Here is a 57671-nt window from a genome sequence, read left to right on the forward strand (position 1 = left end):
TGCACGCCTCATGCACTAGACGTTGACGGTAATACCTAAACCAAACTTTCTCCATTTTGGACACAACTAACCGTAATATGGAAACATTCAGTTTTTAGCATTTGCTCAATTTTGCATTATAAACACATTAAAACTAGTAGAAAATGCAAAGAGTAAGTTTTAAGAACAGTACGTGGAATGTAGCAGGACATTTACATTTTCCCAATGATTTTGATAACACACAAAAATATCCTGCCATTGTTTGTGTGCATCCCGGAAGCAGTGTGAAAGAACAAACCGCAGGCTTGTATGCTGCTCAGTTCGCCAAAAGTGGATTTATAGCTTTAGCCTTTGATGCCTCTTTTCAAGGTGAAAGTGGGGGAGAGCCAAGATTTTTGGAAGACCCTGCCACCCGGGTTGAAGACATTCGTTGCGCAGTAGATTTTCTAACCACCCTGGCGTATGTAGACAATGACCGTATTGGGGCCATGGGCGTTTGTGCTGGTGGTGGCTATGCCGCTAATGCTTCTATTTCGGAGAAAAGAATCAAAGCGGTAGCAACCGTAGCTGGAACTAATGCAAGTAGGGCTTTCAGAGAGTCCAATCCTATGGAAACGCTCAAAGCTGTCGCGCAACAACGTACTGCCGAAGCCAACGGTGCTGAAAAACTCATCAATAATTGGATACCTAATTCTGCTGAAGAAGTCAGACAGGCAGGTATAGTAGAAACCGATTTGTTAGAAGCTATTGACTATTACAGAACACCCCGCGGAGAACATTCAAATTCCTGCAACAAACTGCTTTTCACAAGTATGTCCAACCTCATAATGTTTGATGCTTTCCATCTAGCAGAATATTTTCTTGTGCAACCATTATTGGTGATTGTTGGCGATAAAGTTGGTGGTTTTGGCTCCTATAGAGATGGTTTTGATTTATATAACAAGGCTGCCTCTACCAATAAGAAAATCCATGTCATAAAGAATGCAAGTCATTATGATTTATACGACCATCCTGAAGCAACCAAACAAGCATTGGAGCAATTGATTCCTTTTTTTCGGGAAAATCTATAAATCATTCAGAATGGCAACTGTAAAAAAAAGTTGACTATATCGGCTTTCATTTATTATGCACATAATCCTAAAGGTTTCAGGTGTCATTTTGCTTGTAACAGGCTTTCTCCTGGCAATCAACCCTAATTTATTTGACAAAACGTTGTTATCTACTGATGCTTATCAGATGATAGAAAAAAGAGCAAAATGGGGAGTAATCATTGGTATGGGGATTTTTTTGTTATTTCATAGCAATTGGACATCGTGGGGCTTAATAGCAACGGTGTTATTAACAACATTAACGCTTGGTGTAGTTATAGCAAGATTAATGGGCTTTGCATTTGATGGATTCTTCACCAAACAATTAGCGTGGTTGCTGATAGAGTTGGGCGCTCTATTTGTTTTTGGATTTCTGTATTATAAACAAAAAGTATAATGCAAAAGAAGTGATATTTCTTTTAAAGACATACAGGCAATATGCAGCTTATAAATTCCTTGTCTGAGTTTCATAGACTATTATCTATTCCTCTACCAATGCATCCGTTGATAAGCGTGGTGCAGATTTCTGAACTGCATGCGGTAAACTCTGATGTATGGAAAAAATTTGCCACAAATTTTTATACCATATCTCTGAAAAAAAACATTCAGTCCAGAATAAAATACGGTCAAAATTATTATGATTTTGACTGCGGCACCATGACCTTTATAGCTCCTAAACAAGTTCAGTCTGTTGAAGTTGGTAAAACTACTGATTTTAATGAAACGGCAGGAACAGGTTATGCCCTAATGTTTCATCCTGATTTTTTAGAAAGACATCCATTAGCCGGAAACATCAAAAATTACAGTTTCTTTTCATATTCAGTAAACGAAGCTTTGCATCTTTCTGATAAGGAAGAAAAAAATGTGATTGCTATTTTTAAGAAAATTGAAGAAGAGTATCAATCTATAGACCATCATACACAGGGTGTTATTCTTGCACAGATAGATTTATTACTCAAGTACTGCAACCGCTTCTATGAAAGGCAATTCATTACCAGAAAGGTTGTCAACAATGACTTGCTGACAAAAGCCGAACGCCTTGTTAATGAATATTTCACTAATGAAAAGGGTTTGCAAAAAGGTATACTTACTGTAGGCTGCTTGGCGAGTCAACTCAATTTATCTTCCAATTATTTAAGTGATATGTTGCGCTCGCTTACAGGGCAAAGTGCTCAACAATACATACATGAAAAATTAATTGAAAAAGCAAAAGAATATTTGACTACAACACAACTATCCATTTCAGAAATTGCCTATTATTTAGGTTTTGAACGCCCACAATCGTTCAACAAACTTTTTAAAAATAAGACTGAAATGTCGCCTTTGAAATTTAGGCAATCGTTTAACTAAAAAAGTACTTCCGTCAAGAAGGGCTTTGTGAAATGACAGGTGAGGGCTTCAGATGGAACTTTTGTACTCTACTAGATAAGCGGTACTTCAATTAGAAGTCATGTCGAAAATCCGCCACTTCATAAAACCCTAAAATGTAAGGAATATCAACAAAACTAATTTAACAGAAAATAGCCCTAAAGCAGAAGCGGCGCTGATTTCAAAATCAGCGCCGCTTCTGCTTTGGAACTTATCTGTAGTCTACTTTTCTGCTACCAACTCATTAATGGTTTTATTGAACTCCTGCACGAATTCGTCATAATATTTGCCAGTGCCGGGGCCAGAGAAGCCGGTGTGGATCTTGCGGACTTTGCCTTGTTTGTCAATGAAGATAGTGGTGGGGAAGGACAGCACGTGGTTCAACGCCGGGAGTGATTGGGCCACCAGTTCTTTGTCTTTGGTACCGCCAATCAATAAGGTGTAAGGCACGTTGAGGCGGTCACGCATCTTCTCAATGCGGGCTTTGGCTTTGTCAAACTCAGGGCTTACTTCATAACCTAAGCCCACTACTTCTACACCGCGGCCTTTGTTTTTCTCGTACCAAGGGGCCAGGAACTTGGTCTCATCCATGCAGTTGGGGCACCAGGACCCGAAGATCTGGGCCACCACCACTTTGCCTTTGAACTGCGGGTCAGAGAGCGAAACTTTCTTGCCATTCAGATCAGGGAAACTGAAGTCCAGGCGGTCATAGCCCGGTTTCAGGTAGGTGAGGGTTTCGGCGGAAGCCAGTTGGAAGTTGGGGTTGCGCTTGGCGGTCCAGGTCTCGTGGCCCGTCTGCCCGGCGTAAAAATCGCCCGCTAAAGTGCCGTCTTGCTGGCCAGTGGCGCTGAACAGGTAAGCGTGGGCACCATCAAAGGCAGAAAGCTTCAGGTTATTTCCGTTTACTTCGCCTTGCAGGTAGCGGTAGTCGCCGGTGGTAGTCAGGAAGGTGCCGGTCAAAGCGTTTCCTTTCTGCACGAATTCGCCAATGGCGGGATAGGTATCACCAGTCTTAGTATCTTTGAAAGACACTTCCCACTTGCCAGAAACATCCAGGGTTGGTTTGGCTGGGTTTTCAGAAAAGCGGGCGGTTTTCCCTTTCTGGGCGGTAAAAGGCAAACTGTAAGGCTGGGCTTGGTCTTTCCGCTCCCAGCGGCCAGAAAGCTTGTCTCCGTCTACTTTGGCAATGAGGGCTGCGTCAAAAATGTGCATCTGCAGGCGTACACTGTCCTGAGAATGAGAAATTTCATTAATCAAAATTTTCTCATCTCCGTTAATAAGGTGGGCAACCTGTTTTCCGTCCTGTTCAGAAACGGTAAAGTTGAACGGCATCTCCTGGCCACTTACCTCAATGATACCACGCCAGGAGCCCTCGCTCAACCCGTCTGAAGAGGCTGAGGAACAGGACTGAAAGCCCAAAGACGCTGAAAACAAGGCTAAAATGGAATATCTGGAAAGCGAAATCTTGTTCATGCTGCGAAAATACGGCACTCCCTTGAATTTGCAGCATAGCCAGCCTAAAACCTTTGCAGAAGGGGGCATTTTAAAGCTTGTGTAAAAGTGTTTTGTTTGCGACTTTTGTGCGCGACGTTAGTAGCACATTGAACCTAAATAATACAAAGCAGATCTATGGCATTTGATGTAGACATGATCAAGGCAGTGTACGCGAATCTGGGCGACCGGATTGCCGCGGCACGTACGGCAGTAGGCCGGCCTTTAACTCAAACAGAGAAAATTCTTTACGCTCACTTATATAATGGTTCCGCTACGGAGGCGTATGAGCGGGGTAAGTCTTACGTTGACTTCGCGCCAGACCGCGTTGCCATGCAGGATGCCACGGCGCAGATGGCGTTGTTACAGTTTATGCAGGCCGGTCGCCCCACGGTTGCCGTTCCTTCATCCGTACACTGTGACCACTTGATTCAGGCCCGCGTGGGTGCTGACCAGGATTTGGCCGAAGCCTATTCAGAAAACAAAGAGGTCTATGATTTCCTGGCCTCTGTCTCCAATAAATATGGTATCGGGTTCTGGAAGCCGGGTGCGGGTATCATCCACACCGTGGTATTTGAGAACTATGCCTTCCCGGGCGGAATGATGATCGGGACCGACTCCCACACGCCTAACGCAGGTGGTTTAGGTATGATCGCCATTGGCGTGGGCGGTGCCGATGCCGTAGACGTAATGGCCGGTATGGCCTGGGAATTGAAATTCCCGCGCGTGATTGGCGTGAAACTGACCGGTAAACTGAACGGTTGGACTGCTCCTAAAGACATTATCCTGAAAGTGGCTGGTATCTTAACCGTTAAAGGTGGTACTGGTGCTATTGTGGAATACTTTGGCGAAGGAGCTGCTAACATCTCTTGCTCCGGCAAATCTACCATCTGTAACATGGGGGCCGAAATTGGAGCTACCACTTCGGTTTTCGCCTATGATGAAACCATGGCCGATTACCTGAGAGGTACTGAGCGTGGTGAGATTGCTGAACTGGCCAGCCAGGTAGCAGAGCACCTGCGTGCCGATGAAGAGGTGTATGCCAACCCGGAAGCTTTCTACGATCAATTAATTGAAATCAACCTGAGCGAGTTAGAGCCGCACGTGAACGGACCGTTCACACCAGATGCTGCCTGGCCAATTTCCCAGTTTGCCGCTGCTGTGCGTGAGCACAACTGGCCAGCTAAACTGGAAGTAGGTTTGATTGGTTCTTGCACCAACTCCTCTTATGAAGACCTTACCCGCGCTGCTTCGGTGGCAAGACAAGCGGTAGAAAAAGGCTTAGTAGCAAATGCAGAATACACCATTACCCCAGGATCTGAGGTGGTGCGTTACACGGCTGAGCGTGATGGTATCTTAGGTACCTTCGCGGAGATTGGTGGCGTGGTACTAGCCAATGCTTGCGGTCCGTGCATCGGGCAGTGGGCGCGTCACACAGATGACCCTAAACGCAAAAACTCTATCATCACCTCGTTCAACCGTAACTTCGCAAAACGGAACGACGGGAACCCGAACACCCACGCGTTTGTGGCCTCACCAGAGATTGTAACCGCGTTCGCAATTGCCGGTGATTTAACGTTCAACCCGTTAACGGATACGCTTACCAATAAAAACGGCGAGCAGGTGAAGTTGGATGAGCCAACGGGTATTCAGTTCCCGGTAAATGGTTTTGCCGTGGAAGATGCTGGTTATGTGGCCCCAGCCGCCGACCCAAGCCAGGTAGAAGTAGTGGTAAGCCCAACCTCAGACCGTTTGCAATTACTGGAGCCGTTTGAGCCATGGAGCGGACAAGACCTGACTGGTCTTCGTCTGTTAATTAAGGCCCAAGGGAAATGTACTACTGACCATATCTCTATGGCTGGTCCGTGGTTGAAATACCGTGGTCACCTGGACAACATCTCCAACAACATGCTCATTGGCGCTATCAACGCGTTCAACGGTGAGGCCAACAGCGTGAAAAACCTGCTGGTACAAGGCGAAGGCTATGACGAAGTTCCGAAAGTAGCCCGTACCTACAAAGCAGCTGGTATTGGTTCTGTAGTGGTAGGTGATGAGAACTACGGAGAAGGTTCTTCCCGTGAGCACGCGGCTATGGAGCCTCGTCACCTAGGCGTGAAAGTGGTACTGGTGAAATCCTTCGCCCGTATCCACGAAACCAACTTGAAGAAGCAAGGTATGCTGGCGTTAACCTTCGCCAACAAGGAAGACTACGACAAAATTGAGGAGTCAGATGTAATTGACGTGTTGGGCTTGACTTCTTTCGCGCCGGGTGTTCCATTGCAGGTAAGATTAACCCACAAAGACGGTTCTACTTACACTTTTGAAGTAAACCACACCTACAACCAAGGTCAGATTGAGTGGTTCAAAGCAGGAGCCGCCCTTAACTTGATTCGTTTGCAACAACAGGGACAAACTGTTTAAGCAGAATCTAAATCCATAAAACAGAAGAGGCGACCTTTTAGGCCGCCTCTTCTGCTTTATGGAAATCTGTTGAATGTTCTGGAAGCTTTATAGAACATTCCCTCGCTCGCCTCTGGCGAGTGTGAGCTACCTGCGGCGTCCCGCCGCTAAGTATAATCAATAATTATCAAGTATCGGCCAGAGGCCGTAGGTAGCTCACACTCGCCAGAGGCGAGCGAGGGAATGTATTTGGCCTGTTTTAGCTAAAACAGGCCAAATACATTCTTATTTGTTTAACAAAAGTTTCTGCGTAATTACCCCTTCTGTAGAAACAAACCGGAGGTAATAAATGCCGGAGGACAGATGGGAGAAGTTGAAATGGAGCTTGTCCTTTTTCTGGTAGCTTCCCTGCGGGGTTACTCTGCCTCTGCTGTCCACTAATTGCACGTTCACGGTGCTTTGCTGCAACGTGGAAGGCAATGTAACTGTTACTTGCCCATAAGTGGGGTTAGGGAACACAGAAATGCCGTTTGTGGCAATAAGACCTGAGGATGAAGTAACGTTTCCGTTTTTAAGTCTGTATTTCTGAAGGGCGGCGCTGGCATTCCTTTTCAGTTCTGCTCTGGTACTTCCAGCCACAATAGCAAAAGCGACGGTGTCTGTCTGGGTAGGGGCCAGCTTTTTGATGGCAGACGAGATCATGAAGAACACATCTTTGCCTTCCTCAAAACCTGCCCGTTCGCGCTGAACGCCACCCGAAAGTGCCTGGAACTTTTCCTGCGTAGAAAAGCCGTCGGCCAGGTTGATGTTTCCTTCTCCGCCAGAATTATCTAAAGCATAGAAGCTTGGGGTTCCTCGGGTTAAGAGCTGTATTCCGGCCCAAATGGTGGTGTCTGTCAGGTGCCGGGTAATGCCTAACCGTAAGTCATTGTCCCACTCGGCCACATTTTTGGCGGAAGAGATAATGTCCCAATCGGCGAACATGCCGGCATGAGCCGCTGCAATGGTGTCTGTGGTTCGGTTGGTGAGAAGGTATTCCAGTACCACAAAGTCACGATTGGGCGCCTCGGCCCAGGCATACACGTTTTGCTGTATTTTCAGACTTTTGGTTTTTGTAGCGGTGAGTGAATCTTCCATGACACTGGAACCATAAAAATCCGCCAGCGGCGAATTCTGTCTGCGCTTAAGGGTCACCACCGAGTAAAAATCATGGTCGGTGGTTCCTTTTTCGTTTCTGATGTTGTCAGAGACCAGCGAAGGGGAGTAGCCAATTAACAAGCCACCTTCGGCCAATAGAGGATCACTTTCTTTGTAGACCACCCCGTTGCCCTGGCTGTAGTCCAGACCATTGTACCCTATATTTCCCGTGCTCATAACAGAGGCTACCAGATTATTCACGTCAGTAGTGAGGAAGTCTGGGTTCAGAACCAATCTGATATATTGGAAATCGGTGTAAGAACCACTGGTGAACCCCAGACGTAAGGTTACCTGCGTATTGGCGGGTGTGTTTTCGGCTATTTTGAACCTGAAAGGGCTGGCTTGGTTTGTGGTACTGGCCAGCGTGCCTATACTGGGAATGTTATGGCTTGCTTGTACTAGCTGTATGTATTGGCTGGGAGTGGTAATGCTGACATTCAGTCCCGAAACGGGGCTCAGGTAGTTTTTAAAACTTCCGTAAAGGCTTATCTCTGCCCCGGGTACTAATTCAGCAGCATTGAGAATGTTCCAGGAAGTAAGCCGAACAGAAATAGGGGCAGTTTCTGTTAATGCCCGGTAAAGGTTCATTCGGCCTTTCCCCAGCTTTTCCAGGTAAGCCGCATTGCCGGGTAAGGCATAGATGTCATCTGCGGTGGCGCGCAGACGTTCCATAATCTGGAGGGCGTTGAGTGAGGGAAAATGGCTGCGGAGTAAGGCGGCGGCCCCGGCTACCTGCGGAGAAGCATACGAAGAACCACCACCGCTCGCGTAACTGGCATCGTGTGCGTTGGAGGTGGAATAAATATCTGTGCCTTGTACTCCCAGGTCTACGTTGTAGCTGTAGGTGTTGGCCCATCCTTTTACATCGTTTCCATCTAATGCGGCCACTGAGAGCACGTTTTGGTAAGTAGCTGGGTAGAAGTCCAGTTCCTCATTGGTGTTACCTGCGGCTGCTACAATGACGACATCTTTGTTTATAACGGCGTAATTGATGACGTCCTGCTCAAAGGCTGAGGGGAAACTGGCCCCGCCCCAGGACAAGTTGATGACTTTGCAGCCATGATCGGCGGCGTAGACAATGGCCTCGTAACCTCTGAAGGCACCATTCGCGGAAGAGGAGAAAACCTTAATGGGAAGAAACTTGGCATTATACCCCACGCCTGCAATGCCCAGACTATTGTTGGCTTGGGCTGAAGCAATGCCGGTCACATGCGTACCGTGTCCGTTGGCATCTGCAGTCGGGTCATTGTCTTCATCGGCTAGGTCCCAGCCTCTGAAATTGTCTTTAAAACCATCTCCGTCATTGTCTACGCCATCAATAGGGTCGGCGTAGTTGTACTTCAGATTGTTCTTGAGGTCTTCATGGGTTAAACGTACGCCAGTATCCAGAATACCAATAACCACGGTAGTGTCTCCTTTGGTGACATCCCAGGCCCTAAACGCATTGATCTTTTTCAAGTAGTTCTGTCCGCCCGCCACGGAGTCTGCCTGCGGGTCATTGGGCACATGCAAGGGCTCATGCCGATACAGCGGTTCTACGTATTCTACCAGCCCCGTACCCAATAACTGCTTTTTAACCTGCGCAAACGACTGATTAGTGTTGAAACGCAGTTCATAGATCAAGGAGAGATCCACGCTGTTCTTTCTAGAAGTTCTGGCCTGCGCGGCAGAGGCCGAAGGAAATTTCTGTTGCACCTTTCCAGAAGCCACGCGTTGTACCACCTGTTGCACCGCAGATGCCCCGGCGCTCTTGTTCAACGCAGAAGATGCCGTAGGTTTTAACTTAAAGACAAGTGTAAAAGGCTCCGTTTTAGGCATGTTCTGCGCCCACACTGATGAACCTGAAGTACCCCAGCCCAGAAGCAGCACCAGGGAAAGTACATTATATAAATATTTCATTTAGCTGAAGGTATAAGTCTTGTCAGAGGCTGAGGTTTGTTTTTGTAGAAATCTGAAGGTTTCCCTGCGCTAAGGTAACTTGGTAGGAGCTATCTTCCGTACGCACTATAGTAAAATTAGTATATCCTATTTTTTTGAATTTATTCGTCTATAACTACTTTGTTATTGGATTATTAGTTTGTTTCTGCGTTAAGCACCTGTAACCCCTCATAAGAGGTGTTAAGTAAGTGGCATGAAGGCTCTAGGCCTGTACTTCTATTCTCAAAAGTAGCTATAGTTATTGCTTTGTTATTGGTTATAAAGTAATTGTAATTGTAAAGAATTTAACGACATTATGTAAGATGAGCAATATGCAAAAGCTTTTTCTGCTATCTAGATACGAAGATAGAGACATTCTACTTTAAAAACTTATAATTTTTGGGCAGAGAAGTAGTAATGATGTAAAGTGTTGGAATTATTATAATTGTACTATGGTGAGGTGAGGCTTTTCTCTAAGCGTGATTTTTCAGGTACAACTCACGCGGGCTACTAAAGAATAACACTAGTTCAGCCAATTCCTTTGAGAGGGGCATTTTAACATTGGTGAGATGAGCGCAATCTGCTGCCTATGTGGTGGTTGATAATTACAGTTTATGTTTTTTATGATGAACGATTGAAGGAAAAGGGTTAGGTTTGCATAAAATTTCAAATCCCGATTGAAAACAATAGACGGAAGGGTGGATGTTGGCCGTGCCAAAAGCCGATGACCACTTTCAAAGTTTATTTTCATGTATCACCAAAAAATGAAGAAATACCAGAGCGTCTTCTTAATTGACGATGATGAGATTCACAATTTCCTGTGTGAAAGTGTGATCAGGAGCCAGCAGTTCTCCCAAAAAGTGAACAGCTATTTGTGGGCAGAAGAAGCGTTAGATGCCTTAAGCAGCCTTGTAAAAGATTCTCCGCAGGATTTTCCAGAAATTATCTTTCTGGATATCAACATGCCGGGCATGGATGGTTGGGAATTTATTGAAGAGTACAAGAAGTTACCCGCTGAGCTTACTCAAAAATGTCTGCTGTTTGTGCTGTCTTCAGCCGTAGACAAAAATGATATCACCCACGCCCGTAACCTTTCAGAGGTGAATGATTTCTTTTCAAAACCCCTGACCTCAGATATTCTCCAAATCATATCTGAGCAGTACAGCACCATTTAACTGTACTAAGTTGGTACATTTAAAATGAAAGTGGAGGCATGACGAAAGGTTGTGCCTCCACTTTCATTTTAAATGTAGTAGAACTATCTCAATCCAATATCTTACCTGTAGGCTGCTTTTAGGGCTGGTTTCAGAAAAACAGCTCAGAAAAGATTTTGTCCGTTTGGCTGGCTACCCGCCAATTCTATTCATTTAAAGGGCCGTGTATTACTGCATGACAGAACATCAGCGTGAGCAAGAGCTGCTTCTAAGGTCATTTTCCAAAAACAGGCTAAAAACGGTTGTCTTCTCTGGTGAGAAAATAGGCAAACTGGTAGCGTATTAGAATAACTTCTTTATACCATCGGTGAGGTCGTCTAAACCGCGCTTGATGTCTTGCCAGGTGCTGTCCGTTGCAGTAGAGGTGTCACTCAGTTTCTGGGCGATGAGGGCACGTTTGGCTTCCAGAGCGGCTATGTGCTCATGGTACGTGTTCTGGGAATCGGCGGTTGTGGCGTGCGCGCGACCCTGCAATACCTTTATTTTGGCGTCTAACTCGTCTAAACTTTTGCGTATCTCTTTCTCATTCAGGTGTTCGGGCGCCCGCATGTTCTCTGGTTTCAGGTTATAAGTATCCATGATGGTCTGGGTTAGATGTATGCTTTGCTCTTTAAGTACTTTGGTGAGCCAAAAATGTTCCGCCTGTAGCTGATTGAACGTACGCAGAAAGCCTCAAACGCGCTCTGCGTATCCATTGCGGGGGGCTTCTGCGTAAGAAGGGGGGAATAAACCGATTCTACTTCCTGATGCCATACGTATTCTCCTCCTTGCGCGCGCTTTCCAGAAACCTGCTTTACGTGCTTTTGCTGCTACTTTGGGGCTGGGCCACACAGGTTCAGGCGCAGTTCCGTCCGCATGAGCAACTAGGGGAGTTGTTCAAAGAAGTGCAGCAAGCCCCCGTTTTCCCCGACTCCAAAACGTTCCCGGATTGCAGACCGCTGGCTGCGCCGGAAGAGATTATATGGGCTTATCAGCAGGAAAAAAGCAAAGCAGGGTTTGATTTAAAGGCCTTCGTGCTACGTTATTTTGAGTTGCCGGTGCAGCCCGCCACCGAGTTCAAATCCAATGCGACCCTTTCTGTAGAGCAACACATTACCCGTTTATGGCCGGTGCTTACCCGTGAACCTAAGCCGGAACAAAGCTCCCTTATTCCTTTACCCCACGCGTATGTGGTGCCCGGAGGGCGATTCAGGGAGATTTATTATTGGGACAGCTATTTCACCATGCTGGGGCTGCAGGAAAGCAATCAGACGCCCCTCATCCAAAGCATGGTAGAAAATTTTACGCATCTCATCACTACCATCGGGCATATACCAAACGGGAACCGAAGCTATTACGTGAGCAGGTCCCAACCTCCCTTCTACGCCTTGATGCTGCGGGTACTGGCTCAGGAGAAAGGACCGGAGATTTTAAAGACGTACGCGCCCGCCCTTCAGAAAGAGTATGACTTCTGGATGCAGGGGCAGGAAACGCTGACCGCCGCGCAACCAACTCACCGAAGAGTAGTGAGAATGCCCGATGGAAGTTTCCTGAACCGCTACTGGGATGATGACCCTTCGCCCCGACCAGAGGCATACAAAGAAGATGTGGAAGTCGCCCGCCAATCTGGCCGGAACCCAGAGGAGGTGTACCGGGATATCAGGGCGGCGGCGGAGTCTGGCTGGGATTTCAGCAGTCGCTGGTTTCTGGACCAGAAATCGTTGCAGACCATCAGAACCACGCAGCTGATTCCCATAGACCTGAACGCCTTGCTGTACCACATGGAAATCACGCTGGCAGACATGGCTAAGTTGCAGAAAAACAAACCACAGGAGAAAATGTACAGGCAGAAGGCCAAGCAACGGAAAAAAGCATTGCTTGCCTACTGCTGGAACCGGCAAGAACAGTTTTTCTTTGATTATGACTTTGTCCGGCAGAAAACAACTGATATTCCTACGTTGGCGGCCGCTACGCCGCTTTTCTTTGGCATGGCCACCAACGCTCAGGCCAAAGCGGTAGGGCAAAAGCTAGAACATGATTTTATGAAGCAAGGGGGACTGGTCACCACGTTGAATACAACCGGCCAGCAATGGGATGCGCCCAATGGCTGGGCTCCCTTGCAGTGGATGAGCATTCAGGGACTTCGGGCCTATAAACAGCATTCCTTGGCAGACACCATTGCGTCGCGCTGGATAAAACAGAACACCCAGGTCTTTCAGCTAACCGGCAAACTGACCGAGAAATACAATGTAGAAAAACCGGGCGCAGAAGGTGGAGGCGGAGAATACCCCAACCAAGACGGTTTTGGCTGGACCAACGGTGTTTTGCTGAAGCTACTCATACAACAGAAGAAAGCAGGAAATAAATAGTTGTTGAGTAACACTGCCGCTTTCTGCCTGTTTTGAGGAAAACAGGCAGAAAACAGGTGGGTATTTCCTCACAGCTTTAAAATCAACTGTCGAGAGAATGCCGTTATGTGGCTTAAGTTGGTTTGAGTCTCAGGATATGCTGGTCAGCACCAGTTTATTGGGTATTCCAGTAAATAAGCTTTCAAAAACGAAAGACAAGAAACCGATTACATCTCTTGTGTTCCCAAGGCACTTTGTTACAAATCCTCTTTGTATCTCGTGTAATCCAAATAGAAAGATGTTGTTAGTCAGGGCTTACAAAGCAAAGATATTCTATCAACTTACCAAGGCCAAAGTTTTTTACCGGGTTAAGATTGCTTAGTCAATTAACTGTTTTTAGAATGTTTCTAAATTCTTGGCAGGCTTATACGTATTTATTCATTGGTTTGCCTTTAATTTACATCCTGAAGTCACTACCTGAAATCGATTGCAAGTGAAGAGAGTCAAATCAATTTTGTTGATAGAAGATGATGAGATAACCAACTTCCTAAACCAGACGGTGATTGAGGAGACCGGTATTGCGGAGGAAATTGTGGTGACCTTCAATGGCTTGGAGGGATTAACTTACCTGCAGAGCCTGAGTAGCCCCCAGGATTTCCCAGATTTAATCTTGCTGGACATCAACATGCCTGTATTAGACGGCTTTTCTTTTCTGGAGGAGTACTATAAACTTCCCATGGCTGAAAGCGCTTCTACTAAGATTGTGGTCTTGTCTACTTCGTCTACTTCTTCAGACATGAACCAAATGAAGTCGTTGGGAATTACCACCTGTTTGCTAAAACCCCTAAGTGAAGTAGATTTCAGAAAAGTAGTGGCAGAACTCTAGCATTTTCATCTAGGAAAACCAATCCAAATTCTTTTCGGCTATGCCGGTTTCCCTATCTGCCAAGAACTTCCGGCAAGTCCTGCCAAATAGCATTCCTTAGAACTAAGGAGTGATTTGCTATAAATCACCTTTCCAACTTGCCAACGGGTACAGGTACGTAGAGTCCTGCTATTCAAAATTTCTTTTTCAAAATTTTAAGTTACAGTATTCAGCCTAGGTATTTATGACATAGCTCTGCTTTGGTTGTAGGTAGTTTAATTGGGTTATTATGGTAAGTATTTGTATTGTTATGTTTTTGATGTATTAATAGCTCGGGTTTAGCTTAAGTGTTTATGGAAAAAGTTATAAAATAAATCCTTTGGTACCTGTATTATTTAGTTAGAACAAGTTTTTAAAGCACTTATTCAGTTAGTTATGATTTATGCTGTTAAAATTGTATAATTATGGATTGCTATCAGATATATTATATTAGTACTATTATTGAAATAAAAACACGTAACTTGCATCGTTGAAAATTACGAGATAGAAGAGGTGAGTTATAAACAGGTTGATACAACAGACGAGCAATGGAACGGGAGAATCATAACCAGCATCTCCGGTATTTCCGCTGACCTTCTTTGTGCCATTGATGAAGACGGAAAGATTATCTACGTAAGTACTTCCTTTGAAGAGGTATTAGGCTACCCCAAAGAAGAACTTCTGCAAAAAAGTTACCTCAACTTAGTCGCCCCCCAGGACATTGTCAGAACGATGGAAGTGGTGCAGAGCGCCCTTCAGGGAACACCTTCCAGTAAATTCCTGAACCATTGCCTTCACTTGAATGGGACGGAAATTCCCTTATCTTGGTCGTTGGTTTGGTCTGTGAAAGACAAAGTGCTCTACTGCCAGGGCAAAGACGCGTCTGATCTGGAAACAGCCCAACAGAAACTGCTGGAGAAAGATGAATGGCACAACATGGTAGTGAAGCACGGTTCAGACATGATTGGGCTGCTCAATGAAGCCGGTGAATACATTCATGTGGAAGGAGCCGTCACCAAACTGTTAGACTACCAGCCAGACCAGTTAATGGGATGTCATGTACTGAATTTCATCCACCCAGATGATATTCATTTAGTCACAGAAGCTTTAGAGAATATTGCCTCAAGTGAGCTAATCAGGGTGCCTCATTTCAGGTTCAAAGCCTTCAACGGAGAATGGAGATGGATTGACACCATTGTTAGTAACCAGTTGAAGAACCCGGCTGTCAAAGCCATTGTGGTGAGTTCCAGAGACATTACAAAAAGCAAGCTGTTTACCCTGCAACTGGAAGAAAGCGAGCGGCGTTTCCGGTCATTGTTTGATAATAACCCAGACTTTGTCATCTATGAAGACAGGGAAGGGAACATTTTGGATGCAAATCCTAAGTTTCTCTCTTTCATAGGTCTTCCAAAACACGAGGTGGTGGCGAAACAACTCTGTGAATTGTTGCCGCCTGAAGCCCATGATTCATGTAAATCAAATCTGGAGAAAGCCTTTGAGGGCGAAATTGTCTCTTACGATCTGGAGATTGGTTCGGAAGATAACAAGGCGTTGTGCCTTCATATTACCAAGATTCCTTTGATTGTGAAGGAACAAGTCATTGGGGTGCACTCCATTGTGAAAGATGTCACAGAGGTAAACGTAGCCCAATCCACCATCAAGAAACAAGCAGAAACCCTCAATACCATCTTTGAGAGCATTACAGATGCTTTCTTCATGCTGGGGGCAGACTGGCGTTTCAAACTGGTGAACGGTGAGTTTGAGCGCGTACTCCAGTTAGATAGACAGCATTGTATTGGGAAAACCATTTGGGAAGTGTTTCCTGAGCTGATCAACGGAAACTTCTACCACTACTACAAAAAAGCCTTGGGCACCGGACAAGCCGTTAAGTTTGAGTCTTATCTGGAAGAGTCCAACATCTGGCTGGAAGTAAAAGCTTTCCCGTCAGAAGAAGGCCTTTCGGTATATTTCTCAGACATTACAGAGGCAGTCATTGCCAAACAGGAGCGAGAAAAACTTTCCTTAGTAGCCAGTAGAATCTCTAATGGGGTAATCATTACAGACCCAACGGGTAGAATTGAATGGGTCAATAATGCATTTACCCGCAATACGGGCTATGTATTGGAGGAAGTACAAGGTCAGCCGATAGAAAGCTTCTTTGATGGACTTGAAACCGATTTAGAGAAGGGAAAAGAGATTGGGGAGAAGCTGAAACGAGGTATTCCTTTTAACGTTTTAGTGCTGAATTACCGAAAATCGGGCGAAAAGGTGTGGATCTCTATGGACTTCACGCCAATTTATAACGAAGAGGAAGAAATTACCCAGCATATTGTCATCCAGAAAGACGTCACTTTCCGGAAAGAGGCCGAAGAACGCCAACAGGAAATGACCCGAGACTTGTTCCGGCAGAACCGCGATCTCCAGCAGTTTACCTACATTGTGTCGCATAACCTGCGCGCCCCGGTGGCCAACGCCATGGGCCTCGCCGATTTCCTGACCAAGTTAGACAAACATTCAGAAATGTATGATACCTCGCTGGCCCACCTGAAGACAAGCGTCTTTAAACTGGATACCGTGCTGCGGGACCTTAACCTTATTCTTTCGCTCAGAGACCAGCAGGATATCTCAGAAAGAGAAGTATTCGGCTTAGCCGATGTGTTTGAACAAGTCCGTCAGAATTTTCTGGAGTCCTTGTCGCAACACAACGGTGAGGTGTTGGTAGCCATAGATCCTGCCATTAAACTGAACACCAACCGGGCCTATATCTACAGCATTTTCTACAACTTGCTTTCCAACGCTATCAAGTACCGGTCAGATACCAGGCGGCTACAAGTAAAGTTGCAGAGCGTTGTCTGTCCTGAAGGTGGTTTACGCATAGAGTTCTCAGACAACGGTTCTGGTTTTGACATGCTCAAAGCCGGCGGCAATGTCTTCAAACTATACAAGCGCTTCCACCCTAATAAGAAGGGAAGAGGCATAGGTTTGTTTCTGGTGAAAACCCACGTAGAGACCTTGGGTGGGAGCATTGAAATGAACAGCAAGTTGAATGAAGGCACGCAGGTAATCATCTTGCTGCCGAACGAAGTCTTCACGGGTGAAAGGCACTAGCCTACTTTACACGTCCGTTTACTAGCTTATTTCCAGAAAACAGCTAGTAAACGGACGTATCTCCTAATATCAGCACCACATACATGGGGAGCATTCGCTTGTAATTACTGATACAAGCCGTATCTGTGGTTAGATGGAATGGCGCTGAAGACACTGTCAACTTCTGCTCCTTCATAACAAAATTTAGAAAAGTGTAGTACTATAGGGAGTGCTCAGGAAATTACCTTTCTTCTGATAGCTGAAACTCAGTTTAGGAAGAAGGTGAACTGAGTAAAATATTTTCTTTCCACTTAAATATTAGTACTATGAAATTCAAAGGTTTACTACAATTCGTTGTGGTGGCAATTTTGGGCCAGTTCTTATTTTCCTGTAGTTCAGCAGAGTATTACAGGTTCACCTCGGCCAAGCCAGAAACGTATCAGAGAGCAGTAGCGAAAACAGAGGCAGTGAATGCTTCGCAGGAAAGTGCCCCTGCTGCCCCTGTGCAAACGGTAACGCTTGCCGAAGCGAGTCCAATGCCTGCTCCAGCCGCAGAACCTACGTTGGAAGCCTCTACCAAAGCCCCGCAACCGGTTCTATTTGAAACAAAGAAAGCCTCTGAAAATAAGGCTATTAAAGCAGTAGCTCCAGAACTGACTAAGACTGAAAGTATGCTGCTGGAGACTGCCAAAAACCGCCTTGCGTCTATGAGCAAGGCAGAGAAGAAAGAGTTTAAGAAAGAAGTGAAAGAAGCCCTTAGAGGAACTAATGATGCCACCGAAGTAGTGGAGATAATTTTGGCTATTCTAATCCCACCCTTGGCTGTATTCCTGCACGAAGGTTTAGGCAGTAGGTTCTGGATCAGCCTTTTGCTAACCATTCTGTTCTTCCTTCCTGGGGTTATTTATGCACTCTTGGTAGTGACAGATACCATTTAAATCAGAGAATATTCTCTATAAGATAACAGAAGGGCCCTGGCAATATAGTCAGGGCCTTTCTGTTATGTTGGTTTTAATTATTGGAAATGTTTTGTGAGAGGTAGGAACTTACATCATCTTGAGCCAATTCTCGGCTGAGGTCTTTTCCTCGAAGTTAAAAATCATGATGCCATTGATGTTGTGCTTGAGGGTTTCTTTGGTGGAAAGTTGGCTGTAAAGTTCAGGAGAGAGCACCCACGCAAAATACTTTACCCCGGCTTTGTGCAGGGCCGGAAACCAGATTCTGGCTCCCCATTCTGCGGCTCCAGACCAATTGCCAGAGGCATTGGTGTTGTCATTGAAAACCTTGGTGGATCTGGTGCTCACTACATGCTTGAGCAACCTATTACAACCATCCTTCACTGTTTCCTCGGTCTGCGGACCCGTCCAGTCAGCATATAGGATATCGGAAATTACGTCCAGGTGAATGCTGATATGGGGCTCTTGCAGTAAAGTACGTTTGTGCATTTCTATAGGTAAAGATCAGAATGCCTCATTCAGCCACGCCAAAGCAGAAGGACGATCAGCAAAATTTAACATCTGGTAATGAATGTCTAGCGTATGCTGGATTTTTATTCGGTTTTCGGCTGTTTTTGTTTCCATTTTCAAGTCAGAAGATTCAATTCTGGCTACTTTCTGGAGGCGGGTGGTCTTTAACTCGCTGGCTATCTTGAGCATAAGGGTGGCATTTTCTTCGTCAGAAATGGTGCTGGTAGCTTTGCTTCCATCCACCAGCAGTTTTTTTACATCATAGTTTCTGACGGTCTCCACCAATATCTCAAAACCCTGTTTCGCCTCTGACAACACCTCAGGCGCAAGATCTGGCCAGGTCATCTCCAGAATATCTGTGGCTGGGTCATACTCAAGTTGAAGCAATGTGTTCTGGTAGAGTAGCATGTAAGTCAGGTGTGAATAAAAGTCCTGGGTAATTCAAATATAGGATTTTGCTCTGTAAGCGCAATTTCAACTAAATCATGACGAAAGCTTATTTACTGATTTCCCGCCATTGTTGGTGATAACACCAACAATGGCAAAATAGAAAACTAAGGCAGAACCCTCGCTCGCGTCCCGCGAGTGTGAGCTACCTCCGGCGTCCCGCCGATTTGTACAGACATAGAAGCGGCCAGAGGCCGCGTGTAGCTCACACTCGCGGGACGCGAGCGAGGGTAAGTGAAGACACGTACCCGCTCAAAATGAACTTTCGTTTTAACTAGTTTCAAGAAATCATCCCTAAAACTGCGGCAATTGATTAAGCGACCTGAGTTTTGGGGCTGATTCCTCAAAAATGCCCTAAAAACAGCAGCCCTTCCGGAAGAAACCAGAAGGGCTGTTACTTTAGTGAAAACGATGGTAATTAATTGAGCAGAATCGGCTTGCCAAAGCCCAGTTGGTCCAGCTTGTTTAACTGCGTAGCAGCATCACCTACAATCAGGTAATACATCTTGTTCGGGTTCACGTACTGCTGGGCCAGCGCTTTGATTCGGTCTAACGTCATTTCCTGCACCAGTGCCTCGCGGCGTTTGGCGTAATCATAGGGTAGACCGTACGTGCTGATGTTATTGAGCATACCCAGTTTGGCGCCCATAGTTTCAAAGGCGCGGGCGTTGCTCTTGATCAGGAAGCCTTTGGTCACGTCCAGATCCTGCGCCGAGTACGTGGGGCCGTAATTCTGCAGAATTTGCTTGATCAGGTCAGTTGATTCAAACGTAACGTTAGACCTTACGCCGCTTTGGATCACAAACGGACCCGCCAGGTTGGAGCCCGAGAAAGAAGACCCGATGCCGTAGGTATAGCCTTTGCCTTCCCGCAATTGCTGCGTCAGTTGCGACGCAAAACCGCCACCGCCCAGAATGTAGTTCATCACCTGCGCCGGATAGTAATCTGGATGCGTCACCGGCAAGGCCAAATACCCAAACCGCAATACCGACTGTTTGGCGCCCGGCACATCATAGAAATACACCTTAGAAGCCGCAGGAGCCGATGGGGTAGGGTATTGCGGTATCTTCACGTCTTTGGCTTTCCAGTTCTGGTTTAAGCCCGCCAAGGAGTTTGTCACTTCCTGCTGTTCTACCGCGCCCACCACCTGGAATGCCGCCACAGAGGGAGACAGGTTGGCGGCGTAGTAGTTTTTAAGGTCTTCTAGGGAAATCGCCTTCAAAGAAGCCTCAGTGCCCAGAATGTTGCGTGATAAAATGTGGTCTTTGCCGTAAAGCAGTTTCCGGAAGTTATTATCTGCAATGGAATTGGGATTAGCTTTCTGCTGCTTGATCTGGCTTTCTACCTGTTGTTTCACCAGCTTGAATTCCTGCTCATCCCAGCGCGGCTCCAGTAAGATCTCCTGCACCAAGGCCATGGTAGGCACGTAATTACGCGCTAACGTACGGCCACTGATGGTAAAGCTTTCCTCGCCCGCGTTGATACTGATGGCGGCACCCAAGGCTTCAATGGCTTCTTCCAGTTGCTCAGTGGTTTTGTTTTTGGTGCCTTTGAGCAGAAGTTCAGAAAGGAGGTTAGAAACGCCCACTTTAGAAGAGTCTTCCAGCAGCAAGCCACCGTTCATGCGCAGGTTGAACTGCACCAACGGCACTTCGCGGTCTACAATGCCCAGCGTTTTCAGGCCGTTTTCCAGTTTGTTTTCCCAAACGTTGGGTACTTTGGTTTCAGGGGCTTTGCCGTAAGGCGGTTCTTTGGTGCGGTCAAAGCTGGACGGCGTGCGCGGATAATCGGCTTTAGTCGTGGCATCAAATTTCTCCTCAGCGCCTTCCACAATTTTCTCTTCCACCACGCTGGCTTTTTGGGAGCCCTTGAGCACCAGATTGGTTTGGCCTTTCGGGACGAAGCTGGTGACTACGTACGGTTTGCCTTTGAGGTACTGCTGGTACACCCGCATCACGTCTTCGCGGGTAACCGCCAACATGTTCTCAATGTCTTTGCTGATAAACCCCGGGTCACCGGCGAAAATCTGGTATTGGGCCAACTGGAAACCTTTGCCCTGCACACTAGACAAGCCGTTGTAAAAACTCACTTCCTGCGAGGTCTTGATGCGGTTCAGGTCATCGTCTGAGAAGCCTTCTTTCTCAAACTTCTGGAAAGCTTCCTCCACGGCCGCATGGATGTTATTGAGGTCTACTTTTTCATAGCCTCTGATGCTGAGCATGAACTGTCCGGCCAACTCTGAGCTGTTCTGGTACATGTTCACGCGTCCGGCCAATTGCTTTTCGTCAACAATCAGTTTATTGAAAGGAGCCTTTTTCCCGTCAGAAAGCAAGGTGGCCAGGGTTCTGAGGGCGTATGAATCTTTGTGGTAGGTGTACACGCTGGGCCAGGCCATGGTCAGTTCAGGCAGGCGCGCGAAGTTGTCTTCGTGGTACAGTTTTTTGGTTTGGGAAAGTACCACTGGCTTTTTCTCCAGGGCAGGAATGTTCTCGCCTTTCTTAATTTCCCCGAAGTACTTCTGTACCCACGCTTTGGCCTGACCGGGCTCAAAGTCGCCGGAAACCACCAAGGTCACGTTGTTTGGCACGTACCAGCGGCGGTAGAACTCCTTCACGTCTGCCAGCGTGGCGTTCTGCAAATCTTCCAGTGAGCCTATGACTTGCCAATGGTACGGGTGGTCTTTGGGGTATAGGTTCTGGTCAATCACGTACGAGGTGTTACCGTAAGGAGCGTTGTCATAGCTCTGGCGTTTCTCATTTTTTACTACTTGCTTTTCCTTGGCCAATACTTGCTCGGTCACGGTATTGATGAAGAAGCCAAGTTTATCCGCCTCGGCCCAAATCATTTTTTCCAGGGCGTCATTGGGAACGGTTTGGTAATAGTTGGTTCGGTCGCGGCTAGTGGAACCGTTAGCTCCTGAACCACCAATACGCGCACTCATTTTGTCCAGGCCGCCTTTGCCCAGGTTCTCAGATTCCAGGAATAAAAGGTGCTCAAATAAGTGGGCAAAACCGGTTCGGCCTTCTTTCTCGCGGGCAGAACCCACGTGACTGGTAAGCGCTACAGCCACTACCGGGTCAGACTTGTCTACGTGGAAGACCACGGTCAATCCGTTGTCCAGCGTAAACTTTTCATAGTCTACTTTAAAGTCCTGTTTTGCGGTTTTGGATTTGCCTAGCCGCTGACAAGACATGAGTACTGCCAAAAAGAGCAGGCAGTAGGACATCTTTTTTAAAAATCTCATTCGTTCGTTTTGGGTTTGAATCTGGTAAGCAATTAGTAAGAGAAAAGGCGAAATAATTACAGCCCAGGCTTTCTAAATTCTCTTACAAAGGTAGCATAGCTAGAAGAAAATATATGGTGTAATGAATTCTAAGTAGGTGGAAGGAAGAGTATGAGTATATGTTTTAAAGCAGTTTATTGAAATCCAGCCTCAAAATGGAGAGGAACAAAGGCAACTAATTCAGGCGGTTTGCAGAAAGGCAGTGCCATTTGCTAGAATAATCCTTATTTTCAGAAGTTTTTTGGCTACATGAAGGCCAAAGTCACACTCAATTCCTTTTCCCAAGCCTAACAAACAAACAGCTATGCTGAAGATTTACAAAACTCTAGGCTGGGCAGCGCTGGTGGTTTTTACCCACTCCGCCTGTACCAGTTCTAAGGTTGCCCAAAAAAGCGCAAGCCCTACAGAGGCAGCGGCCAGGCCCAAAGGCCCAGACACTGGCATCAGGAGTTATAGTCAGGTCATCACCAAAGATGCCAAATCTGACAAAGGACTCTTCACCATCCACAAAGTAGGCGAAAAGTATTTCTATGAAATCCCAGACTCGCTGTTGCAGCGAGATATGCTATGGATCAGTAGAATTGCGGACCTGCCCGCGGGTTTAGGCGGTGGGTACGTGAACGCGGGTTCCTCTGCGAACGAGCAGATGGTGGAGTGGCAGAAAATAGACAACAAACTCCTGCTTAGAACAAAATCCTACGGGGCCGTGGCCGCCGACTCTTTGCCCATCAGCCTTTCAGTGAAAGCCAACAATTATCAGCCTACGTTGTACGCGTTTGATATTGCCGCTTTAAGCCGAGACTCCAGCGGGTATGTCATTGACGTGACCAAGTTCTTGCTGAGCGATGTGAAAGCGTTCAGTGGCCTTACCGCCAACATGCGCCGCGATTACAAAGTGACCCGTTTAGATGAGTCCCGCAGCTTCATAGCCAGCGCCAAGAGCTTTCCTATGAACCTGGAGGTACGGCAGGAATTAACCTATGACGCCGCCGAGCCACCTTCCAACTCGGCCACGGGTTCCATTAGCATGGTCATGAACCAGTCTTTGGTGTTGTTGCCCAAAGTACCCATGCAAGCCCGTATTGATGACTACCGTGTGGGATATTTCAACATTCGGCAGATTGACTATGGCTCTGAGGCCTTGAAAGCCGATGTAAAAACCTACATCAGACGCTGGCGCCTGGAGCCGAAAGACGTGGAAGCCTACAAAAGGGGAGAGTTGGTAGAGCCGGTAAAGCCCATTGTCTACTACCTTGACCCCGCTACACCCACTAAATTACGCCCTTACATCAAAGCAGGGGTGGAGCAATGGCAGAAAGCGTTTGAAACGGCAGGTTTTAAAAATGCCATCCTCGCCAAAGACCCGCCTACCCCGCAGGAAGACCCAGATTTCAACCCAGAAGATGCCCGTTACTCTGTAATCCGTTACGTAGCTAGCACTACCCGTAACGCCGTAGGGCCAAGTGTATCAGACCCGCGCTCCGGCGAAATTATTGAAAGTGATATCATCTGGTACCATAACCACCTGCGGTCTTACCGTAACCGGTATTTGCTGGAAACGGGTGCCGCCAACCCTAGTGCCCGTACCCTGGAAACCCCCATGGAAGACCTAGGCGAAATGATGCTGGAAGTGATTACCCATGAGATTGGCCATGCGCTGGGCCTTCCGCATAACATGATGGCCAGCTCTGCCTACCCCACAGATTCCTTGCGGTCTGGGGCCTTTACCCAGAAGTACGGCATTGCCGCTACCATTATGGATTATGCGCGCTATAATTATGTAGCCCAGCCCGGCGATAAGAACGTGCGGTTTGTGCGCCAGTTAGGTCCGTATGACCACTACGCCATCAACTGGGGCTACCGCTATTTACCGGATGCGAAAACGCCTGAGCAGGAAGTGCCTACCTTGTCTAAGTGGATCAATGAAAAATCGGGGAACCCTATCTACCAGTTCGGGAGTGGCAGTGGCGGACATGATCCTTACAGCCAAACTGAGGGCATTGGCCGGGATGTGGTGAAAGCCAGCACCTACGGTCTTGCGAACCTGAAGAAAGTGGCACCGCAACTCTATAACTGGACGGCCGCCAAAACCAACGACTATGAAGATTTAGCCGAACTGTACGAGGAGCTTTTAGGCGTGTGGAGCCGCTACATAGGGCACGTAGCCACCAACGTGGGCGGCGTGCACGAGAATCGGCTGAAGCCGAACCAAAAAGGATACATCTATACGCCGGTAAGCAGCAAAGAACAGGCGGCCTCGGTTAATTGGATGTTGACCCACGCGTTTACGTCTCCGGCGTGGTTGCACCAGACCAAAATCAGTAGAAATATTGATCCGGCCAACCATGTAGAAAGTATCAGGAGGTTGCAAACAAGTCATTTAGATAATTTGCTTTCTCCGGCCCGTTTGGCCCGCCTCATGGAGAATGAGGCAAACAAAGTGAATTACACGGCCTTGGACATGGTGCGGCAACTTCAACGCGGCATCTGGAGCGAGGCTTACACCGGCCAGCCCATTGACATTTACCGTCGTAATCTGCAAAAAGCCTACTTAGACCGGGTAAACTTCCTGCTGAACGTAAACCCTGCTCCACAACCACAGACTGGTCAGGGAGAAGGAGGGCCCTCCAGACCACAGGTGAATGTGAGCCAGTCAGACATCCGCTCAGTCGTAAGAGGAGAGTTGGTGAAGCTGCAGAAGCAACTAAAAAGTGCTTCCGGTAGAAATACCAATGATTTGACCAAATATCATCTGCAGGATGCATTAGTCAGGATTGACAACATTTTATATCCGAATAAATAACTGGCGTTCCGCAGAAGACCTCACCCCCAGTCCCGCTAATAAGTTTCGGGGCTGCTTTGCGGAAAAGGAACCGAATATGTAAAAACCTGTGAAGTCTCCCAGACCTCACAGGTTTAGAATTAACTGGCGCGAGTCTCCAGATTTGTGACTAAGGATGAAGCGAGTCTCCCGACTCGCCGGGAACCCCCGGCAGTTTGCGAGACAACAGTTCAAACTGCAACAAAAACGCCCCTCTACTAGAGGGGCGTTTTTGTTGCAGTTTGGATAAAAGAGGTGAAAAGCAGTTTGAAAATAAAATCCCTCGCTCGCGTCCCGCGAGTGTGAGCTACTCTCGGCCTCTGGCCGCTTCTCTGGCTACTTTTCTTTTAATGTTTACTTAGCGGCGGGACGCCGCAGGTAGCTCACACTCGCGGGACGCGAGCGAGGGATTTGATATTTAAAGAGCTACTTAATTTTTAACTGCGGCAACACCTTCTCCCCGAAGAACTCTATGTACTGCTCTTGCGCCAGATTCACATTATGCAAGTGGAAATGCGTGAAACCAAGTTCCTGGTCCTTTGCCAGCCAGTCAATATGTTCCTGAGCACTGTCAGAGATTCTGACCGCATCGTCCAGTTCATCTGGTTTTACCATGCTGCCGGCGGCATCAAACCCTTTCACGGTGGGAATGTCTGAGAGCAGGGCAGAAGGAAATACGTTGTTCTTCCATTGCTCGTGCGTGCCTTGCCTCGCCTTCTCTTTGGTAGTGTCATAAGACAACTGTACCTTCAAGTGCATAGGTTTACCTTCGCCCCCACCTCTGTGGAAAGCCTCTACAATTTCTTTTAATACCTTAGGTGGCTGATTGATGGTAATCATGCCATCAGCCCAACTGCCCACCCATTCAGCGGTTTCAGGAGTAATGGCTGCGCCGAAGACCGGAGGGATGTAGTCTGGGCGGGTGTAAAGCTTGGCGTGTTCCACTTCCACCAAGCCTTTGTGGGAAACGGTTTCGCCCCGCCAGAGCGCCCGCATAATGTCTACGCACAGCTTGAGGCGGTCATTCCGTTCCTGTTTGCCGGGCCACTTCTGGCCGGTAATACGCTCGTTCAGGAACTGCCCGCTACCCGCCGCTATAAAGAACCGGTTAGGGAACATCTCGCACAACGTAGCCACTTTCTGCGCCGCAATAGCCGGATGGTACCGCTGCCCCGGCGCGGAGACCACCCCGAAGGGCAGGGAAGTAGCTTGCATAGCAGCACCCAGCCAACTCCAGGCATATCCGCTCTCGCCCTGGTTTTCGCTCCAGGGATAAAAATGGTCAGAGGAAAGCGCATTCCCGAAACCTGCCTGCTCTGCTTTCTGCACCAGGGCTAACAGATGACTGGGTTTAAATTGCTCATGCGAGCAATGGTAGCCAAAAGAGATATCTTTCTGTGGCATGAGGTTGTTTCTTAGAGGTGAGAAGGGTACCAAATCTCAGGGTATAGGTGTTAAAATCTGTAGAAGCCGAACCAATAGTGTACAGCTTCACTAAATTTCAGTAACACCCCATGTACGGGCAGGTACTAGAGTAGTTATACTCGTTTTAGCTCTCTTTTCCAGAAATATGCCTTGAAACGAATATTGGGAATCGGCCTTAAAAGCGGAAAATGTAACAGAACCTCTCTAGTAAAGAAGGTGTGCTGATTGAAAAGACGTTTCTGTAGAGACGCAATACCTTACGTCTGACTGGCACGAGCGTTCCATAAGGCAAGACGCAGGGCATTGCTTCTCTCTATTTTTCTGTATTCTTTCTTTACAGTTCTCCGTTTCAAAGCTGTTTTCCTGAAAGGAGACCTAAAACAGATGCTTAGCAACGCACGTCAACGATGACTTTCACGGGGCAACTTCCTCTGCCAGGAGCAAGCTTATTCCGGGTCCTGGTCTAAATCTTTGATTTCCTTTTTGTAGGCGGCTGGTAAAATAATGGACTTAAGAAACCAATCTAGTTTCAGGAACCTGCTTGCTTTGTAGCCGTGCAGGAGAGGAGTAATCAAAGACGTATTCCGGAAACCCAGCAGTTCTTTCACGCGGTCCGGGACTACCAGCACCTGGGCTTCCAGTAGTAAACGGTACCTGAGTTTGCCTAAATGTTTCTGGTACTGCTGAAACAAATCCTGCGTGTAGTGGCTCATGACGAGGTCTTGCTGCAGATGTTGCTCCCGCATGAACAGCCAATCTGGGTAGGTGAGGGGCAGCCCCGTTAAGCCCATTCGGTGGCCTACGCGGTAAAACACCTCAAAAACCTCGGCTTTCTCTGCCGTGGTAAGTTTCCGTTCCAGCACTTCAAAAGACCTGATGGAGTAGTCAATGAGCATAAACAAGACGTCGCGGTACGCCCAATCTGGAATGGTGGTCCCACGTTTGGATTCCACCACCGCGTGGATGCTGGCCATTCTATCAATGGTCTTGTGGGCCTGCTCTAAAGGGGAGAAAACAATCTGTCGGGCATAGGCGACGGTAGAGAAAAGCCGCCCCAGCGGATCGGCAGGCAGCCGACCGGTAAAGTAGAGCCAATCCACGGCTTTGTTCAGGGCAAACTCCGCAGAAGAACCCGCGAAAATGAAGAGGATGGTATCGCCTTTTCCCCAAATTTCCCGAACCACAGATCCCTTCCGGACAAAATACTGCATTGCTTCTTTCTTTAAAGTAAGAGTACGGTGTGGCACCGCCTTAGATTTCCGCTCATTTACAGAAAACGAGGAAGAAACGCTGAAGATACTTCTTTTCCTTCGCCAAGAACCAGTTCTGCAGCCTAAAACCTCTAGAATCGAAATAATACCCAATACAAAACTTAGTTGAAGTCCGTAAATTTGGAGGAAGAAATGACAATACCTGAGCCACTTCAGCCTCATCTCAATACCTATCCTGTTTTGGAGCAAAATACCCTTTCCGTAAAGCCCTCTTTTGACGTTTGTGTCCTGCTGCCGTGCTATAATAATCTGGAAGGGTTGAAAACCTCTTTGGAGAGCATTTCTTATCGTGCTGGCGGACTTGCTGTAGTGGTAGTGGATGACGGGAGCCGAATTCCGGTAGAGGCTGAGGTGCTGTCAGGAACGGCAAGTATTCCCTGTAAGGTCTATGTGGTACGACTGGAAAAAAACCGGGGCATCACCGAGGCCCTGAATATCGGCTTGCAATGGATCATGGCCAATTTGGCGGTGCCATACATTGCCCGGTTAGATGCCGGCGACACCTGCAAAGAAGGTCGGTTTTACCAGCAGGTAGCGTTTCTGAACCAAAACCCCGAGGTTGGTTTGCTGGGAAGTTGGTGCGTTTTCCAGAATCCTTCCACCGGTTTCCAGTACACCTATACCACGCCCACGCAGCATGATGCCATTCTAACGGAGATGTACTCCCGAAATGTATTCATCCATCCTACGGTTATGTTCAGGATTGATCTACTTGGTGTGGTTGGGCTGTATCCTGAAGACTTTCCTTATGTAGAAGATTATGCGCTCTTTTTCAAAATGCTACACAAAACCAAAGGAGCCATTCTGGACAACGTTTTAGTTACCTGTGAGATCAACCCCAAAGGCATTTCTATCTCTAATCGGCAAAATCAGTTAAAAGGCAGGCAAAAGGTCGTGTCACAATTCGGGATCAATGCTTTTAGAAAACTTTTGGGCATTTGTAAGTTGTATGCGCTCAGGCTTATACCCTACAAAATAATCCTGCAGCTTAAAAACAAGTGACCCAAAGTGCTGGAAGCGGGTAACTCTTATTTTCTTAAGGTGCTTTTGTTTATGATGGGGCTAAGAGAAAGTGATAAGATAAGTTTGTAATTGCCTTGTTTTATATAATATTCATAAAATTATATTTATATATAGTTTCTAAAGGCTTTGATGGAAAATGTCACTTAGGAAATAAAATAATGTTTTAGGTAGTGTTGAGTAGGGGTAAAGGGTGTTTCAACCATCATCTAAAAGATAGATAATCTAAATTCCAGTCTGTAAAAACTTATAAATGAAATTTAGCTATCTTTGGAAAACGAAGTCTTAAAAATTACACAGTAGCCTTAGTGGTATATCCCCCCGGATAATGAAAGTAGTACACGTAATAGAACCCTTTGCTTCAGGTGTTGCCGTTTTCGTGAAATCTCTTACCGAAACAATGCCAGATGATCTGCACATTGTCATCCATGGCGAGCGGAAACAAGTAATGTCTGCCAAAGACGTGAAACTTACTTTCCCCAAGCAAAACGTCCGCTTCATCAGGTGGAAATCAGCGCAACGCTCCATTAATCCTTTTAAAGACTTTCTAGCCCTAAGCGAACTGCAGAACATTCTAAGCAGGCTGCATAAAAAAGGCTTTGTAGATGCCGTACACCTGCATTCCTCTAAAAGTGGTCTGTTGGGCAGAATAGCCTGTAAAGTAGCAGGAATTAAAAACGTAGTCTATACCCCTAACGGAGCTCCTTTCCTTTCGGCCGGTAACCCCATCATGAACTTTCTCTTTAAACAGGTAGAAAAGTTCGGGAACGGCATGGGCGGGCAAGTGGTCTGCTGCTCGGCCTCAGAGTTAGCTGAATACCAGAAGATAGGCATTAAAGCCACTTATATTAATAACGGCGTTTCTTTGAGTAAAGCTCCGGTTCAATCTGTGTCAGCTTCAACAAAAGAAAAGTTTCAGGTAATTACAACTGGCCGGATTGAGGAGCAAAAGAACCCTTTCCTGTTCAATGCTATTGCCAAGTTTTTTGAAGACTATGACCAAATAGAATTCATTTGGGCTGGAGACGGCAAAGAAAGAGCTGCTCTAAATTCGAAAAATATTATTGTAACAGGTTGGCTAGAACCTGAGGCTGTAACGGAATTAGTCACTCGGGCAGACGTGTTTATTTCCACCTCTCTGTTTGAAGGCTTATCCTTCAGTATTTTAGAAGCTTTGGCGTTAAAAAAACCCGTGCTCTTAAGTGATTGCGTCGGCAATTCAGACATTGTCAAGACAGGCTTAAATGGCGATGTTTTCAAAAACGAAACAGAAGCCATTGTTAAAATCCTGCACTATTTCAACAACCAAGAAATGCTGGCGGTAATGGGAGACTATTCCTTTGACGTTTGCAGCACCAACTTTGATGTTGACCTGAACTTTAGAAATTACAAAGCTGCCTACCAAGGAAGTGACAAGAAGATAGCACGCTCTCTTTTAACATCAGTTAAATAACTTTCCCCGCACTATCTTCCTTTAAATATAGAAGTATGAGAAATACACTATTACTCCCCGATTTTACCCCCCAGCCAGATCCTCTAGAAGATGTCAATAAGTCTTTAAAGCAAATTCAAAATTATCTTCTGAATGAATTGGCTTATAAGCAGGAACTTATCATTGCTAAAGATGAAGAGATATTAAAGTTGCAAGCTGAATTGCAACAGAAGAATGGATTAATAGAGGAACTCAATAAGAAAGTTGCTGAAGTAGAACGGAATAACGAAGGAAATAAGCAGCTAAATAAGAAGTTGATTAATGAAGTTGTGAGAAAGCAACAAGATATAGAATGGTATAAGCGCACCTATGAAAGCAGAAGTCTGATAGGGACTTTAAAGCAAAAATTATTTGGAGGAGAAAAGAATAAATGATTCCAAAGATCATTCATTACTGCTGGTTTGGAGGTTCTGAAATGCCAGCCGAATATAGAGGCTATATTGAAGAATGGAAAGTTTTGCACCAAGATTGGGAAATAAAGCTTTGGAATGAGCATAGCTTTCATGACGAAACCCACTATTTTTTAACTGCTATTAAGAATAGCAATTGGGCAAATGCCAGCAATTATGCAAGATTAAAGGTGCTTTATGAAGAGGGAGGTATCTATCTAGACACAGATATCAAGCTTGTTAAACCATTAGTAAGCTTATTAAATTATAAATGCTTTTTGGGGTTTGAAAATGAAGGTTCTCAAAAAAGGGATCTACTTGTAAACAATGCTGTAATAGGTGCCATTCCCAACCATCCATTTATATTTAAATGTATAAATAATATTCTATCAAACTTTGATGGTTTAGAAATGGCTAATGAATCATCGCCTGAACTTGTAACAAAGGTTTTATTGGAAGATTATAACCTCTCTACTTATGGTTCACAGGAGTTAGCAGATGGAATAGTGCTGTTAGACGAGCATGCTTTTTATCCCATACCTTGGGATAGGGCCAAAGAAACAAGGGAATATATTAAATACATAACTCCTAGCACATATGCTGTTCATATGTGGGGGAGGACTTGGTATAGTAGGAAAATGATGTTGCAGATGATTGATGACTTACAAGCATGGTCTAGAGATCAAACCAAATATATTTATGACTTAAAAAACGGACTAGAGTTTGAAAAGAGTAAAGCAGAGCATCTTGAGAATTTCAATTCTAAGCAGCAAGAGGAAATAGTTTTATTGCTTAGTGAAATCGAGGCTTATAAGTTACAGATAAAGCTTTACGAAGAGGCTTTTGGTAAGTTATAAATCCAAGGTTTTAATTTTGTAGAAAATCTTTAGTATTATTAAGGAAGTTCTCGTAATTAAGATAGGATGGCATTAATTTTAATGCGATTAATGTCATTGCTTATATCAGCTTTGATTATAAAATAGTTCCCTTTGGGGTTGGTAATAAAAAAATAAAATAAATTTTCTAAGTTGTACTTTGTGTAAATGAATTATTGGATTTTAACAATGGAGTACCCCCCATTCCATGGTGGTGGTATTAGTACTTACTGTCTTCATACAGTTAAGATGTTAGAAAGTAATGGTGACAGTGTTACTGTTATTATTGCAGATCATACGCTTGATAGCAAAATTGAGCATTCAAAGACAGGCGCAACCACGTTAATTCGGTTTAATCCAGGTAATAAACCCTATAATAGTTTTTTAGGATATAATGCTGCTTTAAGCTTCGAATTTTTGGAATTGGTCAATGAAGAAATTAAGCGATCAGGTAAACCAGACTTTATTGAGGTTCAAGATTATAAGGGTATAGCCTATTATCTTTTGCATGATAAGAAGCTTAATCAATTAAGTTACTTTAAAGATATTCCAATCATTGTAGTTGTACATGCTCCTTCATATGTAGTGCTTGATTATGACCAGTCACCCACATATAAGTTACCTGATTTTTGGACAGGAGAAATGGAAAGGTGGAGTATGACAGCCGCTGATATTTTAATCTTTCCTACAAAGTACACCAGAGATTTGATATTACCCACTTTAAATAGGGATGAGAAGAATTCTTTTGTTTTATTTCATCCTTATTATTTAGAAAATAGAAAAACGGAGTACTCTGTTAATCCTAAAAAGAAAATAATAAACTTAGGAAAACTTACCTACACTAAAGGTGTTGTACAATTAATTAGCTTCTTTTCAAATTTATGGGATGAAGGCTTTGATTTCCCTCTTTCATTAATAGGAGAGGATCATTTCTACTCTGCTAAAGATACTTCAATGGGAAAATTTTTAGCTAAGAAGTATAGTAGACATATAGAGTCGGGAAAACTTAATTTTGAGGGGAAACTACCTTCAAAGAAAGTTGGTGAAAGAGTTGACGAGTCGGACATTGTCATTATCTCAAGTTTGTTTGAAACTTTCTCATATGCTACCGCTGAAGCAATGGCTTCAGGAAAGATTGTTTTAATATCAGATTCAGGAGGACATTCAGAACTTGTAAAAGACAAAGTTTCTGGTTTTATTTTTAAACAAAATAATTACGAATCTTTTAGGGACTCATTGCTTCAGGCATTAGCACTCGATGATAAAGCAGCGATTGAAGTCTCTTCTTCAGCATTTAGGTTTGTAAAAGAGGAGTTGAATTTAAATAAGATCTATAAAGAAAAAATAGATATCCTTCAGTCATATGAAGTTCAAGAGAATAAGATTTACCCTTTTATAAGAGAGATAAAAGTAACCTCACCTCAAGTTGATAAAGAGTTTAAAAATGGATTATTGTCGATAGTAGTTCCTTTTTATAATTCTGGTAAGTACTTGCCAGAAACTATAAAAAGCCTTTATTCAATTTCCTATAAGAACATCGAAATTATTGTTGTAAACGATGGCTCAGATGAAGCTGATAGTATTACTGTCCTAAATGATCTTCAGAAACAATTTACGTTTCAGATAATTTCACAATCAAATAAGGGTTTAGCAGAAGCAAGAAATGTGGGTGCTAAGGCTGCTAAAGGGGAGTTTTTAGCTTTCTTGGATTCTGATGATCTTGTACATTCTGAGTACCATCAGAAAGCGATTAATGTTTTAAAAAGCTATGATAATGTAAGTTTTGTTGGCGCCTGGACTCAGTACTTTGAAGGAAGTGATGCTGTATGGGTAACATTCACTCCGGAGCCTCCATATATATTGATGCATAATACATTAAATACCTCTGCATTAATTTATAAAAGGAATCATTTTTTAGCTGCCGGTTTTAATGATAGTGCAATGGTGTACGGGATGGAAGATTATGACTCTATGTTAAGTATGCTTGAAGCAGGGTTTAGGGGAGTTGCAATCCCTGAGTTACTATTTATTTATAGAATTAGAGCAGATTCAATGTCTAGAGCTTTTAACCAAATGAATCAATTGTACTTATTTAGATTGATATCAAAAAAGCATAAAGAAATCTTCAATCAGTATGGAGAAGAGATATGTAATTTCCTAAATGCAAATGGACCTTCTTACTTATATGACAATCCAACATGGGAACCTTACACAGATGTCCCAAAACTTTGGAATAGAATTAATGAATTAACTGCTAGTCTCAATTCTGTTAGTTCTAATTCTTTGCTTCATGAAGCCGAAAATCATGAGAATGCATTGTCTGCTTTTGAAGGCTTGAACTCTGATGTATTAAATAACAATGATGATAAAGCCGAAATGATAAATAATTGGTATTATAAAGAATATGAAGTATTGCCTTTATGGTATAAAAGATTTGGGCATGTTATAAAAGTTCTTCAAGGAAGAAGAAAGTTTAAATCTCTTTTAAAAAAGTAAATGATATGTTCAATTAAGCTAATAAAGTTAATCTTTATTAGCTTTTAGCGTAATTATAAAATAATTTAAAGTTAAGATGAAGTTAAGGCTTTATTTACTGGTAGTTGATCTTTATAGTCGAACTAATGAGACAGGAAGAATAATATTGCAGTGGAAAAAACGAGGGAAAATAGGTTATGTAGAATAAGAGACTAGTAGGAAAATAAGTTAAACCAAGGTCATGAAATGTCCCCTAGGGATGTTCTATCTTCGTTAGTTACCTCGCCAGCTGCGCTAGCCCTTTTCTGCTCTCGCCTCAAGAATCCTCGGAATGAATTGCTATCTTACTATTCTACATCAATCTCTAATGATTGCTGATATTTTGAGAAAGCCAAGAGTCCTGTTTTGTTAAATAAAGACCTACGAGGTACAATTGATCGGAATTCAGTATCGAGAAATTTTATGAGTCAAGATTTCTTTACCCAAGTAGTTAAACAAAATGGTTTTGAAGTCAAAGACTTAGTTATTTTTGATTGGGATGGTAAGTATATATATTGTTTGACTTTATTACAGAAATAGGTAAGTGAAGTATTGGATTTTGACCACAGAGTACCCTCCTTTTTATGGAGGAGGCATAAGTACCTATTGTAAATACACGGCAGAAATGCTTCAGGAAAAGGAGCACCATGTCACCGTTTTTGTTCAGGATTTTTCAGTCACAGATATAACAGAAGAGTTCTTCAATGGCGTAAGAGTTGTTCGGTTCCTTCCCAAACAAACCAATTCCCATCAATTTCTAGGCTATAGCGCCTCTCTGAGCTATGAATTTGCAGAGGTGGTACGCAGGTATCTGGAGAAAGAAGGTGCTCCAGATATTTTAGAGTCACAGGAGTATGGCGGTATTGCTTATTACCTGCAGCAATTTAAATGGTTGAGTTATCCTTTGTTCAAAGATTTGAATATTGTCATAACCTGCCATGCACCGGGTTTTCTTTGCCTGGAATACAACCAGGTTCCGGTCTATCAATTTCCTGAATATTGGATTGGCCAGATGGAGAAAGCCTGCATTGCCTCGGCAGATGTAGTGATTGCCCCCAGTAAGTATTTTGTTGCACAGGCCAAAAAACGAATGTCTTGGGATGGCATTCAAGAAGTGTACGTGGCTAACCCTATGCAGTTAGATAGTACGGTTACGGAAGGAGTCCCAGATTTTCTGCCGCAACATATTGTGTGCTTTGGAAAGCTTGCCCCTTTAAAGGGTACTTTTGAATTATTACGCTACTTTGAGAGGCTCTGGAGCCTGGGCCATACTTTTCAGCTTCATTTGGTAGGCGGCACGGGCTTACTATTTCACCCGGAAGGGCGGACTATGGGTGACCTTGTCAAAAAGAAATATAATAAATACCTGGACAATGGCCTGTTGAAATTACATGGAGAGTTATCGCCTGAAAAGGCCAGACTCTTCATTCGGGAAGCCCATGTAGTTTTGGTGCCAAGCCTTTTTGATAATTTACCTTATACTGTGCTGGAAGCCATGAGTTGGGGAAAAGTAGTATTAGGGTCAAGGCAGGGAGGACAAACCGAGGTCATTGAAGACGGGGTTACAGGTTTTTTATTTGATCACCAGATACCAGGGGACTTTGAAGAGAAACTGCTGCACATTTTAGGCCTTTCTACCCAACAAGTGAAGAATATTGGATTGAAAGCGCAGGAAGCGATTGTTCAAAGGTTTCATCCAGAGGTTATTTACGGTAAGAAGATGGAAGTGCTGGAGCGATTTTTAGTTTCAAAAAGACCGAAGAAAGCTTTTCCTTTTATTGAAACGCAAACAAAACCCGAGGCTCTTGTCCCCTTGGAAGCGGCTGCCCAAGACTTGCTTTCTGTGGTGATTCCTTATTACAACATGGGGCTTTACATTGAAGATTGTATCAAGTCTGTGGTACAGTCAGATTACCCGCATTTGGAAATACTTGTCATAGACGATGGCAGCACAGACCCAGAAAGCCAACAAGCATTGCGCCTGCTCCAAGATAAATACCCGGCAGTTGCAATTCATCAGAAAGCAAATGAAGGGCTTTCTGCTACCCGAAACTATGGTGCTTTTAAAGCTAAAGGCCAGTATCTTGCTTTTTTAGATGCAGATGATGCGGTAGACAAAACATATTACAGCAAAGCTATTACCGTGCTCAAAGCTCACCAAAACGTGAGTTTTGTGGGTTGTTGGGTTCAATATTTTGAAGGAAGTGCGGCATGCTGGCCGTCTTTCAATCCAGAGCCGCCGTACCTACTTTTGCACAACATGGTGAATAGTAGTGCCCTGGTCTATAAGAAAGAATCCTTCTTGCAAGCAGGGCTCAATGATCTGGCCCTGGTGTATGGCATGGAAGACTGGGATAGTGTAATAGGACTGGTTGAACAAGGCTTTGGAGGAGTAGTGCTACCAGAACTTTTATTCCATTACCGGGTCAGAAAAGATTCCATGAGCAGGGGATTTACCAGGGTAAAGAAATTGTTCCTGCATAAACACATAGCCCAAAAACATGCAGGCCTCTACCGTAAGTACGGGGTAGAAATAGCACACTTAAGTGCCAGCAATGGCAGCGGCCTGGGCTTTGATAACCCTACTTTTGAGGTGCACGGAGGCTATGGAAGATCTTCGCTGCAAGTTCGTTTAAAGGAGAAATTTGGGGACAGAGTAAAGCGAAACCCTAAATTGCGTAAGATCGCTTATTTTATTTACAAAAAGATTAATTAAATTTATGTTAAATCAAACTGTTAAGGGTTTTTTTTCAGGAACCAACAGGGTAGAAAGAGTATGGCTTTTGGCTAAAATTGAGTTCAAGCTTAGGTATTATGAAAATAATCTGGGATTGCTGTGGGCTCTGCTTAAGCCTTTGATGGATGTAGCAATTTATTACTTAGTATTCAAGACTATTTTAAAGTCAGACATAGAGGCTTTTGCTTCTTATTTGTTTATTGGAATAATACTCTGGAACTTCTTTTTGGAAAGCACAGCGGGAACCGTCCAGATTTTACAGACCAAGAAATACCTTTATGAGTACAGCAACATGAATAAGCTGGAAATTTACCTTTCAGCCTTAATGAGCAATAGTATTGGATTTTTCTTCAACCTTACTATGTTTATGGTCTTTTTCAATTTTATAGAGACAGACATGATGGGGCTTAGTGTCTTTAATCTTTGGATTATTCCCATTTTTCTAAACCTGTTCATTCTCTCATTGGCGCTTTCTTTGATCTTGTCCTGTATTTTTGTGGTGGCGAAAGACATCACTCAGATATGGCAGGTTTTTACTTCGGCCTTATTTTTCCTGTCTCCCATCTTCTATAAACTTTCACTGTTTAAGCAGGCATTGCCGTCTTTTGACTACGTGAATCCTATTGCTGGTATCATTATCAACGCCCGCTTGGCCATGATGGGGAAACAGTTGCCTAACTTTGAATTAATGCTTTTTGATATTGGATATGCAGTGTTTCTGCTGTTTGTTGGTTTTATCTTATTGAATAAACTTGGCGCTAAAGCCGCTGAGAAGTTATAGTTATGATGCAAGAGCAATTTGCCATTAAGGCTAGAAATATCAGCAAGACATTTCATATTTCTGAAGATAGCCATAACACGGTCAAACACCGGCTGTTTAACTTGTTTAACCCACCAAGAAGTAAATATGTGCCAGCGGTAAAGAATATGTCGTTGGAGATTATGAAAGGCGAATGCATTGGCTTGTTGGGGCGCAATGGCTGCGGAAAGTCAACGCTGGTGAAATTACTAGCCGGAGTTTACCCCACAGACAGTGGGTATGTTCATATCAAAGGCTCTACCATGCTCATGAATTTGGGCGTAGGAATGAGCCATGAGCTCACCGCCCGGGAAAATGTCTACGTGTCTGGCTCCGTTTTAGGGCTTAAAATCAAAGAGGTAGATGCCATCTTCAAAGACATCATAGAATTTGCCGAATTGGAGGAGTTTGTAGACACAAAAATCAAGTTCTTTTCTTCTGGAATGGTGGCCCGCCTGGCCTTCTCCATAGCCGTGAAAGCAGGGGCAGATATCATGTTCTTAGATGAGATCTTTGCAGTAGGCGACGTGAAGTTTCAGGAGAAAGCCATCAAAGTGTTTGAAAGCTCCTGGATTGAAGGCAAAACGGTTATTTTGGTTAGCCACTCCATGGACGTGATCAGGAAGTATTGTGGCCGGGCTGCTTTTTTGAAACACGGCGAACTTGTTTTCCTGGGAGACACTGAAAAAGCCATTGACCTTTACATGGAAGATAACCAATAGTACTGCGTTCTTGAAACGCTAAGTAACAGATTGATTAGCAGCCCAACAGTTTTACTGCTGGGCTGCTTCTGTTTTTGGGCTACTATTTAACAAAAAAGGAATAAAGAAGCCCACCAACATGGCCCCCAGATTCTTGCCAAAATACACTTCCGTAACCCAGGCGGCGGCAAAGGCCAGGATTATGAAAAGTCCTAGTCCGTTCTTGCTTTGATAGGCATACACCAATGGCAGAACCAACCAACCCGCTAAGAAAAGCAAGAAGCCCACAATACCTAAACTGTAGAGTATATCTAAATAGTTGCTGTGTAGATTCTTATCTGTTTCAATGGCCATGTGAAAATTCTTCTCTTTGTATTTGGCTCGTAGAACTGCTTCTTTATCGCCTAAGCCAACACCTACCAACGGACTAGTGTTAAAAATTTCTAAGCCACAGGTCCAGGCAGCCAGCCTGAAATTGGCTCCGTTCCACTGGTCTGGCGTGATCTCCATGTTGTAATGGCTTTCCATGCCGCGGCTTTCAAAATCAAAACTTCTGTACGTAAGTTCTTTATAGCGTTGGAAAGTGGAAGGCATCAATTTGTTAATCACAAAGGTGCCCATCACTAAGCCAATTACCAGGGTCATGCCTTCCAATATTTTACGTTCCCGTACAATGTAAAGAAAACTGAGGCAAAGGGTAGCCATTAACAAAACGGCGAACATGATTCTACTAGCCAGTAAATAGCTGAAAGCGAATAAAAACAGCACCGCCAGTAGCATACTCCCTTTGTATTCACTTTTGGCAAAGAAGAGCGTTTTGGCAAAAATAAAGATGGCCAGGTTTACCGCCAACGCCACATAGATAGACTGATGCCTTATGAAACCTGTGAGAGAATCATTGTATAAAAACTCAGGACGTTGAAAGTAATCCGAAGTATGAATACTAGTGACCAAACACAAAACGGCTACAAGCGTGGTAATCACCGCAAAGGACATCAGAATCTTGTCTTTAAAGCTTTTCTGGAGCTGCAGAAATCCGATACTTGCCGGGAAGAGCAACAACGGCAGCCTGATTTTTAAGTGATGAAGCCCGCGGGAAACATCGTCTGAAAGAAGGGTGCTGATGACCAAAGCCAGAAAGAACAAGAGCATGCCACCTAGGTAAGGCCGTTGTTTCAGGGTTTCCCGCTTCTCTTGGAGAGTAGTCATGGAGAAGCTGTACACCACTAGTAAGCCTGTCACCACAGAATTGACTCCGCTGAGATGGGCGGAATAGAGGGTAATGAAGAAGAGGAGGATCAAGGCATATAGGCCCTTCTCTTTTTTGTTCAGTTCTTGTAAATCGAGGATCATTCTGGTAAGTAAGAGTAGGCAGTGTTGTGTTCAGTTGGACTATTCACTTGAAGGGAAGTTTTATCTTATAGAGAATCCCCGGCAAACGTCCGGTTAGATTATAGCTACAAAAATAGCCAAGGATTCGACTTTACCTTCTTTCGTAAATGGTACTTTTTACAAGAACAGGAAAAAGATAGCATCATGCGACCTGTTGTAGTACATAATATTCGCGATGCACGAATATCTGAAAGAGATTGCCGGAAGGAGAGAAGAAGTGTCCTGCAACTTTGAGGAATTATTGGCAGTTTCGCACAATTCTATTTCTAGATCGAATTTGAAATAATCGGGATAAAATTCAGTCTTATAGGAGAGCACCTAAAAGCTAATGTCTGTTTAGTGGCCGTTTTCGTTAAAGCAGTCTTAAAACCAAAATGCTAGTTCAGCCGAATTCTAAATGCGGTTAAAATATACAAAATGACAGCAAAACAGGACTGATTAGCTAAATCCGTTCAAAGAAAAAGGGTGCGAGGTTTAACCCGCACCCTTTAAGAAAAATCAGTAGCCGTAGGGCAAATCCTTAGCCGTTGTGTTGACCACCATTTTGGTCGCCACCGTTGTAACCGCCTACTACGTTGTCATTTTGGGCATCATCGTGATTGGTGTTGCCACCGGTAGAACCGCCTCTTTGGGCTGCGCCAATTTGTTTGCCACTGGTATGGGCGGAGGCTTTCTTTTTACTTCCTCTGTTCAGGAACAAGCCATAAGCAATCAGCCCGATGCCAGCGGCAAAGGCCACATACTGTTTGTCTTTGTTGTGGAGAGCCTTGTAAAATTTCATACCTGAATCTGCCGGATTAGTAATGATGGCAGATAGCTCGGCTGGGTTTTCGATCAGGTCAGAGAGTGCTTTCGTTTCTTGGTTATTTTCCATGGTTTTATTTTGGTTAGGTGGTTTTTAGGTACGGGAATTACGGAGGTAAGATGCTACGTGCCTGAATTTATTTAAACGGAGAGTAGCTCGCTTCGTTACTTTGGTAAGATGATTTCATCTGATCCCATGTGCTCTTGCTGGGCTTTTGACTCTTTTTTCCGAAAACAGCCCTAAAACACTAATCCAAAGGTTCAGCTTACATCAATGCTCTGGCTAAGGGAGCATCTTTAACTAATTCATTTGCATTAGCAGCTTGCTAAACGGGTATTCTACGCTTAAGTAGCCGGACACCTTAAAATACAGGGAAGATCTTGCGGTGAATTAGAAAAGCTATTGGTATGCCCACAAGATCCTTTCCAAGAGGACAAGGAGAAGAGAAGATTCCCTTATATCTGTTTCTATACTTAAAAGAGGAGAAGCGTTGAAAAGTCTTATACCAAATCGCTTAAAGAGCCTTCCATCTTTAGTCAGGCAGATTCTAGCGCAAGTGTCCGCTTTTGTCCTGTTTTTGCAGATCAGCTATTCGTGCGGACTCAAGCGGACGCTTGCGCCAGACTGCTTTGGGAAGAAATTAAATACATGAGGGGATTAGTTGCTGCGGCAATCAAGAAAGGCATTAGATGGGCGAGAGTATGTGCTTCCAAATGGTTTTGTGATGATGCATCCGCATTCTGTTTTTTGCTTACTTTTTAGAAAACAGTTGAGAAATAAAAAACACACCTTAAACACCAGACACTTACAAGAGAATTGAAAGAATTTCTGTAATATTATAGGCTTTTTAATAGTTCTCCATGTATTTGTTTGATCGTACTCCTCTCTTCGGCCTGGCCGTAGTGACCCTGATAACATTTGGCTGTCAGAAGAAAAGTGCAGAGAAAGAAACAGAACAGGTCGCAGGCCCCCCCACTCAGCCTACTCTTTTTACTTTATTGGCACCAGAGAAAACCAACATCGGTTTTAATAATACCCTCACCGAAACCCCGTACGCCAACATCATGGCTTACCAGTATTTTTACAACGGAGGGGGCGTGGCTATCAGTGACGTCAACGAAGACGGGCTGCCCGATATCTATTTTTCGGGGAATCTGGTACCGAACAAGCTGTATCTGAACAAAGGCCAGATGCGGTTTGAGGAGGTGACCAATGCGGCAGGGGTAAGCGGAAGACCCAATACCTGGAAAACCGGTACCACCATTGCCGACGTGAACGGCGACGGCCTGCCCGACATTTACCAGTGCTACTCGGGGAATATGCCCGGCAGCGCCCGCGTCAATCAACTATTCATCAACCAGGGAGTCGGCCAAGACGGAGTGCCCACGTTTGTGGACAAAGCCCAGGAAATGGGCCTCGCCGATTCTTCCTACAGCACGCACGCAGCCTTCTTTGATTATGACCAGGACCATGACTTGGACATGTTCCTGCTGAACCACAACCCGGTGCAGTTTAACAATCTGGACGATGCCACCATTCAGGACATCCTCAAAAAGCCGGCCCGTACCATGCAGGCCAAGCTTTACCAGAACAACAACGGCACCTTTAAGGATGTCTCAGATAAAGCGGGGCTACACAAATCTTCGTTTTCTTATGGATTGGGAGCCGGTATCTCAGACGTAAACCAAGACGGTTGGCCAGATCTCTATGTTTCCAACGACTACTCCGCGCCAGACCGACTGTTGATTAACAACAGAGACGGGACCTTTACAGACAAGTCCAAAACCGGCCTTCAACATACGTCCATCTACTCCATGGGCAATGACATTGGCGACATCAACAATGACGGGCTGCCAGATATCATGACACTGGACATGCTGCCCGAAGACAACCAGCGCCAGAAACTGCTCTTCGGGCCAGATAACTATGAGTACTTTGACATGATAGTGCGGGCCGGGTTCAACCACCAGTACATGCGCAACATGTTGCAAGTAAACAACGGCAACGGCACCTTCAGCGAAGTGGGGCAACTAAGCGGTGTCTCCAATACAGACTGGAGCTGGACCCCCTTGTTAGCCGATTATGACAACGACGGTTGGAAGGATCTCTTTGTCAGCAATGGTTTCCTGAAGGATTTCACCAACATGGACTTCATCAAGTTCCGGAGTGCTTACTTCCAGTACCTGCGCGGTAAAGTGACTCCGCAGAGCGTCATGAACCTGCTTTCCAAAATGCCGGCTTCCAACGTGAACAACTACATATTCCGGAACGGAGGCAACTTGCAATTCCAGAACATGGGCAAAAGTTGGGGCTTTGACCAACCTTCTAACAGCAACGGTGCCGCTTACGCGGATCTGGACAACGACGGTGATTTGGATCTGGTCGCCAACAACGTGAACCAGCCCGCCTTTGTGTACCAGAACCAGGCCCAAAACCATCTGAAGCGCCACTACCTGCAAGTGAAATTGAAAGGAATTGGTAAAAACACCGATGGCCTGGGCGCCAAGGTTTTCCTGTACCACAACGGGCAGCAACAACTTCAGGAGCAGATGACCTCGCGTGGTTTCCAGTCCAGTATTTCGCCAGTACTGCATTTCGGGTTGGGTACTTCCGCTACCGTAGATTCTGTGCGGGTAGTTTGGTTGGGCGGCAAACAGCAGGTGTTGTCAAACGTGAAAGTCAATCAGGTGCTTACGCTGGAGGAGAAAAACGCTACCTCTACCTACCGTGCTCCTAAGCCGAGTAAAAGTTATTTTGCCGAGACTGCCACGCCGGTCACGTTCGCCCACCAGAAGTCGGCCATCAATGATTTCAAGCGGCAGCCGCTCATGATCAACCCCATGTCCTTTTCAGGCCCTTGTTTGGTGAAAGGCGATGTAAACGGAGACGGGCTGGAAGACATCTTCGCGGGTGGGGCCGCCGGGCAACCCGGAGCTATCTATTTACAGGCCAAAAACGGGAAATTCAGCTTAAAACCAGTTTCGGCATTTGCCGAAGACAAAGCCAGCGAAGATGTTGATGCGCTGTTTTTTGATGCCAACCATGACAAAGCCCTGGATTTGTACGTGGTGAGTGGCGGTTACCACAACTTCCTGCCAGATGATGTTGCACTGCAAGACAGGTTGTATCTGAATGATGGCAAAGGCAACTTCTCCAAATCTTCGCAGGCCTTACCCGTCATGCGCACGAGCAAAAGCTGCGCCCGTGCTACAGATATAAACGGCGATGGATTTTTGGACTTGTTTGTAGGTGGCCGCGTGATTCCGGGCCGTTACCCCGAAACGCCCCGCAGCTATGTGTTACTCAACAATGGCAAAGGCCAGTTTACCGATCAAACCGCCAAAATAGCCCCAAAACTGCAAACCATAGGCCTGGTCACCGATGCTGCCTGGCATGACCTGAACGGCGACCGCAATCCAGAACTGATAGTAGTGGGCGAGTGGATGCCCATTTCCGTTTTCAGCCTGAATAAGGGAAAACTAGCCGAAAACACTTCGGCCTTCTTCTCCAGAAATTACAGCGGTTGGTGGAACAAGCTGCTTGTTGGGGACTTCAACCAGGACAATCGGCCAGATCTGATTCTGGGGAACCAAGGCCTGAATACCCAGTGCAAAGCCTCAGACAAGGAACCCGCCGAGCTGTTCTACAAAGACTTTGACGACAACGGCGCTATTGATCCTATCCTTTGCTTCTACATGCAGGGCAAAAGCTACCCCTACGTGACCAGAGATGAATTGCTGGACCAGGTAAGCATGATGCGCACGCGGTTTCAGGATTACGCCAGCTATTCTAATGCCTCTCTCCAGCAAATCTTTACGCCCACGGAACTTAGTGGGGCCGGGCATCTGTCCTGTAATTACCTGCAAACGGCTTATTTTCAGGGAGGTGCAAATGGAAAGTTTAAAGAAATGAAGTTGCCGCTGGAAGCGCAATATGCGCCGGTATTTGCCCTGGCTACGGTAGATTACAACCAAGACGGTGCCTCAGATCTGCTTTTAGGCGGAAACATCAACAAAGCCCGGCTACGGTTCGGCAAAGCCGATGCCAACTACGGTTTGCTGTTGCAGAACGATGGCAAAGGAAACTTTACGTGTGTACCCCAGCATAAATCCGGCTTTAAACTTACCGGCGATGTACGCAGCATCCTACCCATGAACAACATGGTCTTGTTCGGGTTGAACCAGCAACCGGTGAAAGCATACGCCTTACAGAAATGAAAAAGTTCTTACCAGTTCTCTTGCTTTGGCTAACTATTTGGGGCTGCTCTATGCCCGGCCAACAGAAGAAACAAAACCTGGAATTCAGCTCTGAACAGATAAGTCAGGTCATTGCTAGAATGACAGACATTATGGTAAACGACGTCACCAATCCGCCGTTGGCGTCCCGCTTTTTCTCGTACGCCACGCTGGCTGGGTATGAGGTGGTTTCGCAGAATGACAGCAGCTACCAGAGCATGCACGGCATCCTGAACAAGTATCCGCAGATACCCAAACCAGATAGCATTTCCGGCTATTCCACAGAATTGAGTGCGGTGCTGGCCATGCTGGAAACCGCCAAAAAGATGCAGCCCTCTGGCGTATTACTGGATTCTATGGAGGTGCATTTTTTGGATTCCTGTCGACGCGAAGGTTTAGACGAGGAGGTCATCACCGCTTCTCTGTCCTATGCCCAGGTGGTGAGCAAGCAGATTCTAGCCTATGCCAAAGCCGACAAGTACAACCGCATCAGTAACTATCCCAGGTACACGCCTACCCAAAAAGAAGGAGACTGGTACCCTACACCGCCCGCTTATTTTGCGCCAGTAGAGCCGTACTTCAACACGGTGCGGTCGTTCACGCTGGACACGTGCTCCCAATTTAAACCGGCCCCGCCCATCGCCTTTTCCAAAGACAAGAATTCGCCCTTTTTCCAGATGCTGCAACAGAATTATACCGGCAGCCGGAACCTGACCAAGGAGCAGCAAGACATGGCCGCCTTCTGGGACTGTAATCCATTTGCCTTGCAAGACAACGGACACTTACAGGCCGGGCTGAAGAAAATATCGCCAGGGGCGCACTGGCTGGGCATTACGGGCATTGCCTGTCAAAAATCGAAAGCAGACTTCAAGAAAGCCATGAAAGTGCACCTGCTGGTTTCTGTCTCGCTTATGGATGGGTTCATTTCCTGTTGGGATGAGAAGTTCCGTAGCAACCGCATCCGCCCGGAAACCGCCATCCGGAAGTACATTGATCCCAGCTACAAGCCCCTTTTACAGACTCCGCCTTTCCCAGAGTATTTGAGCGGGCATTCCACTATTTCAGCAGCCTCGGCGGTGATTCTGAGCTATTATTTCGGAGACCAGTTCAAGTACAAAGACACTGTAGAAGAACGGTTTGGATTGCCGGCGCGGGAGTTCAGGTCTTTTCAGGAGGCGGCCATTGAGGCTGGGCTTTCCCGGTTTTATGGAGGTATTCACTTCATGGATGCCATTGACAATGGCCGGAAGCAAGGCTTGGAAGTAGGGGAGTGGGTGCTAAGGAAAGTAGAAGGGAAGTCTAAGGTGCTGGCGGCCGTTCAGGTCAAAAAGTAGATTTCTTTGGTGAGCTGATCCCTGGGAGTACCGTCTATTGTGTGGGCCAGGAGCTGTGTTGTTTCATCTTTTCTGATATGCGCTCACGGCCGCGAGGCACCGTCTTCCACCTTCGCGCTGTGATTTCTCCTCGCCTGCTTCGCTAACGCTCAGAGGCGGTCGAACTCTAGGCGCTCAAGTGAAAGACTGAGATTGGTTTTATTGGAGTAGTTTCTAATTATGGGGCTGAAAAGGCATCACAATAATGCTATGTGTAGAGTTAGCGCCAGCGCTCTACGCATCACCGGACAGCCAATCTCCCGATTGGCGTTACATTCCAGAAGCCTTCTATACTCCTTAAGATAAACAGCCATAACTCTGATCGCTCCTAAAAAGAAAAGCCGCTCTTACCTAAGTAGGAGCGGCTTTATTGTAATTGTAGCTATGTTTTAATTGCCCGGCCAGGCATTCCAGGGAATACGGCTTAGGATAAGGATTAGGCCCAGACCGTAGAAAATAGCAATGGTTTTGAAGCCTCGGTTAGTACCTATCTGGCGTTTAGCTTTGGAGTAGCCAATGGTGATTAAAATGACAGCCAGCACCATCATTAAAGGGTGCTCCAGGAAATAAAGACGGGAAGTGGCGTCTTTCATGGCGGCCCCAGAGGCATTTTGCATTCCCAAAGGAGATACAAAGTACAGGATCAACCCAATCACCCACTGCAAGTGCGTAGGGATTAGTCCTAGTAAACCTAGTTTCCGGTTTTTGTCAGTAAAGGTTCCGCCTCCGAAAAGTCCGGCCAAGGCGGTAATTAATGAGATCGCTACCCCTAAAAGCACCAGATAAGCCAGGTAGGAGTGTGCGTGCTGTAGTCCTGTATACATTGTTTCAATAATTGGTTGCAGGCGTAAATATAGGCACTACCTTCTTTTCGGCATTATGGTAGTGGGTGCAATTAGGAAAAACTTCATTGCTTGAAGTGAAAGGTAGAATGAAAGTCTGTTTTGGGAGTGATTTCTAGAAACGACACCTTAAATAAGTAGCACGCCATCTTATCTCGTAACGGTTATTTTTAGATAATGCCGTAAGTTACAGATGTAATCCCAGGCCCCATTCCACCACATTGGCGTGACCGCTGTGGGCCATGAGCAAGGCGCTGGCCGATAGGTTTTTGGTGAGCATGTACTTCAAGCCGTATCGTTGGTAAAAGTCCGGGAAAAGATGGTGAGGTTGGTACAGGTACCGCCCGAAATGAAAAACGAATGACAAATGGCTCAGGTGTAATTCATGGCCTATGAAAATGCCCGCTGAACGTTTGTCCAGGTATCCTTCTGGATAATTCACTCCCTGGTTCAGGTACTCTTCCCCAATGGCGGTATCATGAATGGCATCGGCTCCCAGCAGCAGCGAGTTGGTGTAGGTGAGCCGTTTGCTGACGTACGCAGATGCTATGTACACCGGGTGTTTGAAATCATCGCGGAGCACCTCTTTCACGCCAGCCGCTATGCGCACATTCATCCGCAGGCGCTTGTCTAGCACCGGGGCCAGGGTATCCTGTAAGGGACCCGTCGGGATCGCCTTTGGCTGGAAGCGCACCCCTAACCCCAGCAGCGGCATGTTCATCCCGTTGTTGGATTGGTTCAGGCTACCATTGGAGAAATGGCGGAAAGCGAATGTCATGTTTAAGAACACCTTTTCACTCACGGGGTACTCATACCGCAGGTTCCCCCGTAAAGAAAAGGTGATAGGGCTGCCAATGGCTTTGTTGTTCTCGTTGCTGGTGGAGTTGTAGTAGCGGGTAGAATACACAAAGCCCGTACCCAGGTTGTAGCGCAATTGGCCTTTGCCCATTTTCGTGATGGGACCATCCAGGTAAGAAGTAAGGGCGAAAGATTCCCCCAACTCATCCGGAACCTTGTAGTTAAAGTAGGAGAACGCAAAGCCAATAGCCGGAAGTTTGTATTTCTGTTCCCAGTACCGTTTGCCCAGCGTTTGCCGGTTGGCATACACTTCCACGCCGTTTATATGGGAAAAATTGAGCAGGGATAGCTCCGCCCGGTACCGAAAGTACGCGCCATAATACCCATTTACTCCATACGACCAAGGCTCTTTCGCATCTGCCGTAGGCTGCTGGGCCTGGGAAGATAGTTGGAAAGAGAAAGAAAGCAACAAAGAAAAAAGAATGACCCGGTACGGTTGGAGCATAGAAATGGAATTACTCTAGACTAGGATGCGCCTACATGCCTACATGGTTGAATGATGTAGCAAAATAAGAAATTCCTAAAAAGTAGGGTGTTCTTTCTGCTTAAAATTATAAAGTGCGGTAAATTCAAGTACTATGCAAAGCTTTTATCTGAGTATGAGGCTACTTCATGCTAAAGTTATTCCGAAGTCATAACGCACAAAGCTGTACGTGGAGGTAGTGCCAGCGCTCTACGCACGCTTGAGCAACCAATAAAGGTCACCTATACCGAAGATTGTAACGAAGGGGTAACTCGTGGTCTAACTATATTTTCCAGTTATAAACTGGTAAATATAGTTAGACTATGAGTGGATAAGCGCCAGTTACAAACTGGCAGAAACAAAAGCTCCAAGTTACCGCTTCGCTCAAACTTGAAGCATGTTTACACCCATACCGCAAGTTTGAACGAAGTGGTAACTTGTGGTTAACTATGACAGCCAGTTTGTAACTGGCGAACTACATTAGCTTACACCAGACCAATGCCAGTTACAAACTGGCGACGGGACAAGCTCCAAGTTACCGTTGCGCTCAAACTTGAAGCATGGTGCTACTTTTCATGATAATCACCGCCAGTTCACCTTCGGAAACCGCTTGGTCAAGGAACCTCTCATTAAACGGTATTCTTCCTGCCAGAAATAATGCAGGCTGTTGACTACTTTCAAAGGCTTTAAATCGGGCGCAAGCAAATGCAAGGCAACGCCTACATCACCACCATCTACCGTAGGATTGTTTTCCCAATCAAATATGTCTTGTAACCGAACTTCCATGATAGGTGCCTGCGCATTGTCTGGGTAATACAGCTCTAGTTCATGGCCGTCTGGTAAGGTCAAGGTAGCCGGAGCCAGTTCTTCAAGTCGTTGGCGTTGCTCACGAGTGAGCATGTTTTGCAGCAGGGGAAGCAGGTCAATGTCTAGCAGGTCTTGACCAATCTGCACGTCCTCCAGGTGATAGGCCAGCCACTCATCGCAGGTCATCAAAAGGGTAGGGGTGCTGAGGTCTGGGAAGCCTTCGGTGGGGTGCCATTTCCTTAAACACAGCACGCGGTTCTGGAACTGCTTTACCTGGTCTGAGAAGTTGAGCCAGTCTTCGCCTTCGCGTTTGATGGTCTCGCAGATGGCCGGTATTAAAAAACGTTCATCTGGTTCAGGCAGGGGTTTGCTTTGGAGCACGATGGAACCAATGCGCATGTCGCGGGAGGCGGTGAGTTCGCCTTCTTCGGGGTCCCAGTTCACTACGTCTTTCTGTTTCACCAGCGGGGCCAGGTCTTTGGGGTTGAGCGGCGAGGCCAGGAAAATGCGGCCCGGACCGTCTCCGCCGGCGTGCAGGTGCGCAATGGCCAGCCAAGGGTCATGGGCCAAGTCATCACGGTGCCCCGCACTGGCGTATTTGCCGTTGGCCAACTGGAACTGGGCATTGTTGCCGGGGCGAGCGTAGGCAATACGTTCTGGGTAGCAGTTGGCCAGCAGCACGCCGGTTTCATAGGGGTCTACGGCAGTGTTCTCGGGTTCAATGGAGAACAGGCGACGGTACGAGGCGGCAATCTTGTCAATCTTCGCGAAGCTTTTCTGGTGCAGTCCTTCTTTGCGGGTGCGGCGCAGGGCTTCAATGCGCAGGTTCAGGTCAATGCCGGCTTCGCGGGGCAGCGGGTCACGCTCTTCCAGCAGGGCAGCAATGTCGGTGGCCAGGGCCAATTGGTCGCTTTCTTGGGCGGCCAGCAGCATGTGGGCCAGACGCGGGTGCGTGGGCAGGGCGTGCATCTTGCGGCCATGCTCGGTGATGCGCCCGTTTTCCAGGGCGTTGAGTTGGTGCAGGGTTTCCTGGGCGTACAGCAGGGCGGCTTTGGGCGGCGGCGTGAGCCAGGTGAGCGCCCTGATGTCTGAGATGCCCCAGGCGGCCATGTCCAGCACCAGCGGGGCCAGGTCGGCTTCCTGAATCTCAGGGGTGCGGTGCGGGGCCAGGCGTTCGTGCAGGGCTTCGGTCCAGAGGCGGTAACAGGTGCCGGGGCCTAACCGTCCGGCCCTTCCGGCGCGTTGGTCGGCGGCGTCTCTGGAGATGCGCACCGTTTCCAGGCGGCTGAGGCCAGTGGCGGGGTCAAAGCGCTGGGTTTTGGCAAAGCCAGTGTCAATGACCACGGTCACGCCTTCAATGGTGAGGCTAGTCTCAGCAATGGAGGTAGCCAGCACCACTTTGCGCTTGCCGTTACGGTCGGGCATAATGGCGGCGTACTGTTTGCCGGGGGGCAGCATGCCGTACAGCGGATGAATGGTAATCTCGCGCAGGCCTTTCCGGAGCAGGGCCTCTACTTTTCTGATGTCTTGCTCGCCGGGCAGAAACACCAGCACATCGCCTTGCTGTTCCTGCAGGGCTTTGCGCACGGCGCGGTCGGTCATTTCATGCAGCAGTTGGGCATCTGTCTCGCCGGCGTACTGCACGTTGATGGGGTATTGCCGGCCCTGGCTCTCTACGGCGGGGGCGTTGAGCAGGCGGGTGAGCTGGGGCATGTTGAGGGTGGCGCTCATAACCAGAATGCGCAGGTCAGCGCGAAGGTTGGCCTGGGCTTCGCGGCAAAGGGCCATGGCCACATCTGCGTGGATGCTCCGTTCATGGAACTCGTCAAAAATGACCAGCGCCACGCCTTTAAGGGCGTTGTCTGAGTGCAGCATGCGGGTAAGAATGCCCTCGGTGACTACCTCCAGGCGGGTCTTCTCTGAGATGCGGTTCTCAAACCTAATGCGGTAGCCCACCGTCTGGCCCACTTCTTCGCCCAGCAGCTGCGCCAGCCGTTCGGCAATGGTGCGGGCTGCCAGCCGGCGGGGTTCCAGCATGATGATTTTTTGCCCCTTGAGCCAGGCCTCGTCTAAGAGGGCCAGCGGCAACAGGGTACTCTTACCCGCCCCCGGAGGCGCGTTCACAATGAGTGTGTTCTGGTCGGCAAGGTGTTCCCGCACGGAAGGGATAATCTCCCGAACGGGTAAGTCTATGGTAAATGGATCGAAAGGCAATGTCTGAGAGTTAAGATTAAGCAATGTCAAAGATAAGCCTGAAATGCGCTTCAATCTGGTGTACTTCTTCTGGGGTCAAGGCAGCAAATTCCTTCGCTTTGGCGCGGGTAGACAAGGTGCCCTGGCCCTGCTGTAAAAACTGAATCAGGAGCGCTACGGTTTTATCGGGCATCTGAAACGCATCATCTAACCAAGCCTTCAGGCGGTCATATTTTTGTAGATACGCTACTTCTTCGGGGATGATGTGCTGAATGGTATAGGCCACACAATAAAACAGAAACTCCGCTTGCGGGGTGGCGTCATAATAGCGGTAATAGTCTATGGTCTCATTAAGTACTTCAATGTTATGGTCTGGGGTGGTGCGCCATTGGATGAAATCTAACAAGGGATGCGAGTAGGCCTCCAGCACGTGCCTATACTCTGAAATATGCTCCAAAATAGCAGCCGATACAGGAAAGATGATACCTTGGGGCGTAAAGCGCATAGAAGCCAGTAGATGGTGAATGAGGTAGCGGTGCAGTCTGCCGTTGCCATCTACAAACGGGTGAATGAACACCAACCCAAACGCCAGTTGCGCGGCCGCCAGTACCGGGTGGTAAGCCGAGGCTTCCAGAAGTTGGACACTTTCTAACAGCCCGTTCATCAACGGTTCAATGTCTTGCCAGCGCGCAGAAATATGGTCTGGAAGAGGTTCCCCGGAACTTCGGTCATGCTCCCCCACAAAGCCACCGGCGGTGCGGTACCCCAAGGGGGTGAACCGGCTGTCACCGATGACTAATTGTTGCAGGCGCAGGAGTTCGGACTTACTTAAAGGTCTGGCACCGGCCTGACCAATGGCATTGCCCCAGCGGACGGCCCTGGTTTGGGTAGGGTGCTCGCCTTCAATGGTAAAAGATGCCTTAGAATCTTTGAGCAGGAGAAACGCCGACGTGCGGAGCAACACATCTTTGTGCACCCCTTTGAGCGTGTTGTTAATTTTCTCGTTCAGCTTTTCTGCCCTATACTTTTCCAGGGTGTCGGTTCTGGAAACGAGGGGGCAGAAGGCGGGGGTGCCGGGCAGGTTATTTAGAATACGGTGCCTGGCAGAGCGAACCCCTTCTGGTAGCCCATACTGCAGTTTTTCATCTAGCAGCGGCACATAGTTTTTAATGGTCAGGTCTGAGATGGGCAGTTGCTCCTGCAAAAGCCATTCATACAGAAACCAGATTTTGCGCATGTACTGACTTGTGTACTCTTTCTGTATAAGTGCCACGACCTCCCCCTGCGGTAGTTTCTGGAACAGCTTTTTGAAAAACAGCAGGTTGATTCCTTCATACTTCAGGGCGAACGTTAAATGACCGGCTAAAGAATCTGCTGGACTGTAAGAAGGTGGAAACACAGACCATTGTGCCTGACTGTATTTCCGGTTCTTTTTGCTAATAACAGCCAATTTTCGCGGATGGGGAAGCGCTAAACTATAGTAGTGAATAAGAGCCCCGTAACCCACCAAAGTACCAGGCTCTGGCGCTGTGCGTCCATGAAAAACAAGTACTTCTTGTGAAATTTGGGTACCAGACATGATGAAGCATTAAAAATAGGTCTGACAAAAATAGCAAAATAAGGTTGGAAGTATTAATAATAGGTATAATATAAGGATTTTTGTTAAAAACGGGTTGAGGATTTCTAAGCAATTATAGCTTTAAAGTAGAAGCTGTTATCACAGAGTACTTCTGTTCTAGCCATACCATCGCTGTTTAGAGTGCAAGCCTGTTTCTAACCAACTTTTCAAAAAGAGACCTAAAAACGACCTTAGCAGACATGTTCTTATCTGATTGATTATGTAAAGTAAATCACTCCTTTACAAATAACTCAGCTACCTCTTCTCTGGGTGGGCGGCTTTGTAGCGGCTAAACCACTTATCATATAGAGCAAGGTATTGGCCACAAGGTGGTCCTGTCAGACAGTGATAACGTGCAGTGCGGGTAAGCCGTGGTGGGCAATGGTTCTAGTTACTTCACGTGGATAGGGCGTAAGAAATAGCGTTCCTACTGTGCCTGTTCATAGGCTTTTTCAATGCGCCGGTCTGGGATAAGCCACATGAAAGCCACCAGCACGTACACCGCGTTTGCCGCCAATGAACTCCAGAAAGACAGGGCAATACCTACCAGGTACAACAGGGGGGAAATCTTTCCTTTCAGGTCTTTGCCAATGGCTTTGGACAGCAAAGAGTCTTTCCCGTTTTTCCGAACAATCGTCTGCTCCAGAATCCAATAGGCAATGGAGCAGAACAGCAGCACCAACCCGTAGAGGGCCGCCGCCGCCGGCGCGAAACTGTTCTCGCCCATCCAGCCGGTGGTAAACGGAATCAAGGATGTCCAGAAGAGCAGGTGCAGGTTGGCCCACAAGATGGCGCCGTTCACTTTACCGGTGCTGTGCAGCATGTGGTGGTGGTTGTTCCAGTAAATGCCTATGTAGATAAAACTAAGCACATAGCTCAGGAACACGGGCAAGAGCGGGCGCAGCGCCTCCCAATCGGTACCGTGCGGCACTTTTATCTCCAGCACCATAATGGTAATGATGATGGCTAAAACGCCGTCACTAAATGCTTCTAATCTTCCTTTGTTCATAAGGGTGCGGTGTCACTCAAAAACAGTGCGGGGTAATTGCGGGCAGAAAGATAACAGAAAAAATGAATGAGAAGCAGAAGCCAGGCGCGGCACGCGTTAGTACCTATTTTCTGCGGGCCTTTAAGAAATAACCCCTAGGCACCATCCCTACCCGTGAGCCTTTTCATGCCGCAAGTTTGAGCGCAGCGGTAACTTGTGGCTTACCATGATGCCAGTTTGTAACTGGCTAAGTACACATTTTAAAATATGCAAAACGCCAGTTGCAAACTGGCCATCATTACTACTCCAAGTTACCGCTTCGCTCAAACTTGAAGTATGGGCTTCTACAGTTTTGATGCAGACGCTACAGATAACTCAACCACTTCTTCTCTGGGTGGGCGGCTTTGTAGCGGCTGTACCAGCGGCAGGCGGGGTAGAGCACCAGCACCACCGAAATCCAGACGAGGTACACGTAGGGCAGTTCTACGCCCACGCCTTCTTTAGGCCGGCCAAACTGCAGCGTCCCGAAGGGCAGTTGCTGCCAGGTAAGGCCTTGCCAGAACATGAGCAGCAGCATGCCCGTGTGAATGAGGTACCAATGCGCCAGGTAGAAGAACAGGGGCACGCGGCCGTAGGTGGTAAGGAAGCGCGCAAAACCGTTTTGGGCCCGTTCCAGCAAAACCAGCGCTAAAAACATAATCCCCAGAAACAGGGCCGCGAACAAGAGCGAAGGCGGGTACTTGGTCACGTTGATGAACGACAGAAACGTGAACACCGCCGTTTTCTGCACGGCCCAGGGACTAGGATCTCCGTACACCTGCACAAACCGCAGCACCGCAAATACCCCTAAGGCCAAGCCTGCCGAGATCCACAGCAGCTTCCGGCGTTCAGGGGCCGTTTTCCTGAAAACAGGCCCAAAGCCGAAGCCTAGCAGCAGAATGCCCAGCCAGGGAATCAACGGATACGCTACCAGGAACGCAAAATGCTCGGTGGCCGGGAAGAACCCTTGGCGGAACAGAAGGGAATATACGAATTTACCTGCCATACCCTCGGCCGGACCCACTTGCGGCAGCAAATTGTGCAACAGCAGAATGGCCAAACCAATACCTCCAATGACTTTGGCCGGGAGCCGCAGCAACGCCGCCAGCACCACAAACCCGAACCCAATGGCAAAGATCACCTGGAACATGGTGGTCCGGAAGAAGGGGTCAAACCAGATCCCGAAGCTGATGACCGTGACCTCCAGCACCATGAGCCAGACGCCTCGGGATAGCAGGAACCGCTGGGCACGCCCGTAGTCTGCGTCTCGGTGCAGCGACAGGTACGCCGAGGTGCCCGCCAGGAACACAAAGGTGGGCGCGCAGAAATGCGTGACCCAGCGCGTCAGGAACAGGGCCGGGGTAGTGGTGTCAAACGACAGCGGGTCCTGCGCCAGCGAGGTGGTGTGCCACAAATCGCGCACGTGGTCCAGCGCCATGAGGACAATGGCCAAGCCCCGAACCACATCTATGGATGAAACCCGGGTTTGGCGGACTTGCGCCAGCGGAGTAGAAGCTTCGGTGCGGAGCATGGGCGGTGAGTATTAAGGTTTTGGCTAACATATACCAAAATAGGAAGCCTACCAAAGCTATTCTATGTTCAATGTACTATAAGCAAAATGCTATTCTAATCCAATAATCTAATGTTCTATTCAGTAATCTATGAAAGTAGGTGAGAAATGAAAGTCTTCTGTATTTTGATAATGTCTTAGTAATATTTAAAATCAAAATATGAAATTATGTTATGTACCATTGGTACATGCATAAGGAAGCCTATTAAGAATAAAGTAAATACGAAGAAACTACCAATAAGTACATAGTGCACCCAAGTAATAGGTATGGAGTAATTTCTAGTTATCAGCCAAATCAATATAACGAAAAGACCTAATGAATATGCAGTTGCAAGCATAAATAGTACGACTTCAGAGAAGAGCACTGCTTTTTCAAATACCTTTATGCTTCCAGCAGTAAAAAAAACGAAAGCAGCAAAAATACTTAAAATTTCAACTTGCTTTCGATCATGACTATTTATGAAATTCTGTAAGTCATCAGCTTGTTTCTTGATAAGTTGTTTTTCTTGAACTATTTCTTTTTTTACCTCAAAAAGAGTTTGAAGCCTATTGTATTCTCTAGTGATTTTGTCTCTGTCAATTAATTTTTCGTTATAATTTAAAGGTAAAACGAACGAGGAGGAGAGGAATATTTTGTGTGACTCATTGTTTACAGTTATGCTTTTAATGCATTCTTTAAAAGGAGGCTGAAATGCCAAGAATGCTCTATCTTTGCACCATTCGTAACTAGTAAAACATTTTTTTATTACCCCGTTGAGGATAGTTAAGTTTTTATTTATAATTGATAGGTCTTCTTTGCTTTCGGCATTTTCTAAACTAGACTTTATTATGCTTTCTAAAAAATCAGCATAATAAAAAAATGGGAAAAAGTTGTGTACCTCAGAAAAGTCTTGTAATTCTTCTATTTCCTTTAATTTGGATTCGATGTTTTCTAGTAGAGATACTCTATATTTATTTAAATCAATGATTTTTGATTTTATCTGGTTGATTACTGTTTCTGATAAACTGTTTTTAGCTTCTGAAAGACTTAGTGAAAAATAATTATTATGTGCGTAATTTTTAGAAATGTTTGCCGCACGCTTGTCGAAATAATATGTATTCGATGTTGTAGTAAGTATTGAGTCTAATAAAAAGTCAAACTTAGTATTTACTTCTTTTAGATTTTCAAGGTTTGGGTGAAAGTCTTTTTTGTATTTAATTAAAGTATGGAATTCACTAAATTCATTCAAAAGATTGTTTTTGAATCTTGGCTCAAAATTTAAGTATCTTTCTTTTTGGACCTGATTAGGTTTGATATTTTCCTCATAATGAGAATCTGTCAATACTTTGAAAGTGCTAAAATGGATTATTTGTAAATCATCTTTTTTTACCTCTTTGTCCTGTAAATCATGGGTATACATGAATCTTTGCTCATCTTCTTCTAATCTTTTGAGGATTTTATAAAGTAAAAAATTGCATTTGTCTCTAAGTAGAATTGTATAAGTTGGTTCATTTTGTTGAGCAACACCTAATATCTCTTTTATCTGTAGCAATTCATTGAGTGGTTCTCTGGCAACAATTAACTTATGGTCAATTAATGCCGTTCGTAAATTCAATTTAAACTTCTCATGAAGAGGTGTAGAGTCAAACTCTAAACCGGTTTCAGATAGTTTTATTTGAATAACCAAGCTTTCAATCTTGTTGTCTAATTGATTGGTCCGAAATAATGAAGTTAGCTCAGGTTTGGTAATCTCACTTTCTATTTCTTGAACAAAATGTCTGTATAGGTTGATGCTTTCATTTATTATTCCACTAAACGAAAGCGCAAAAGATGTGCTTAACTTTGAATCAAAGAAATTTTGACCATAATTATGGTGTATAGAAACTAGCTTTTGCTCAATAGTTGAAGGGAAATTGCCAACTACTTGTTGTAGTTCAATTAACTTTGTTTTAGCAAGAGGAAAATTAATATACTCTCCTGCAAGAATTGAAAAGTTTAAAGTTGTATATATCTTTTGAATGATATCGTCTACTTCTAATTTTAAACTTAATATAAAGCTTTCTTCATCTGCTACTGCATTTGATAGTTGATGTAATTGGAACCAAGCATCAGGTAAAGCTGAATTTATTAAAGTTATACAACTGTTAATGTGGTGCATATAATGTTTCTACCGCGCTCAATCTAAATATTTTGTTTTCTTTTCTAATTACTTCTGTTGGAATAGCAATGCTATTTTTATGGAAACTTCTTGCTAAATTGTATAAAGCTCTCCATGAATACCAACTATGGCTTAGTT

General features: G+C 45.9%; 38 protein-coding genes (1 of these 38 running past the window's edge). 20 read left to right on the forward strand and 18 right to left on the reverse strand.

Features of this window, described 5'->3' with window-relative positions; all coding sequences use genetic code 11:
* Positions 1–143 precede the first annotated feature (143 nt).
* The 3 genes from ACY0JR_RS10655 (at position 144) to ACY0JR_RS10665 (ending at position 2417) form a co-directional block, all read left to right on the forward strand.
* Entirely contained in the window at positions 144–1049 is a 906-nt protein-coding gene (locus tag ACY0JR_RS10655; protein WP_462634053.1) for an alpha/beta hydrolase, read from the forward strand.
* 55 nt (positions 1050–1104) lie between these two features.
* Positions 1105–1464 carry a DUF4345 family protein gene (locus ACY0JR_RS10660; protein WP_462634054.1) on the forward strand — a complete coding sequence of 120 codons (360 nt, stop codon included), beginning with the start codon at positions 1105–1107 and terminating at the stop codon, positions 1462–1464.
* Positions 1465–1580: 116 nt separating this feature from the next.
* Positions 1581–2417, forward strand: coding sequence for a helix-turn-helix domain-containing protein (locus ACY0JR_RS10665; protein WP_462634056.1), 837 nt, complete (start codon positions 1581–1583; stop codon positions 2415–2417).
* 240 nt (positions 2418–2657) lie between these two features.
* Here the strand turns inward: ACY0JR_RS10665 and ACY0JR_RS10670 are convergent, their stop codons facing one another.
* Entirely contained in the window at positions 2658–3908 is a 1251-nt protein-coding gene (locus ACY0JR_RS10670) for a peroxiredoxin family protein (RefSeq protein ID WP_462634057.1), read from the reverse strand.
* Between the two features lie 156 nt (positions 3909–4064).
* Here ACY0JR_RS10670 and ACY0JR_RS10675 point away from each other — a divergent pair, with 156 nt between their 5' ends.
* Positions 4065–6347 carry an aconitate hydratase gene (locus ACY0JR_RS10675; protein WP_462634058.1) on the forward strand — a complete coding sequence of 761 codons (2283 nt, stop codon included), beginning with the start codon at positions 4065–4067 and terminating at the stop codon, positions 6345–6347.
* A gap of 264 nt (positions 6348–6611) precedes the next feature.
* On the opposite strand, the gene ACY0JR_RS10680 is transcribed toward ACY0JR_RS10675, so the two are convergent.
* The gene (locus tag ACY0JR_RS10680; protein WP_462634059.1) at positions 6612–9422 is read right to left on the reverse strand and encodes a S8 family serine peptidase; all 2811 of its coding nucleotides are present in this window, start codon (positions 9420–9422) and stop codon (positions 6612–6614) included.
* A 767-nt stretch (positions 9423–10189) separates the two neighbouring features.
* Here ACY0JR_RS10680 and ACY0JR_RS10685 point away from each other — a divergent pair.
* The gene (locus tag ACY0JR_RS10685; RefSeq protein WP_462634061.1) at positions 10190–10615 is read left to right on the forward strand and encodes a response regulator; all 426 of its coding nucleotides are present in this window, start codon (positions 10190–10192) and stop codon (positions 10613–10615) included.
* 321 nt (positions 10616–10936) lie between these two features.
* Here the strand turns inward: ACY0JR_RS10685 and ACY0JR_RS10690 are convergent, their stop codons facing one another.
* Positions 10937–11233, reverse strand: a complete 297-nt coding sequence (locus ACY0JR_RS10690; protein WP_462634062.1) for a sll1863 family stress response protein — start codon at positions 11231–11233, stop codon at positions 10937–10939.
* A 167-nt stretch (positions 11234–11400) separates the two neighbouring features.
* Here ACY0JR_RS10690 and treF point away from each other — a divergent pair, with 167 nt between their 5' ends.
* The 4 genes from treF to ACY0JR_RS10710 all read left to right on the forward strand — a co-directional run bounded on the left by treF (position 11401) and on the right by ACY0JR_RS10710 (position 17910).
* Positions 11401–13002: an alpha,alpha-trehalase TreF gene (treF, locus tag ACY0JR_RS10695; RefSeq protein ID WP_462634063.1), complete on the forward strand. Its 1602-nt coding sequence runs from the start codon at positions 11401–11403 to the stop codon at positions 13000–13002.
* 493 nt (positions 13003–13495) lie between these two features.
* The gene (locus ACY0JR_RS10700; protein WP_462634064.1) at positions 13496–13867 is read left to right on the forward strand and encodes a response regulator; all 372 of its coding nucleotides are present in this window, start codon (positions 13496–13498) and stop codon (positions 13865–13867) included.
* Positions 13868–14398: 531 nt separating this feature from the next.
* Positions 14399–16993, forward strand: coding sequence for a PAS domain S-box protein (locus tag ACY0JR_RS10705; RefSeq protein WP_462634065.1), 2595 nt, complete (start codon positions 14399–14401; stop codon positions 16991–16993).
* A gap of 305 nt (positions 16994–17298) precedes the next feature.
* Positions 17299–17910: a YqaE/Pmp3 family membrane protein gene (locus ACY0JR_RS10710; protein ID WP_462634067.1), complete on the forward strand. Its 612-nt coding sequence runs from the start codon at positions 17299–17301 to the stop codon at positions 17908–17910.
* A gap of 108 nt (positions 17911–18018) precedes the next feature.
* Here ACY0JR_RS10710 and ACY0JR_RS10715 read toward each other — a convergent pair whose 3' ends face one another.
* The 3 genes from ACY0JR_RS10715 to ACY0JR_RS10725 form a co-directional block, all read right to left on the reverse strand.
* A complete protein-coding gene (locus ACY0JR_RS10715) occupies positions 18019–18417 on the reverse strand; it encodes a hypothetical protein (protein ID WP_462634068.1) in 399 nt (132 codons plus the stop codon).
* Between the two features lie 15 nt (positions 18418–18432).
* Positions 18433–18846 (reverse strand): hypothetical protein, encoded by a 414-nt coding sequence (locus ACY0JR_RS10720; protein ID WP_462634069.1) that lies wholly within the window; start codon positions 18844–18846, stop codon positions 18433–18435.
* 457 nt (positions 18847–19303) lie between these two features.
* Positions 19304–22129 (reverse strand): M16 family metallopeptidase, encoded by a 2826-nt coding sequence (locus ACY0JR_RS10725; RefSeq protein ID WP_462634071.1) that lies wholly within the window; start codon positions 22127–22129, stop codon positions 19304–19306.
* Between the two features lie 343 nt (positions 22130–22472).
* Between ACY0JR_RS10725 and ACY0JR_RS10730 the strand changes: the two genes are divergently transcribed.
* Positions 22473–24971: a zinc-dependent metalloprotease gene (locus ACY0JR_RS10730; protein ID WP_462634072.1), complete on the forward strand. Its 2499-nt coding sequence runs from the start codon at positions 22473–22475 to the stop codon at positions 24969–24971.
* A gap of 444 nt (positions 24972–25415) precedes the next feature.
* Here the strand turns inward: ACY0JR_RS10730 and ACY0JR_RS10735 are convergent, their stop codons facing one another.
* Positions 25416–26393, reverse strand: coding sequence for a TIGR03885 family FMN-dependent LLM class oxidoreductase (locus ACY0JR_RS10735; RefSeq protein ID WP_462634074.1), 978 nt, complete (start codon positions 26391–26393; stop codon positions 25416–25418).
* A 467-nt stretch (positions 26394–26860) separates the two neighbouring features.
* Entirely contained in the window at positions 26861–27625 is a 765-nt protein-coding gene (locus tag ACY0JR_RS10740; RefSeq protein WP_462634075.1) for an oxygenase MpaB family protein, read from the reverse strand.
* Positions 27626–27817: 192 nt separating this feature from the next.
* Between ACY0JR_RS10740 and ACY0JR_RS10745 the strand changes: the two genes are divergently transcribed.
* The 8 genes from ACY0JR_RS10745 (at position 27818) to ACY0JR_RS10780 (ending at position 38233) form a co-directional block, all read left to right on the forward strand.
* Positions 27818–28687: a glycosyltransferase gene (locus tag ACY0JR_RS10745; RefSeq protein ID WP_462634076.1), complete on the forward strand. Its 870-nt coding sequence runs from the start codon at positions 27818–27820 to the stop codon at positions 28685–28687.
* Between the two features lie 346 nt (positions 28688–29033).
* Entirely contained in the window at positions 29034–30158 is a 1125-nt protein-coding gene (locus tag ACY0JR_RS10750) for a glycosyltransferase (protein ID WP_462634078.1), read from the forward strand.
* Between the two features lie 35 nt (positions 30159–30193).
* On the forward strand, positions 30194–30571 hold the full coding sequence (locus tag ACY0JR_RS10755; protein WP_462634079.1) for a hypothetical protein: 378 nt from the start codon (positions 30194–30196) through the stop codon (positions 30569–30571).
* Complete coding sequence (locus ACY0JR_RS10760) at positions 30568–31443, forward strand: glycosyltransferase (protein WP_462634081.1); 876 nt, start codon at positions 30568–30570, stop codon at positions 31441–31443. The genes ACY0JR_RS10755 and ACY0JR_RS10760 overlap by 4 nt, the downstream gene beginning before the upstream one ends.
* Before the next feature lie 207 nt (positions 31444–31650).
* Positions 31651–33957, forward strand: a complete 2307-nt coding sequence (locus ACY0JR_RS10765) for a glycosyltransferase (RefSeq protein WP_462634082.1) — start codon at positions 31651–31653, stop codon at positions 33955–33957.
* A gap of 562 nt (positions 33958–34519) precedes the next feature.
* Positions 34520–36691, forward strand: a complete 2172-nt coding sequence (locus ACY0JR_RS10770; RefSeq protein ID WP_462634083.1) for a glycosyltransferase — start codon at positions 34520–34522, stop codon at positions 36689–36691.
* Between the two features lie 4 nt (positions 36692–36695).
* Positions 36696–37493, forward strand: coding sequence for an ABC transporter permease (locus ACY0JR_RS10775; RefSeq protein WP_462634085.1), 798 nt, complete (start codon positions 36696–36698; stop codon positions 37491–37493).
* Positions 37494–37639: 146 nt separating this feature from the next.
* Positions 37640–38233, forward strand: a complete 594-nt coding sequence (locus tag ACY0JR_RS10780; RefSeq protein WP_462634087.1) for an ABC transporter ATP-binding protein — start codon at positions 37640–37642, stop codon at positions 38231–38233.
* Positions 38234–38284: 51 nt separating this feature from the next.
* Here the strand turns inward: ACY0JR_RS10780 and ACY0JR_RS10785 are convergent, their stop codons facing one another.
* Entirely contained in the window at positions 38285–39565 is a 1281-nt protein-coding gene (locus ACY0JR_RS10785) for an O-antigen ligase family protein (RefSeq protein WP_462634089.1), read from the reverse strand.
* Positions 39566–40124: 559 nt separating this feature from the next.
* Positions 40125–40478, reverse strand: coding sequence for a hypothetical protein (locus ACY0JR_RS10790; protein WP_462634091.1), 354 nt, complete (start codon positions 40476–40478; stop codon positions 40125–40127).
* A 929-nt stretch (positions 40479–41407) separates the two neighbouring features.
* On the opposite strand from ACY0JR_RS10790, the gene ACY0JR_RS10795 reads away from it, so the two are divergent.
* Together ACY0JR_RS10795 and ACY0JR_RS10800 are read left to right on the forward strand one after the other, a co-directional pair.
* Positions 41408–44626: a VCBS repeat-containing protein gene (locus tag ACY0JR_RS10795; protein ID WP_462634093.1), complete on the forward strand. Its 3219-nt coding sequence runs from the start codon at positions 41408–41410 to the stop codon at positions 44624–44626.
* Complete coding sequence (locus ACY0JR_RS10800; RefSeq protein WP_462634095.1) at positions 44623–45978, forward strand: vanadium-dependent haloperoxidase; 1356 nt, start codon at positions 44623–44625, stop codon at positions 45976–45978. Before ACY0JR_RS10795 ends, ACY0JR_RS10800 begins: the two co-directional genes overlap by 4 nt.
* Before the next feature lie 428 nt (positions 45979–46406).
* On the opposite strand, the gene ACY0JR_RS10805 is transcribed toward ACY0JR_RS10800, so the two are convergent.
* From ACY0JR_RS10805 to ACY0JR_RS10840, 8 genes are all read right to left on the reverse strand, one after another.
* A complete protein-coding gene (locus tag ACY0JR_RS10805) occupies positions 46407–46841 on the reverse strand; it encodes a hypothetical protein (RefSeq protein WP_462634097.1) in 435 nt (144 codons plus the stop codon).
* Positions 46842–47046: 205 nt separating this feature from the next.
* Positions 47047–48162, reverse strand: coding sequence for an acyloxyacyl hydrolase (locus tag ACY0JR_RS10810; RefSeq protein ID WP_462634099.1), 1116 nt, complete (start codon positions 48160–48162; stop codon positions 47047–47049).
* 600 nt (positions 48163–48762) lie between these two features.
* Positions 48763–51201: an ATP-dependent helicase HrpB gene (gene hrpB / locus ACY0JR_RS10815; protein ID WP_462634100.1), complete on the reverse strand. Its 2439-nt coding sequence runs from the start codon at positions 51199–51201 to the stop codon at positions 48763–48765.
* Between the two features lie 16 nt (positions 51202–51217).
* Entirely contained in the window at positions 51218–52579 is a 1362-nt protein-coding gene (locus ACY0JR_RS10820) for a Fic family protein (protein WP_462634101.1), read from the reverse strand.
* Positions 52580–53225: 646 nt separating this feature from the next.
* On the reverse strand, positions 53226–53807 hold the full coding sequence (locus tag ACY0JR_RS10825) for a TMEM175 family protein (protein WP_462634102.1): 582 nt from the start codon (positions 53805–53807) through the stop codon (positions 53226–53228).
* Between the two features lie 343 nt (positions 53808–54150).
* Positions 54151–55356 (reverse strand): DUF1624 domain-containing protein, encoded by a 1206-nt coding sequence (locus ACY0JR_RS10830; RefSeq protein ID WP_462634103.1) that lies wholly within the window; start codon positions 55354–55356, stop codon positions 54151–54153.
* A gap of 176 nt (positions 55357–55532) precedes the next feature.
* The gene (locus tag ACY0JR_RS10835; RefSeq protein ID WP_462634104.1) at positions 55533–57533 is read right to left on the reverse strand and encodes a hypothetical protein; all 2001 of its coding nucleotides are present in this window, start codon (positions 57531–57533) and stop codon (positions 55533–55535) included.
* Positions 57520–57671: the 3' end of a Panacea domain-containing protein gene (locus ACY0JR_RS10840; protein ID WP_462634105.1), read on the reverse strand. Its footprint extends 418 nt past the window's final position; the window shows 152 of its 570 coding nt (coding positions 419–570); the start codon falls outside the window, past its right edge; its stop codon occupies positions 57520–57522. The genes ACY0JR_RS10835 and ACY0JR_RS10840 overlap by 14 nt, the downstream gene beginning before the upstream one ends.

The organism is Rufibacter sp. JT3400010, assembly GCF_054956755.1.

Excerpts from the sequence above, each read along its gene's own strand:
- ACY0JR_RS10785 (WP_462634089.1), bottom strand. The coding sequence starts at position 39,565 with ATGATCCTCGATTTACAAGAACTGAACAAAAAAGAGAAGGGCCTATAT.
- ACY0JR_RS10830 (WP_462634103.1), bottom strand. The coding sequence starts at position 55,356 with ATGCTCCGCACCGAAGCTTCTACTCCGCTGGCGCAAGTCCGCCAAACC.
- ACY0JR_RS10755 (WP_462634079.1), top strand. The coding sequence starts at position 30,194 with ATGAGAAATACACTATTACTCCCCGATTTTACCCCCCAGCCAGATCCT.
- ACY0JR_RS10750 (WP_462634078.1), top strand. The coding sequence starts at position 29,034 with ATGAAAGTAGTACACGTAATAGAACCCTTTGCTTCAGGTGTTGCCGTT.
- ACY0JR_RS10800 (WP_462634095.1), top strand. The coding sequence starts at position 44,623 with ATGAAAAAGTTCTTACCAGTTCTCTTGCTTTGGCTAACTATTTGGGGC.
- ACY0JR_RS10725 (WP_462634071.1), bottom strand. The coding sequence starts at position 22,129 with ATGAGATTTTTAAAAAAGATGTCCTACTGCCTGCTCTTTTTGGCAGTA.
- ACY0JR_RS10825 (WP_462634102.1), bottom strand. The coding sequence starts at position 53,807 with ATGAACAAAGGAAGATTAGAAGCATTTAGTGACGGCGTTTTAGCCATC.
- ACY0JR_RS10810 (WP_462634099.1), bottom strand. The coding sequence starts at position 48,162 with ATGCTCCAACCGTACCGGGTCATTCTTTTTTCTTTGTTGCTTTCTTTC.
- ACY0JR_RS10710 (WP_462634067.1), top strand. The coding sequence starts at position 17,299 with ATGAAATTCAAAGGTTTACTACAATTCGTTGTGGTGGCAATTTTGGGC.
- ACY0JR_RS10720 (WP_462634069.1), bottom strand. The coding sequence starts at position 18,846 with ATGCTACTCTACCAGAACACATTGCTTCAACTTGAGTATGACCCAGCC.
- ACY0JR_RS10745 (WP_462634076.1), top strand. The coding sequence starts at position 27,818 with ATGACAATACCTGAGCCACTTCAGCCTCATCTCAATACCTATCCTGTT.
- ACY0JR_RS10790 (WP_462634091.1), bottom strand. The coding sequence starts at position 40,478 with ATGGAAAATAACCAAGAAACGAAAGCACTCTCTGACCTGATCGAAAAC.
- ACY0JR_RS10680 (WP_462634059.1), bottom strand. The coding sequence starts at position 9,422 with ATGAAATATTTATATAATGTACTTTCCCTGGTGCTGCTTCTGGGCTGG.
- ACY0JR_RS10735 (WP_462634074.1), bottom strand. The coding sequence starts at position 26,393 with ATGCCACAGAAAGATATCTCTTTTGGCTACCATTGCTCGCATGAGCAA.
- ACY0JR_RS10660 (WP_462634054.1), top strand. The coding sequence starts at position 1,105 with ATGCACATAATCCTAAAGGTTTCAGGTGTCATTTTGCTTGTAACAGGC.
- ACY0JR_RS10685 (WP_462634061.1), top strand. The coding sequence starts at position 10,190 with ATGTATCACCAAAAAATGAAGAAATACCAGAGCGTCTTCTTAATTGAC.
- ACY0JR_RS10690 (WP_462634062.1), bottom strand. The coding sequence starts at position 11,233 with ATGGATACTTATAACCTGAAACCAGAGAACATGCGGGCGCCCGAACAC.
- ACY0JR_RS10775 (WP_462634085.1), top strand. The coding sequence starts at position 36,696 with ATGTTAAATCAAACTGTTAAGGGTTTTTTTTCAGGAACCAACAGGGTA.
- ACY0JR_RS10805 (WP_462634097.1), bottom strand. The coding sequence starts at position 46,841 with ATGTATACAGGACTACAGCACGCACACTCCTACCTGGCTTATCTGGTG.
- ACY0JR_RS10730 (WP_462634072.1), top strand. The coding sequence starts at position 22,473 with ATGCTGAAGATTTACAAAACTCTAGGCTGGGCAGCGCTGGTGGTTTTT.
- ACY0JR_RS10715 (WP_462634068.1), bottom strand. The coding sequence starts at position 18,417 with ATGCACAAACGTACTTTACTGCAAGAGCCCCATATCAGCATTCACCTG.
- ACY0JR_RS10765 (WP_462634082.1), top strand. The coding sequence starts at position 31,651 with ATGGAGTACCCCCCATTCCATGGTGGTGGTATTAGTACTTACTGTCTT.
- ACY0JR_RS10675 (WP_462634058.1), top strand. The coding sequence starts at position 4,065 with ATGGCATTTGATGTAGACATGATCAAGGCAGTGTACGCGAATCTGGGC.
- ACY0JR_RS10655 (WP_462634053.1), top strand. The coding sequence starts at position 144 with ATGCAAAGAGTAAGTTTTAAGAACAGTACGTGGAATGTAGCAGGACAT.
- treF (WP_462634063.1), top strand. The coding sequence starts at position 11,401 with ATGCCATACGTATTCTCCTCCTTGCGCGCGCTTTCCAGAAACCTGCTT.
- ACY0JR_RS10780 (WP_462634087.1), top strand. The coding sequence starts at position 37,640 with ATGTCGTTGGAGATTATGAAAGGCGAATGCATTGGCTTGTTGGGGCGC.
- ACY0JR_RS10740 (WP_462634075.1), bottom strand. The coding sequence starts at position 27,625 with ATGCAGTATTTTGTCCGGAAGGGATCTGTGGTTCGGGAAATTTGGGGA.
- ACY0JR_RS10670 (WP_462634057.1), bottom strand. The coding sequence starts at position 3,908 with ATGAACAAGATTTCGCTTTCCAGATATTCCATTTTAGCCTTGTTTTCA.
- ACY0JR_RS10760 (WP_462634081.1), top strand. The coding sequence starts at position 30,568 with ATGATTCCAAAGATCATTCATTACTGCTGGTTTGGAGGTTCTGAAATG.
- ACY0JR_RS10835 (WP_462634104.1), bottom strand. The coding sequence starts at position 57,533 with ATGCACCACATTAACAGTTGTATAACTTTAATAAATTCAGCTTTACCT.